The organism is Bradyrhizobium sp. BRP20, assembly GCF_020194215.1.
GTDB lineage: Bacteria > Pseudomonadota > Alphaproteobacteria > Rhizobiales > Xanthobacteraceae > Bradyrhizobium > Bradyrhizobium yuanmingense.
Genome location: NZ_JADYVY010000004.1, coordinates 55981 through 110131, shown reverse-complemented (window position 1 = coordinate 110131; position 54151 = coordinate 55981). Strand labels below are relative to the sequence as shown.

Below are 54151 nucleotides of genomic sequence, written 5' to 3'. Positions count from 1 at the left end.
CGAGCCGCAGGAAGCGCAGGCCTTCCTGAAAAGCGCGCGCAAGATCCTCGGCAAGGGCGCGCAGATGATCATCGGCGCCGATCTCGAGAAGGACGAGCGGATCCTCTTCGACGCCTATAACGATGCGGCCGGCGTCACCGCGCGCTTCAACCTCAATGTGCTGGTGCGCATCAACCGCGAGCTCGGCGGCAATTTCGACCTGTCCGCCTTCACCCATCGCGCGATCTACAACCGCGAGCGGCACCGCATCGAGATGCACCTGATCAGCAGGAAGAGCCAGACCGTGCGCCTGCTGGGCACCAGCTTCTCGTTCCGCCCGGGCGAAAGCATCCACACAGAGAACAGCTACAAATACAGCATCGCGCGTTTTGCCGCGCTGGCCCAGGGCGCGGGCTGGCGGGTCCGCGAGAGCTGGACGGATGCGGCGAAGATGTTCTCGGTGCACGCGCTGGAGGTCGCGGAGTAAGGCCGGGCTTCAATGCTCCCCGGCCTCCTCCACCTTCGACCCCAGCGACACCGACTCCCACACCGCCACCACGATTAAGATGGCGCTCGTCGCCATTGATAGCCACAGCGGCGACAGTTCCGACGCGAACCACCACAGCACCAGCAGCAGGATGATGCCGATGCCGTGCGAGAGCTGGAGGAAGCCGCGGACCGCGTGCTTGAACAGGATGGTGCCGATCAGAAACACCAGCGGGCCGCCGATCGTGCTCAGAACCGTGCGGGCGTCGGAATGGCCGGACGGATGCTTCAGCACCAGTTCGTCCGAGACTGCGGTCAGGATTATGCCGGCGATGATCGGCATATGCAGATAGGTGTAGGCGAGCCGCGCCAGGCGGCCGGACTCGCTTGACTTCGAGATCCGCTCCAAGCCGGCCTCCGCGCCCTTGTGGAAATAGATCCACCACATCGCGATGGCGCCGACCAGCGCTGAGACGAAGGCGAGAATGTTGCTCGCGGTCCACTCCAGTTCAGCGAAGGTCGCGCCGTTGACGATAATGGCCTCGCCGAGCGCGATGATGACGAATAGACCGCAACGCTCGGCCATATGGCCGCCTTCGACCGCCCAGGCCTCAACGGAAGAAAAGCCCAGCTTCGGCACCCAGAACCGCGCGGCCGGCGAGATGTATTCCCAGGTAACCGCCGCGATCCACAGCCATAGCCGCCTCTCGCCCTCGGCCAGGCCGCCCGCGATCCACAACGCCGCGGAGATCGACAGCCAGGTCAGGATGCGGATTGCGTTATGCCGCACCGCTGTTCGATGCAGCGGCGTTGCGAGCAGCCAGAACGCGGTACGCCCCACCTGCATGGCCGCATAGGCAATCGCGAACCACAGGCCACGGCCCTCGAAGGCGGTCGGGATCGTGGTCGACAGCACGAGGCCGCCCAACATCATCGCAAAGAGCAGGAGCCGGACCGGGGTCAGCTCGGGATTGAGCCAGTTGGTAACCCAGGCGGTGAAAACCCACAGCCACCACACCGCGAGAAACAGCACCGCGACGTGCACGGCGCCGAGCGGCGTGAAATGGTGCAGCAGCGTGTGCGATATCTGCGTGACGGCGAAGACGAAGACAAGGTCGAAGAACAGCTCGACGAAAGTGACGCGGCTGTGCTGGTTCGGCACAATGACGCGGAACATCGCGCCGTGCGGATTGTCCGCAGCCATCATCGTCCCCTCGTGGCGCTGGTCAGGTCAGGTGCAGCTTCGTCAGTTACCTGGCACGCCGGTTTGCAGCGCCAGCGCGTGCAGCACGCCGCCCATCTGGCCGCGCAGGGACTGGTAGACGATCTGGTGCTGCTGGACGCGCGATTTGCCACGGAAGGATTCCGAGATCACGGTCGCGGCATAGTGGTCGCCGTCGCCGGCGAGGTCACGGATGGTCACCTCGGCATCGGGGATCGCTGCCTTGATCATCGCCTCGATATCGTGGGCGTCCATGGGCATTCGGGTCTTGCTCCTTATCTCGGCTGCAAACAGCCTCATCATCGAATCGCTGCCGGGGGTCCCCTCGCCGGCAAGGTCAAACTTAGCGTGAACGGCCTTCTACGTCACGCTTTCCGGCACTATATCCCTGATCCCATCAGGACAAAGGCACGACAAAGTGCCGCGCGCGGCAGATTGATCGAAAAGGCGTGAAATCATGAAGCTTCCAGGGCCCGACCACCCGATCACCATCACCCCAAATCCCCGGCGCGTCCGCGTCACGGCGGGCGACATCGTGATCGCCGAGACCAGCAAGGCGCTGACCTTGAAGGAGGCCAGATATCCGGCAGTGCAATATGTACCGCGGGAGGACGCCAACATGGCCCTGTTGGAGCGTACCGACCGCGTCACCCATTGCCCCTACAAGGGAGACGCGAACTATTACAGCGTCAAGGCGGACGGCAAGACGCTGGACAACGCGATCTGGACCTACGAGACACCCTTCCCCGCGATGACGGAGATTTCAGGCCATCTCGCGTTCTATCCGGACAAGGTGAAGATCGAGGAAGTGGGATAAGCGCCGCAACCCCCAATCGTCATGCCCGGGCATCCACGTTCTGCACGCGGTAAGGCGTGGATGGCCGGGTCGAGCCGGCCATGACGGCGGAGAGGGCTGAATCAGCTACGCCCTGAAGATCGTGAGTCCCAATATCAGCAGCACCAGGAAGATCACGACGAAGACGTAGAACAGGAAGCGGGCGATGTCGGCCGAGGCGGCCGAGATGCCGGTGAAGCCGAGCACGCCGGCCACGATCGAGACAAGGAGGAAGATCAGCGCCCATTTCAGGATCGTCATCGCCAGCTCCGAACTGCCGCGTCTCACGGCCTACGCTGTTTTCGGCGAACGCTAACATCGCTGCGAGGAACTGGTTCCTAGAGGTGGTCGGGGGCGACCTACCGAACAAACTGCCCTTGCTGAATCGAGTTCCCGGCGGCAGAGTCCAGCGGAGGTCAGGATCGGGGCGGCCACGATGACGATGTCACATTCAGCGACGATCGGCGCGGAGGTGCATGCCGCGCCCACGAGCAAGGTTCGCAATCTGGCGATTGATCGCGCGCGCACCTTCCTCACTCTGGTGGTGCTGCTGCATCACGCGGTGATCCCCTATACCTATTTCGGTCATACCGATCCGAGTTATTTCTTCGGCTTCGACATGATCGTGCTCGCCACCGACAGTTTCTTCATGGCGATGTTCTTCTTCCTGTCGGGACTGTTCGCCTGGTCTGGCATCGCTCGGAAGGGAGTGCGGAGCTATTTGGCAGATCGCCTGCTTCGGCTTGGCCTACCCTTCGCGATCTGCGCCTTTACAGTCATTCCGCTCGCCTATTACGCGATCTCCCTGCGGCACCATCCCGAGATCGGTTTTGCGGAATTCTGGTGGAATATGGTCACGAAGGGCCCGTGGCCGAGCGGACCGATTTGGTTCCTTTGGGTCTTGTTTGCCTTCGACCTGGTGGCCTGTCTTTTGTACCGGCTGTCACCCAACCTGCTCGATCCGATCAATCGCCTCTCGCTACACGGTCGCCGCCGGCCCGCCGTGTTCTTTGCGGTCATGCTGGCCGTCACCGCCGCGTTCTACATTCCCGGGCTGGTTCACTACGGACACAGCAGCTGGTTCGAGTTCGGGCCGTTCTCGGTCCAGCACGGGCGCGTGATGCTGTACGCGACCTATTTCTTTTTCGGCGCCGGCATCGGCGTTGCGCAAATGGATCGTGGGCTGCTCTCTGTCGACGGCCGCATGGCAAAGGTCAGCTGGGACTGGATGGTCCTGGCGATCGTTCCGTATTGCCTGTTGTGGGGGCTGATCTTCATCAAGCGCGAAATACTGGGCAACCCGTCGCCGTTGCCGGATTGGTATGAAGCGCTTTATGCCATCTGCTTCACCGTCTTCAGCGTGGCGATCATGTTTCTGATCCTGGCCCTTTTCCAGAGATTCAAGCAATCAGGCTCAGCCAGGCTGCTCGATCCAATGCAGGGCGACGCGTTCGGCATGTTCCTTGTGCACTATCCGATCGCGCTGTGGCTGCAATACTGGCTGTTCGACTATGACCTGCCGGCGATCGTCAAGGCCACGATCGGCTTTGTACTGACTGTCGCGGCGAGCTGGGCGCTGACGCGCGCGTTGCGGCAGATCCCGGGCGCGTCACGCGTGTTGTGAGGCGCGGTCCCTCGGTCCGTAGCCCGGATGGAGCGCAGCGCAATCCGGGACCTCGCCACAAGTGATAGCGGTCCCGGATTACGCTTACGCTCCATCCGGGCTACAGATCTGATTTGTGGCAGCGCCTTATGCCGCCTTCCCGCCCATATATTCCGGCAGCCAGCGCTCGTACGATTTGCGCAAGCTGTCGATCGTAACCGGCGCCTCGCCGGCGATCGCGATGGCATCGCCGCCGGTGGTGCCGATCCGCACGCAGGGCACCTCGCAGCCGCGCATCTTGGCGAGCACGCGGCCGGCTTCGGTTTCCGGCACGGTGACGAGATAGCGCGCCTGGTCCTCGCCGAACCAGTAGGCCTGCGGCACCAGCGCAGTCGGCGCCGCCAGCAGCTTGGCGCCGATGCCGCCCGCCATCGCCATCTCGGCCAGGGCGATCAGGAGGCCGCCGTCCGACAAATCATGCACGGCGGTCGCGGTGCCCGCATGGATCATGCCGCGCACGCAATCGCCGTTGCGCTTCTCGGCCGCAAGATCGACCGGCGGCGGCGCGCCCTCCTCGCGGCCGCAGATGTCGCGCAGATAGACGGACTGGCCGAGCCAGCCATGGGTCTCGCCGATCAGGAGGATCGCCTCGCCCTCTGCCTTGAAGGCGAGCGACGCCGACTTGGTGAAATCGTCGAGCAGGCCGACACCGCCGATCGAGGGCGTCGGCAGGATCGCGCGGCCGTTGGTCTCGTTGTAGAGCGAGACGTTGCCGGACACGACCGGGAAGTCCAGCGTGCGGCAGGCTTCCGAGATGCCCTTGAGGCAGCCGACGAACTGGCCCATGATCTCGGGCCTTTCAGGGTTGCCGAAGTTGAGATTGTCGGTGATCGCGAGCGGCTTGCCGCCGACCGCGGTGATGTTACGCCAGGCTTCCGCGACCGCCTGCATCCCGCCTTGATAAGGATCGGCCTCGCAATAGCGCGGCGTGACGTCGACAGTGAGCGCGAGGCCCTTCGGCCCGTCCTGCACGCGCACGACGGCGGCGTCGCCGCCGGGACGCTGCATGGTGTTGCCGAGGATGACGTGATCGTACTGCTCCCAGACCCAGCGCTTCGAGCACATGTCCGGCGTGCCGATCAGCTTCTCCAGCGCAGCTCCAAGGCCCATCGGCGCCGGCACGTCGCGGGCATGCACGACCGGCAGCGCTGTGGACGGGACGTGCGGGCGGTCATAGACCGGCGCCTCGTCGCCAAGCTCCTTGATCGGCAAATCGGCCATGACGTCGCCGCCATGCTTGACCACGAAGCGCTTGCTCGGCGTCGTGTAGCCAACCACGGCGAAGTCGAGGCCCCACTTCTTGAAGATCGCCTCGGCTTCCTTCTCCTTCTCGGGCTTGAGCACCATGAGCATGCGCTCCTGGCTTTCCGAGAGCATCATCTCGTAGGCGCTCATGCCGGTCTCGCGAGTCGGCACCGCATCAAGGTCGAGGTCGACGCCGAGATCGCCCTTGGCGCCCATCTCCACCGCCGAGCAGGTCAGGCCCGCCGCGCCCATGTCCTGGATGGCGATGACGCAGCCCTTCTCCATGATCTCGAGGCATGCCTCTAACAGCAGCTTCTCGGCGAAGGGATCGCCGACCTGCACGGTCGGGCGCTTCTCCTCGGACTTGTCGTCGAACTCGGCCGAGGCCATCGAGGCGCCGTGGATGCCGTCGCGGCCGGTCTTGGAGCCCAAATAGACGATCGGCATGTTCACGCCGGAAGCCGCCGCATAGAAGATCTTGTCGGCGTCGGCGAGGCCCACCGCCATGGCGTTGACGAGGATGTTGCCGTCGTAGCGGGTGTGGAAGCGCACCTGGCCGCCCACCGTCGGCACGCCGAAGGAATTGCCGTAGCCGCCGACGCCCGCCACCACGCCGGAGACGAGATGCCGCGTCTTCGGATGCTCGGGCGCGCCGAAGCTCAGCGCATTGAGGCAGGCGATCGGGCGCGCGCCCATGGTGAAGACGTCGCGCAAAATGCCGCCGACGCCGGTGGTCGCGCCCTGATACGGCTCGATATAGCTCGGGTGGTTGTGGCTCTCCATCTTGAAGACCACAGCCTGGCCGTCGCCGATGTCGATCACGCCGGCATTCTCGCCGGGGCCCTGGATCACCCAGGGCGCCTTGGTTGGCAGGCCGCGCAGATGGATGCGCGAGGATTTGTAGGAGCAATGCTCGTTCCACATCGCCGAGAAGATGCCGAGCTCGGTGAAGGTCGGCTCCCGCCCAATCAGCTTCAGGATGCGCTCATACTCGTCGGGCTTGAGCCCGTGGGCGGCAACCAGTTCGGGGGTGATCTTGGGTTCGTTCTTCATGGATTCGAGGCTTTCGGCGGCGGTTTGGCCGTTCTTAGGAACATCGGACGGCTTCGAAAAGCCCTTTATGGCGCATTTTCCCGCTGTCCCACGTTTTGCGCCGGCAGGGCCGGCGGGAACGGGAATTGCACGGCGCGGTCGGATCGGATTTAAGGTCTAAAGACCCGCAATTGAAGGCCTATTTCCTTGCACGAATTGACCAAAGCGCCCCCGCCGCGCCGCCCCGACCTCCATGTCGCCACCGAGGGCGAATTTGTGGGCTGGCGGACCTGGATTCGCGACAGTTTTGAGTCCCATGTCGGCCCCTTCTGGCACCGGATCGAAGCGGACGGGAGCGTCCGCAGCGCCTTTCGCGTCGAGAAGAAGCACCTCAATGGCTCCGGCAACGTCCATGGCGGCTGCTACATGGCCTTTGCCGACTACTCCCTGTTTGCGATGGCCACCCATGTCCTGGACAGCCGGGCGGTGACGACCAACTTCGCCTGCGAATTCCTCGATGCGGCACGCGAGGGCGAACTGATCGAATGCACCGGCGAGGTCACCCGCGCCGGCGGCTCGCTGATCTTCCTGCGCGGCAAGATGATGTCCGGCGAGCGACTGCTGCTGACCTTTTCCGGAACGATCAAGCGGATGAAGCGGAAGGCACTCCCTCAGCCAAACGCATAGCTCGACGCCTTCCCTTTTCGCGCCCACTCGCCCAGACTTCCCACCAAGCGCTTTCGCGCCGGGGAGCAAGAACAAGGTGCCGCAGAGCACATCCGAGGCGAGTCGCGCGACGGCGGCCGCATTGTCGTCCACGCCCGCCACCGGCGCACGCAACTGGCGCGATTATGCGCTGCTGCTGGCGCTCGCCTGCTGCTGGAGTTCGACCTATCCGCTGACCAAGCTAGCGCTTCCCACGATCCCACCCATCACCTTCATCTCGGCGCGCTCGCTGATCGCCGCCGCCTTCCTGTTCGCGATCCTATGGATGCGTGGCACCAGGATCCCCACCGACGCAAAAGCCTGGAAGCTGTTCGCGACCCAACAATTGATCAACTCGACCTTCCCGTTCCTGATCATCACCTGGTCGCAGCAATATGTGCCGGCCTCGAACACGGTGGTGCTGGCCTCGACCACGCCGATCTTCGCCTTCCTGATCACCTCGCTGATCACGCGGCACGAGCCGGCGACGCTGCTCAAGCTCACTGGTGCGATTTTGGGACTCGCCGGCACCGTCGCCATCGTCGGCCTCGACGCACTGCGCGGGCTCGGTAGCGAGATCGTGGCAGAGATCGCGATCCTGCTCGCCACCATCTCCTTTGCCTGCGCGACGATCTTCGGCCTTCGCCTGTCCGAATACGATCCGATGGTGGTCGCGGCGGGATCGCTACTGTTCGGCGGCCTCGTGCTGCTGCCGCCCTCACTGCTGATCGACCAGCCCTGGACGCTGCAACCAACGCCGACCGCGATCGTCGCCACCATCATCATGGGCATCGTCTCGAGCGCGCTCGGCCTGATGTTGTTCTACGTCTGCCTCGGCCGGCTCGGCACGCTGACGACCAACGCCCAAGGCTATTTGCGCATTCCGATCGGCGTCGGCCTCTCGGTGCTGCTGCTCGGCGAGAGCGTGCCGTCGAACCTCGCACTGGGGTTATTGCTGGTGATGGCCGGTGTTGCGGCGATGACGGTGCCGGCGGAGCGGTTGAAGTGGCGGTAGCCGACGGCGATGGTCAATCCGCCGAAATAAAGCGGAGGGTACCTGCACGGCGCGTCGGTTTGCCGGTGTCGTTGGTGTGATTGACGCCGTCCATGACGGGCACCTCAGGAAAATCGAACGGACTTACCCCGTCGAGGCAAGCCACGTTGACAGCATACAGATTCTGGTCAGATCGACGCTGATGATGCGTGTAGATTCCGCAGCGGGAACAGAAGAAATGCTGCGCTGATGCGGTATGGAAGCGGTAGCTCGTCAGCGCATCCTCGCCCTTCAGGAACTTGATGCCGCCCATCTCCGCCATGACGACGACCGCACCGCGCATCCGGCAGTAAGAGCAGGTGCAGCGGCGGATCGAATTGAAACCGTCACTCAGCGACGCCTCGAAACGCACCGCCCCGCAATGGCACTGACCAGCCCGGACGTTTGTATCACTCACCATGTTGCATGCTTCCTGGCGTTGCTGCGAATGACGACGCCGCTCGGCGACGTCAGCGGGCACAACGTTCTCTCAAATGTGGGCCGAACAATCAAAAGGAATCGCCCAAGGCATCAAAACAACTCACGCGGGCCGGACTCCTCACGCCGACAACTGCTTCTCCGCGATCGACAGCCACTCGGCCTGCGCCTTGCGCAGATATTTCGGCGCGCGCCGCATCTGGATCAGGAGCTCGTTGAAGACCATGCGCGCCTCTGCGGTGCGGCCGACCGTTTGCAGCAGCATGCCGTAGCGCACCCGCGCCTCGGCGCCGGGGAAGTAGTCGGCGAGCGCGTGATATTCCTCCAGCGCCTCGTCGACACGTCCGACCTCGGCGAGCGCGCGGGCATAGAGCAGATGCGCGTCGGCGGAATCGAAATCGGGCCATTGCTTCTGCAGATCGTCCAGCGTCGCCAGCGCATCGGCCGGGCGGCTGGCGGCAAATTGCGCCTGCGCCCTGCGCAGCGCGTAGGAGGGATCGTGGCCCATCGGCAGCTTCAGGATGTGATCATAATGCGCTTCAGCTTCGCCGAACCGGCCGATATTCGCGCACTCTTCCGCCAGCGCCGCACGGTTGGCGATGGTGTCGGTGCCGGCGAGTTGGTCGGACAGCTCGCGATAGCGCTTCTCGGGATCGAGGCGATTGGCGACACGCTGGCGCGCCTGCCGGGCACCGGGGCTGGAAAACCATTCGGGAATGAGCTCGACCGCGATATAGGCGATCGCGCCCATCATCGGCACCAGCAGGATGATGAAGGCCCAGGGGCGCAACCGTCCAGTTCGCGAGGCGTGATAGATCAGCGTGATATCGAGCAGCAGAACGACCAAAGCAACGGGCATGTGACATCCGGAAAGCACAACGACAGCCGGTCTCCTGATAATGCAATCGAACCAATGAAACAACTTTGAGTTGCTTCAACCGGCAAAAATCAGCGAACCCGGACGCGCGCCTTAATGGTGACGAGGGGTCAGTCGCCGCAAAACCTATGCAGGTTCACGCGCCTCGCGTAGCAATCCACTCGCCAGCGTTCGAAACGCGTCGACGGCCTTGCTCAGCACATTCTTGGGATCGTCGGCTGCCGCGACCCACAAGGCGGCGCTGAGCGCAGCCCCGTTCAGCAACCGCCCCGCCGCTTCGACATCGACCGGCTTCACGATTCCCTCCTCGATCAGCGCACGGATCGTTCGCATGGTGATATCGAGACAGGCGTTCTCGCCGGGCCATTTGGAGGGATCGCCGAGCACGGCAGGTCCATCCAGGAGCATGATGCGCTGGATCTCAGGTTCGAGCGCCATTTCGATATAGGCGCTTCCCTCGGCGAGCAGGCCCAGCCACGGGCTGGGCGCTCGCTCCCGAACGATGCGGAGCCGCTCCGCCATTTCACCGTCGATCTGCTCGACGACGGCCCAGAGCAGCCCCTTCTTGTCTTCGAAGTTGTGATACAGCGCGCCCCGCGTCAGACCGACGGCCGCAGTGAGCTCGTCCATCGACGCGTCTGCATAGCCCTGCGTGGCAAATGCCGCGCGTGCGGCGCGGATGAGCCTGGCCCGGTTTTCCGCCATGGCCGCGGCGCGCTTCCCCTTTGCCATGCCCTGCCCCCTTGACATACGCCTCGTATGTGAGCGATATCTCACATACGAAACGTATCTGAAATTGCCGTGACGCGCCAGCCATGGAACACTCACGATCCGCTCACGCCCATCAACTGAAAGGCCCTGCCATGCCCCAGCGAGAGGCAATCTTCCCCGCCAACCGCCACGCGCTCTATCAAGTGCATCGCTACTCCGCAGCGATCCGCTCCGGTGACCTGCTGTTCGTGTCGGGGCAGGTCGGCAGCCGCGAGGACGGCTCGCCCGAACCGGTATTCGAGGACCAGGTCCGGCGCGCGTTCGCCAATTTGCGTGCCGTGCTCGCCGCTGGTGGATGCACGCTGGACGATGTCGTCGATGTCACCACGTTCCACACCGATCCGGCGAGCCAGATCGAGACGGTGATGGCCGTTCGCGCCGAGGAGATCGGCGAGCCGCCCTATCCGAACTGGACGGCTGTCGGCGTGAACTGGCTTGCCGGCTTCGACTTCGAGATCAAGGTCATCGCCCGCATTCCTGTGCTCCAGTAAGCTTCCGGGCGGCCATACGCCGGCCGCCAGCAGACAACTTGGCCGGGCTACTTGTTGGCGTCGTCCGCCAGCATCTTGCGGTACTTTTCGACGTCGCGCGTCACGAGCTTTTGCAGCACGTCGGGCGCGTGCTCGTCGGCATCGGGCGCGACGGTCGACAGGTCGGCGAAGCGCTTCTTCACCGCTTCGGTCTCGACGGCTGTGCGCGCCGCGGCATTCAGCTTGGCGAGCACGGCCTGCGGCGTGCCCTTGGGCGCGAACAGGCCGTTCCAGCCCTGCGCCTCGAACTCGGGCAGGCCCGCTTCCGCCGAGGTCGGCAGATCCGGCAGCGTTGAGAGCCGAACGGTCGAGCCGACCACGAGGCCCTTCACCAGCTTGTCGTTGATCGACTGCGACACCGAGGCGGCCGCGTCGCAGACGCCGTCGATCTGGCCGCCGACCGCGTCGGTCAGCGCGGGCGCGGCGCCGCGATAGCCGATCAGCGTCGCGTCGATCCCGGCTGCTGTGACGAAGCTTTTGCAGATCAGATAGTTCGAGGAGCCGACGCCGGCATGGCCGAGATTGATCTTGCCCGGATTGGCCTTGGCATAGGCGATGAACTCTTTCAGGTCCTTCGCCGGAAAGTCCTTGCGCAGCGCGATGATGCCGAACGTCTTCGCCACCATCGCGATCGGCACGAAGGAATCAGGCGTGAACGGCAGTTTTGGATAGATCGTGTAGGTCGCGGCATTGGTGCCGGCATTGCCGATCGCAATCGTATAACCATCCGGCTCGGCGCGGGAGGCCCGCGCCAGCGCGGTCGAGCCGCCGGCCCCCGCAACATTCTCGATCACGATGGTCTGGCCGAGCGCGATGCCCATCTGCTCGGCCACCGCGCGCGCGATCACGTCTGAGGTGCCGCCGGCCGCGAACGGCACGATCATGGTGATGGGACGCTTGGGATAATCCTGCGCGGATGCGCAAGTGGCGATCGAAAATGTCGCGAACGCTAGCGCCGCGATCGCGGCGAGCGCACGCTTCACCACGAACGAGATCACGCGGCTTTTTCCAGATGCTGGGCGAGACCGGCGAACAAGCCGCGGCCATCGGTGCAGCCCATGATGTCTTCGACGTGGTTTTCCGGATGCGGCATCATGCCGAGCACGTTGCCCCGGTCGTTGACGATGCCTGCGATGGAATGCGCGGCGCCGTTGATGTTGTTGAAATCGTCGACTTCGCCGGCAGCGGAGCAATAGCGATAGAGCACCCGCCCCTCGCCTTCGAGGCGCTTGATCGTCTCCTCATCCGCCTCGTAATTGCCCTCGCCATGGGCGACCGGCACGCGGATCACCTGGCCGGCATTGTAACCGCGCGTGAACGGCGTGTCGGAACGCTCGACGCGCAGATGCACGTCGCGGCAGATGAATTTCAGCCGCGCATTGCGCATCAACACGCCCGGCAAGAGGCCGGACTCGCAGAGGATCTGAAAACCGTTGCAGACACCGAGCACGAGGCCGCCCTTGGCCGCATAGTCGCGCACCGCATCCATCACCGGTGCACGCGCCGCAATCGCGCCGCAGCGCAGGTAATCGCCGTAGGAGAAGCCGCCGGGCACGACGACGAGATCGGTGCCCGCAGGCAGCGCGGTCTCGGCGTGCCAGACCATCGCGGGCTCGCTGCCGGAGATCAGCCTCAACGCGCGCGCCATGTCGCGCTCGCGGTTGATTCCGGGAAAGACGAGGATGGCGGCTTTCATGGCAGAGGTTCCGACGCGGCTGGGAATCGAAGCTGGCCAACGGGCCAATTCGCGAACAGACATAACCATTTGACGGGGATTTTACCAGTGCTAGCGTTGCGGAGCGCCCTTGTACACAGGCCATAGCCACGCGCCTTTGGCCGCTCGATTTGCCCGGGATTGAAGCCATGAACGTCCCGTCGCTGCCCGCACCCCTCTCCGAACCGGTATCCGCCGAGGGCGTCGTCGCCGCCGGCGCTTATGTCGACGGCCGCAGAGTCGCCAATATCGCCATCAGCGAGGCCTCGAGCTGGCGAGCCAAGCCCGGCCATGTCGTGTGGATCGGGCTGCACGAGCCCGACATGGCGCTGCTCGGCGCGGTGCAGAAGCAGTTCGACCTGCACGACCTCGCCATCGAGGACGCCAACCACGCCCATCAGCGGCCGAAGATCGAGCAATATGGCGAGGCCCTGTTCATCGTCGCGCGCACCGCGCAATTGATCGAGGGACGCATCGCCTTCGGCGAGACCCACATCTTCGTCGGCGAAGGCTATCTGGTCTCGGTGCGCCACGGCGCCTCGACCTCCTACACGCCGGTGCGCGAGCGCTGCGAGAGCTGTCCGCGGGCGCTCGCGCGCGGCGAGGACTACATCCTCTATGCCATCCTCGATTTCATCGTCGACAATTACTCGCCCGTGCTGGAGAGCATCCACGACGAGATCGAGAGCATCGAGGATGACGTGCTCTCCAAGCAGATCAGCAAGGCGCAGATCGAGCGGCTCTACATGCTGCGCCGCGACCTGTTGCGGCTCAGGACCGCGATCGGCCCGCTGGTGGAGGTCTGCCGCCGGCTGGAGCATGACGACCTGTCGATGGTGCGGCAGGCCATGCAGCCGCTGTTCCGCGACGTCACCGACCACGTCCGCAACATCCAGGAGCGCATCGATTCCATGCGCGAGGTGCTGGCCTTCGCCTTCGAGGCGAGCCTTTTGGTCGGCCAGGCCCAGGAGACGGCGGTGTCCAAGAAGCTCGCATCCTGGCTCGCCATCATCGCGGTCCCGACCGCGCTCGCCGGCATCTACGGCATGAACTTCAAGCACATGCCGGAGCTGGAATGGGAGTACGGCTATTTCATGCTGCTGGGCGTGATGCTGACGGCATGCGGCTCGCTGTACTGGCGTTTTCGGCGGGCGGGATGGCTGTGAGTCCAGACGCTCAGACTGGTTACATGCCTCGTCGGCCAGACCACGTGCTCTGCGCCACCTGAAGGTCGTGCAGCATGAGAAGCTGCTCTTCTCGACAGGCGCTCAGCTCAGACCTGATTTCGTCGATCTTGTATTCGACATCACCGAGCGTTTGCTCGATCTGCTTCAGCAGCTCGAAAATCAGCTCTTTGCCGATATCCGCCACTCCGCTCAGGCTTTCATCTCGATCGCATAATTCTCGATCACGGTGTTCGCCAATAGCTTGTCGGCGGCCTCCTTCAGCGCGGCTTCCGCCTTGGCCTTGTCGGCGCCGGCGAGCTCGATGTCGAACACCTTGCCCTGGCGGACACTGGCAACGCCGTCGACGCCAAGCGATTTCAGCGCGCCTTCGATGGCCTTGCCTTGCGGATCGAGGATTCCCGTCTTCAAGGTAACGGTCACACGTGCCTTCACGTCAAACCCCTCAGCTCTTCACCAGCACCGGGCCCGAGCCCTGCGGACGCTCGTTCTCCATGAGGATCCCGAGACGCTTTGCAACTTCGGTATAGGCCTCGAGCAGGCCGCCGAGGTCCCTGCGGAAACGATCCTTGTCGAGCTTCTCGTTCGACTTGATGTCCCACAGACGGCAGCTGTCCGGCGAAATCTCGTCGGCGACGATGATACGCATCATCTCGTTCTCGAACAGGCGGCCGCACTCCATCTTGAAGTCAACGAGGCGGATACCGATGCCGAGGAAGAGGCCGGTGAGGAAGTCGTTGACACGAATGGCGAGCGCCATGATGTCGTCGATCTCCTGCGGCGTCGCCCAGCCGAAGGCGGTGATGTGCTCTTCCGATACCATGGGGTCGTTGAGCTGGTCGTTCTTGTAGTAGAATTCGATGATCGAACGGGGGAGCTGCGTGCCCTCCTCGATACCGAGCCGCTGCGACAGCGAGCCGGCGGCGACGTTCCGCACCACCACTTCGAGCGGCACGATCTCGACCTCGCGAATCAACTGCTCGCGCATGTTGAGGCGGCGGATGAAATGGGTCGGCACCCCGATGTCGTTGAGGTGCTGAAACAGGTACTCCGAGATCCGGTTGTTGAGGACACCCTTGCCCTCGATCACCTGATGCTTTTTCGCATTGAACGCGGTGGCGTCGTCCTTGAAGTGCTGGATCAAGGTACCGGGCTCCGGGCCTTCGTAAAGAACCTTTGCCTTGCCTTCATAAATGCGACGCCGACGGCTCATGGGGATGTACCGTGTTTTGTTGAAATCCATGAATTTGGTGTGCTCCGGTTGACTAGGATTACGACCCACAGCGGAGCTGCCGTGAACGGCCAGGAACCCATCTATAACCCGTTGGAAACAGAACGGGAACCAAGCCTTAGGCAACCTATCCGATTGGCTGTCCGAGCACAATCGATCCGGCCGTCCGGCACCAACTTATACCGTCTTGCCTGCGGCTTAACGGCCCGTTGTTTTGCCGATTCGTGCTATCTATGTAGGCATGCAGCCGGGTCGCCGCAACGGAAGGCTCCCGCTCCATTCAGCGAGGATTTGGAACAGGCATGAGCGAGTTCGACAAACGCCAGGAAGGCTTCGAGAAGAAGTACGCCCTCGACGAGGAGCAGAAGTTCAAGGCGGAGGCCCGCCGCAACCGGCTGCTCGGCCTGTGGGCAGCCGAGAAGCTCGGAATCACGGGTGATGCCGCCACCGCGTATGCCAAGGAGGTGGTCGCGGCCGATTTCGAGGAGGCCGGCGATGCCGACGTCCTGCGCAAGCTGACGGCCGATTTCGCCGCCAAGAACGTTGTCGTCACCGAGCAGGCGATTCGCGCCAAGATGAGCGAGTTGCTCGCGGTTGCCGCCGCCGAGGTGAAGGCGGGGAAATAATCGAGTCAACCGACGCGCCGGCGCGCAATAGCCTTGCGCGCCGGCGTTCTTCTTCTGCCTTCCCGCGTGGTCGAGACATTCGGCCCGGCATAGTTGCGGCGGATGGTTTCGAGCAGGCGCTCTGCGGCAGCGCTCAAAAACCCATCACGACGCGTGACGAGGATGATATCCTGGTGCGCATCAAGGTCGCCCACGGCGATCGTCGCGATCGAGCCCGCACGCAGCTCCTCCGCCACATGGCTTTTTGCCAGCAGTGCAAGACCGAAGCCCGATTCCACCAGCCGCTTCTGCGCAGTGAGGCTGTCCACGGCCGTCCATTCCACCTCGCCAAGTCCCCGCGTCAGAAACAGCGCGAACACGTGAGCCGCGGCAATCTCGCGGCGGCCGCGAATCTCGGGGAATGCGATCCAGCGCTCGCCACCAAGCTCGGCGAGGCGTTTCACCCGCTGTCCGGCGCGAGGATGGTCGGGCGCACAGACCACTTGCAACGATTCGCGCAGGATCTGCTCGCAGGCGAGATCGCCGGAGCGGTCGGCGTTGTAGCGCAGGCCAATCGTGGCCTCGCCGCGCCGGATGAGATCGCTGACCTCCGCGCTGGTCGCCGTCCGCAAGCTTAGCACGACGGCGGGATGCTCCTTGGCAAATCGCTTCATGATGGTCGAGAGGCGGCTGTCAGCGAGCGTCCCGGTCACGGCCAGCGAAACCGGCCCTGCATTCTGCTTGGTCAGTGCGCGGATCGCCTGTTCGCCATCCTGCGCCGCGGCCACTGCGCGCTCGGCATAGGGGATCAGCACGCGCCCGGCATCGCTCAGCCGCGTGCGGCCTGCCACCCGCTCGAACAGGGGAACGCCGAGCTCCTGCTCCAATAGAGCGATACGGCGCGAAATCGCCGGCTGCGAGCGGTGCAGGAATTTCGCGGCATGCGAAATCCCGCCTCTGCGATGAACCGCCAGGAAGGTGTTGAGGGCGTCACTGTCCATCGCGACCTCATGCAAAAAGCTGATGATATCTGACAGAATAACAAATTTGGCGGATGACGAAAGTGCGCCTAAAGCTCGTTGGGACAGACAATGGAGACGAGCCATGACGAGCCAGTTGGACAAGGCGAGAGCGTTTCGCGCGTTGCACGAGCGGCCCGGTGCCTTCATCATTCCCAATCCATGGGATGTCGGCACCGCGAAGCTGCTCGCGGCGATGGGCTTCGAAGCCCTGGCCACTACGAGCCTCGGGGTCGCCAACATGCTCGGCAGCAGCGGCGTCAGCCTCGACGTCATCCTCGCCAACGCACGCACGATCGTGGAAGCGACCGACCTGCCCGTCAGCGTCGACCTCGAGAATTGCGGCGCACATGAGCCGAGACGCGCCGCCGAAGCTATTCGGCGTGCCGCAGACACTGGCGCGGTGGGCGGCTCGATCGAGGATTTCAGCGGCGATCGCGATCGCCCGATCTACGACTTCTCCCACGCCGTCGAGCGCGTCCAGGCCGCGGTGGAGGTGGCACGCGCGCTGCCCACTCCGTTCACGCTGACGGCGCGGGCCGAGAACTTCCTGCACGGCCGCAAGGACATCGACGATACGATCCGCCGCCTGCAGGCCTTCGAGGCCGCCGGCGCCGACGTCCTCTATGCGCCGGGCCTGTACGATCTCGCCACGATCAGGACGGTGGTGTCCTCGCTGGGCAAGCCCTTCAACCACGTGATGGGCTTTGCCGACCCGACGCTAACCGTCGAGCAATTGTCCGCCGCTGGCGTCAAGCGCATCAGCGTCGGCGGAGCCATGTCGCGCTACGCGCTCGCAGCGTTCCTGAACTGCGCGCGCGAGATGAAGGACAAGGGGTCCTTCACCTACATCCGCGAGATGGCGCCGGTCAGCGAGCTGCGCGCCGCCTTCGCCGCGGTCACTCCTCCTTGAAGCCGTACTCCGGCACGTTGCCGCTGGCGCCGTAATATTTATACGGCAGGAACTTGCCGCTCATGGTGATCTTGACGCGGTCGCCCTTGGGGTTGGCGACGCGTTCGATGCCCATGTCGAAGTCGATCGCCGACATGATGCCGTCGCCGAACTCCTCCTCTATCAGCGCCTTCCAGGCCGGACCGTTCACCATCACCATCTCGTAGAAGCGGTAGATCAGCGGGTCGGTCGGCGGCATCGGCGTGCCGGTGCCGCGCATCGGCACCTCGTTGAGCATGGCAACTTCCGCCTTCGACAGGCCGAACAGCTCGCCGGCATTGGCAGCCTGCGGCTTCGTCAGCTTCATCTGGCCCATGATCGCACCGACGATCAGCACCTCGGAATAGCCGCCGATCTTTTCGCAGATGTGCTTCCAGCTCCACCCCTTCTCGCGCTTGATGTCGAGCAGTTTTTCGGTGAGGTCTTCGCGTTTCATTAGGGTCTCCTTGCTAGGCGCTCAATCCGGGGTTTGTCCCCGGCATCCAGGTCTGTCGCGGCTCTTCGCCGCTTGATGCGATCGAGAGCCCGGGCTTGCCGATCTGCACCGTCGGCACATTGCGCGGATCGTGATCCGGCTTTTCAGTGGTAAAAGTCTTGCTGCGCGTCACCAGGAAATCGATGATGTGGTTGCGCAGCGCGTAGTACAGCGGATGGCGGTGCAGGTCGGTGCGGCCGCGATCGCGCGGCAGCGGATTCTCGACCACCTCCGCCAGCACCGCGCCGGGACCGTTGGTCATCAGGAAGATCTTGTCGGCGAGATAGATCGCCTCGTCGACGTCGTGGGTGATCATGAACGCGGTCTGCCCGGTCTCCAGGCAAATCCGCCGCACCTCGTCCTGCAGCGTGCCGCGCGTCAGCGCGTCCAGCGCCGAGAACGGCTCGTCCATCAGCATCATCTTCGGCGTGATCGACAGCGCCCGTGCGATGCCAACGCGTTGCTTCATGCCGCCCGACAGTTCCGAGGGACGCTTGTGCTCGGCGCCGGAGAGGCCGACCAGATCGATGAACTTCTGCGCATGCGCCTTGACCTTGGCGCGGTCCCAGCTGCGCCATTTCGAGCTGACGGCATAGGCGACGTTGCCGAGCACCGTGCGCCAGGGCAGCAGCGCATGGCTCTGGAAGATCACGGCGCGGTCGAGGCTGGTGCCCGAGATCGCCTGGCCGTCGACGATGACCGCGCCCTCGCTCGGCGCATCCAGCCCGGCGAGGATGTTGAGCACCGTGGTCTTGCCGCAGCCGGAATGGCCGATCACGCAAGCGAACTCGCCGCGCGCCATCGAGAGCCAGAGGTTCTCGAAGATGGTGGTCGTCGCTCCGCCCGCGCCGGAATAGCGCTTGGCGATGCCTTCGATCGAGATGAACTTGTCGGTCATCGCCTCTACTCCGGAAACGTGACCATGCGCGTGAAGCGCGCGAGGATCTGGTCGAGCAGCATGCCGACGATCCCGATCAAGAGGATCGCGATGATGACGTTGGTGATCGACAAATTATTCCACTCGTTCCAGACGAAGTAGCCGATGCCGGTGCCGCCGACGAGCATCTCGGCTGCGACGATCACGAGCCAAGCGATGCCGATCGAGATGCGCATGCCGGTCAGGATCGTCGGCGCCGCCGCGGGCAGGATCACGGTGAAGGCGCGCCTGACGGTGCCGACCTCGAGCGTCCGCGCGACGTTGATCCATTCCTTGCGCACGGTCGCGACGCCGAACACGGTGTTGAGCAGCATCGGCCAGATCGAGCAGATGAAGATGACGAAGATCGCCGAGACCGAGGAATCCTTGATGGTGTAGAGCGCGAGCGGCATCCAGGCCAAAGGCGAGATCGGCTTCAAGACCTGGATGAACGGATCGAGCGCCTTGCTCAGCAGCGGCGACATGCCGATCAGAAAGCCGAGCGGGATCGCCACCAGCACGGCCAGGAGATAGCCGGTGCCGACGCGCGCAATGGAATAGCCGAGCTGGATGCCGAGCCCCTTGTCGTTCGGCCCGTTGTCGTAGAACGGCCGCTTCAGGTGCTCCCACAGCTTGGCGCCGACATCGAGCGGCCCCGGCATCGCCGATTTGCCCTGCGTCGCCGTGAGGCCCATCAGCTTGGCGTATTCCGGGCTCATCGTCGCCGTCGTGCCGGTCGAGCGTGTGGCGAGATGCCAGATGCCGAGGAAGGCGGCGAGCAGCACGATGGAGACGAGGCCGGCGCGGAGGCGGAGGGAGGCGGTCATCTCCCTCTCCCCGTTCTTACGGGGGCGCGACGAGCTTCGCTCGCGCTGAGAGGGTCGGGGTGAGGGGCCTCCCTCGACACGTGAGATTGTCGAGGGACCTGTACCCCCTCACCCGGATCGCAAGAGCGATCTGACCTCTCCCCGCAAGCGGGGCGAGGTGAAGATAGTGCGCGGCCCATCACGACGCCTTCCTGATCTTGAAGCTCGCCAGATAGTCCTCGGGCTTGGCCGGATCGAAATTCTTGCCCATCACCGCGAACGACTTGTAGGCACTCGCCGGCGGCGTGAGGCCCATCTCGGCCATCAGCTTCTTGGTATCGGTTGCCAGATACACCTGCTCGGCCACCGCCTTGTAGTCGACGTCGCCCTTGATCTGGCCCCAGCGCTTCATCTGCGTCAGCATCCAAACCGCAAAGGACTGCCAGGGGAATGGATCGAAATCGACGCGCTTGGGATCGGTCTTCACCCCGCCGAGGCCGTCGGCATAGGTGCCGGTCAGGACCTGCTCCAGCACGGTGACAGGCGCGTTGATGTAGTTCGCAGGCGCGATGGCTTCGGCGATCTGCTTGCGGTTCTCGGCCTTCGAGGCGAAGGCGGTGGCATCGACGATCGCCCGCGTCAGCGCCGCGAAGCTGTTCGGCGCTGACGTGATGAACTCGCGGCTCGCAGCAAAGCTGCAGCAGGGATGGCCATCCCAGATCTCCTTGGAGAGCAGATGCATGAAGCCGACGCCGTCATAGATCGCGCGCTGGCAGATGTTGTCGGGCGCGAGGAAGCCGTCGATGTTGTCGGCACGCAAATTCGCGACCATCTCCGGCGGCGGCACCGAGCGCAACTGCACGTCGGTATCGGGATCGAGACCGTGCTCGGCGAGGTAATAGCGCAAGAGGTAATTGTGCATGGAATAGTCGAAGGGGATGGCGAATTTCAGCCCCTTCCAGTCCTTCGGATCGCGCTTGTCCTTGTGCTTGGAAGCCAGCACGATGCCCTGCCCGTTGATGTTCTCGATGGCAGGCACGGTAAAGGGAATCGCGTTGGCGCCAAGGCCGAGCGAGATCGCGATCGGCATCGGGGCCAGCATGTGCGCGGCGTCGTATTCCTTGTTGATGGTCTTGTCGCGGATCACGGCCCAGCCGGCGGTCTTCACCACTTCGACGTTGAGGCCGTGCTTGGCATAGAAGCCCATTGGCGCTGCCATGATGATCGGCGTCGCGCAGGTGATCGGGATGAAGCCGACCTTGAGGTCCTTCTTCTCGGGCGCGCCGGCTTGCGCGAACACCTCGGTCGCCGTCTTCATCGGGAAGAATTGCGACAGCGCCGCGAGCGCGGTCGATGCTCCGACCGACTTCAAGAACGCACGCCGCGCCACGTCCTGCGGAAACATCGCGCGCATCAATGCGGAGGCGACCACGCCCTCGTAGCGCTGCTCTTCGCTTGCGACCGGCTCGCAATGCAGCGCCGTCGCCTGCTCATGCTCAGCTGCGGAACGATGCTGGCCGCAAACACAGCCGGCTCGAAGCTTGCGATCGGGATCAAACGGATTGTCGAACGTGGACATCGGCCCTCCTGCGCGTCAATGCGAGAAGGAATTACGCAAGGAGCATGCCACCGACGAAGAAGCGGACATTGCCTTGATGATGCAGCATTTTCACCCGCGCTTGGCCGCTACGAAAACTCGTGATAAACGAGATTTCGTAGTTCAATTACGAGATTTCGCAATGGCAACGACGCCAATGCCCGTCCACGACGAGGTGGCCCCCGTCATCGACCCGCGCATCGCGGCGTTCGAATCCTCGGTCGAGGCGATGCTGCTGGTCGATCCCTACGGCGACCAGATCGTCGATGCCAATCCCGCCGCCTGCGCCCTGCTCGGTTACGACCGCGCTTTGCTGCGGCAGACCAGGGCCAGCACGCTCCACGCCGGCGAGCTTGCCGCCCTCACTGTCTTCACCCAGGCCGTGCTGCACAAGGGCGCCTACTGGACCACCGCGCTCAATCCCCGTCACGCCACCGGGCAAGATCTCAAGCTCGAATATGCCGGCTGCCTGCTGCCGCATGACGGCCGCACGCTGCTGCTGCTGACGCTGACCGACCTCGAAGCCCGCCGCCGGCGCAATGTCGATGCTGCCGCCGAAGACCACATGCGCGGCGGCATCTCGACCTGGCAGCGGGTCGAGCGCGTGTTCCAGGACATCGAGCGCGAGAACCAGCTGATCCTGCGCGCCGCCGGCGAAGGCATCTATGGCGTCAACGCCGAAGGCAAGACCACCTTCGTCAATCCCGCGGCCGAGCGCATGCTGGGCTGGACCGCCGAGGAGCTGGTCGGCAAGGAGATCCACCCGATCGTCCACCACACCCATCACGACGGCCGGCACTATCACAACCACGACTGCCCGATCTATGCGGCGTTCCGCGACGGCGCCGTGCACCAGGTCGACGGCGAGGTGTTTTGGCGCAAGGACGGCTCGCCGGCCTGGGTCGAGTACACCTCGACACCGATCCGCGACCGCGGCGTCGTGGTCGGCGCCGTCGTGGTGTTTCGCGATGTCAGCCAGCGCCGCGAGGCCGCCGAGAAGCTGCACGCGGCCCTTGCCGAGGTCGACCGCTTGCGCGAGCGGCTCGAGCTGGAGAACGCCTATCTCCAGGAGGAAATCCGCATCGAGACCAACCCGCGCGGCATCATCGGGGGAAGCGAGGCGATCCAGAAGACGCTGCGCCAGGTCAAGCTGGTGGCGCCGACCACCGCGGCGGTGATGATCACCGGCGAATCCGGCACCGGCAAGGAGCTGATCGCGCGCGCCATCCACGAGGATTCCACCCGCAGCGACCGGCCGCTGATCCGCGTCAACTGCGCCGCGATCCCGCGCGAATTGTTCGAGAGCGAGTTCTTCGGCCATGTTCGCGGCGCCTTCACCGGCGCAACGCGCGACCGCATCGGCCGCTTCGAGCTCGCCGACGGCGGCACGCTATTCCTCGACGAGGTCGGCGAGATCCCGCTCGAGCTGCAAGGCAAGCTGCTGCGCGTCTTGCAGGAAGGCCATTTCGAGCGCGTCGGCGAGGCGCGCACCCGCGCCGTCGACGTTCGCGTCATCGCCGCGACCAATCGCGATCTCAAGCAGGAGGTCCAGCGCGGCCGCTTTCGCGAGGATCTCTATTTCCGTCTCAACGTGTTTCCGATTGAGACCGTCCCCTTGCGCGAACGCCGCGAGGACATTCCCCTGCTGGCCCAGCATTTCCTGACGCGCGAGAGCAAGGCGCTGAAATCGAACCTCCGTCTGTCGGAGGGCGATGCGCGGCGGCTGACCCGCTACAACTGGCCCGGCAATGTCCGCGAACTCCAGAACGTGATCGAGCGCGCTGCGATTCTGTCGCAGAACGGCCGCCTGCGCATCGATCTGCCCGATCCTTCAGGTGAACAAGCGCCCAGCGGCGCCACCCGCCAGAGGCCCGACGCGCGCCCCGCAATCATGACGTCGTCGGAAATGCGCGACCACGAGCGCGCCAACATTCTCGCCGCGCTTGAGGCCTGCGCCGGAAAAGTCTTCGGCCCCGGCGGCGCCGCCGAGATGCTCGACATCAAGCCGACCACGCTGGCCTCACGGATCAAGGCGCTGGGAATCGCGCCTCGTCCGCAAGGGGCCCATCCTTCGAGACGCCCGCTTTAGGCGGGCTCCTCAGGATGAGGTCGGAGGGCGCGGCAACAGTATCAACAGACACCGGTGCCGCTTAGCCTCATCCTGAGGAGACCGCGAAGCGGTCGTCTCGAAGGACGAGGCGCGCGCTCAGGCTGCCTTGGTGGTGACGTCCGATGCGATCGGCAGGCCCTGCTCGATCGGCAGCGAGGGATCGCGCGACCATTCGTTCCAGGAGCCGAAATACATCCGCACGTCCTTCACGCCGGCGTTCTTCAGCGCCAGGAACGTGTTCGAGGCGCGCGCCCCCTTGAAGCAGTAGAGATAGACCGGCGTAGTCTGCGAGATGCCGACCGTGGCGCATTCCGCCAGAATCTCGTCCTTGGATTTGAAGCGCGGGCCTTCGACGGTCGGCTTCATCATGCGATACCATTCCAGCCACACCGCGCCCGGGATGCGGCCCTTGCGCGGGCAGAAATCCTTGCCGTACGGGGACGAGCTGTCGCCGATCCACTCGTCGACGTCGCGCACGTCGAGGATCGCGATGCCCGGCTTGCCGACGGCGGCGAGCATGGTCTTGGCGTCGATCAGGATCTCGCCCGCTTCAGGCACGATCGAGAACGAGGCCTTCTCAGGCGCGGGCACATCCTTGGTCACCGGGAAGCCCGCGGCCGACCAGGCGTCGAAGCCGCCATGCAGCACCTTCACCTTGGGATAGCCGAGCATGGTGAGCAGGTAATAGCCGCGGCAGGACTGGCCGAAGCCGGAGTTCATCGACTGTTCGTAGATCACCGCCGTCTCCTTGCCGGAAAGACCGGCGCTGCCGAACGCATCGGCGAACTTGGTCTTGAGCTCGGCCATGCCCTCGGGCGTGGAGGTCGCGAGGAACGTGAAGATCTCATGCACGTTGACGGCGCCCGGCAGATGGCCGGCGGCGTAGGCGTCGGGATTGCGGGTGTCGATGACGACACACGGCTCGGTCTTCAAGAGATCGGCGAGTTCGACGGCAGTGATCAGAACGTCAGTCATGGCAGCCTCTCCGTTGAGGTTGGGGGTCTTCGGGTGGACTCATTGAACTCAAGAACTTGGAACTCAGAAATCAGCGAGCATCTTGCGCAGCTGCTTGGTGGCCGGCGTGACAATCGCGACGAAGTAGGCCTCGCGCAGGCGCCGCTGCGCGCGGTGGCTCTTGAGATAGCCGCGCGCGCCACAATGCAGCATCGCCGCATGCGCCGCCGCGACGCTGGCCTCGCCCGCGCGAAGCCGCAGCGCGATCACCTTGCGCCAGTAGGTTTCCTCCTCGTTGTAGGGATCGCGCGCCAGCGCCATGGTCTCGGCCTCGAGCTCGGCGGCGAGCTCGCGGAAATGCACCGGCTGCTGCGGCAGATAGCGGTTGATATGGCCGAGGGAATTGTCGACCTCGTCCATGATGTTGATGCAATCCTTGATCACGCCTAACGCCATGCCGGCCTGCAGCAGGATGAAGCCGGCGCGGATCTTCTTGACGAAGGGCGCGGCGGGATCGGCCAGGATCAGCTCATCGGGCACGAAAGCGTCGCGGAACTGCACGCCATAGGTGCCGGTGCCGTCCATCGCGAGGAAAGGCTTGCACGGCGTCAGCGTGATCGCGGGGTCGGAGCAATCGGCCAGGAACATGACAGTGCCGGACTCGACACTTGCGATGCCCGGCTCGTCCTCGCGCTCGAAGATCGTGCCGAAGAAATGATCGGGGCCGAGATTGGAGACCCAGGGCAACGCACCGCGCACGATGTAGCCGCCCTCGACCTTGCGGCCCTTCAGCTTGAGCTTCTCGATGCCGAAGAAGCTCTTCATGGGATTGGAGAGCCCGGTGCCGCCGAGCACGCGACCGCTCGAGAAGGCGTCGCCGAAGCGCTTTGCGAGCTTCACATTGGTGGAGTTCGCCGCGTACCAGACCAGCGTGTTCTGGCACCAAGCCATGAAGGCCGTCGCACCGCAGACCTCGCCGATCGCCGCCATCGCCTGGATCGCGCAGCGCAGATCGGCGGGGCCTTCGTGCGGCACGTGGCTGCCCCATGCCCCGACCGCACCAAACTTGCGCAGCACCTCGGCCGGATAGACCGATCCGTCGTCGATGCCGGCTGCGAGCGGCGCAAGCTCTTGGCGCGCGATCCGCGCCACCTCGCCCGCGATGGACGGTGCGGGCTGATCCAGAACGTCGGCCCGCGATAAAGCCAGTGAACCCATGATCGTCTCCCGCACCCTGTCCTGATTGCCGTCTGTTAGATGCCGACCTCGAGATTGACCGGCCGGGTGAAGGTGTTGGCGACCGGCGACCATTTTTTCACATGGGCGACCAGCGCGTTGATCTCGTCCGGCGAGATGCCCTCGCATTCCATGTCGACCTTGACGCGGACATCGGTGAAGCCGACCGGCTTGTCGGAGGTGTCGCCGGTGCCCCAGACCGCGGTGATGTTGAGATCGCCTTCGAGCTCGAGCTCGAGCTTGTTGACGATCCAGCCGCGGTGCACGGCGTTGGCATGCAGGCCGACCGCGAGGCACGAGCCGAGCGCGGCCAGCGAGGCTTCCGACGGATTGGGCGCGGTGTCGTCACCTAAGAGCCCCGGCGGCTCGTCGACGATGTAGGGCGGCAGGTTGCGGATATAGTTGGCGTGGCGGAATTTGCCCTCCGCGACCGTCTTGCACTTCAAGGTCTTGATGACCTTCGGGTTTGCCTTGCCGTTGGTAATCAGTTGCTCGAGCCCGTTCTTGTCGATGGGCGCGAGGCACCCCGTCAGCACTGTCTTCTGAACGACGGCAGTCATCAATCTTCTCCCTGGCAGAAGTGGAAATCGGCAGGATACCGAACGGTCTGTTTCCTTGCATGGAGCGTGCCAGATCTCGCGAAAAACAAAAGGCGAGGCTTTGGAGCCGCTTAAGCGTCGCTGCCTGCAGATTGGTCAGCCCACTCCTGCTCAAAGGCGGAGCAGACGCGCGCGCGGATGCGAATCTTTTCGGCGCCGAACAGATGCGGCTTGCTGATGCGAGGCGGCTGCGATTAAGTTGTCGCTCATGGCAAAGCCGTCATCGAAGAAGAATCCGCCCCACGCCGCTGCCGGCGACGACGAATCCGCACGCGGGCGCCTGCTCAGCGCCGCAACGCATCTGTTCTGCAAGAACGGCATCAACGCCACCGGCATCGATGCGATCATCGAAGAGGCCGGCACCGCCAAGACCACGCTCTACAAATTGTTCGGCTCCAAGACCAACCTCGTCAACGCGGTGCTGGAGAGCGAAGGCAAGCAATGGCGCGAATGGTTCATCGGCGCCATGGAGCAAGGCGGCGGCGATGCGCAGGCGAAACTCACGCGCATCTTCCCCGCGCTGAAGAGCTGGTTCGCCGAAGAGCGCTTCTACGGCTGCCCCTTCATCAACGCCGTCGGCGAGCACGACAAGGATGCCAAGCAATTCCGCAACATCGCGCTGAAGCACAAGAAGATCGTGCTCGGCCACATCGAGAAGCTCGCCGGCGAGCTCGGCTCGGCCGAGCCTGCAGTGCTGGCGCACCAGCTCGGCCTCATCATCGACGGCGCCATCGTCGCCGCGATGATCTCACGCGACCCGGGCGTCGCCGATACGGCAGCCCTCACCGCCGGCCCCCTGCTCGGTCAGGCTAAGACGAAGAAGAAGCGGGCGGCGGATCAGCTGGAAGCGGTGTGAGCGGCCTCATCCGTAGCCCACATGAGCGCAGCGATATGCGGGACCTTTCCCTGGATATCGCTTCGCGCATTCCGGGCTACGACACTCCTTAACACGCAGGGGAGATCGGTTGCGGCTTAAAGATTTACGATCTGGACGGGCCGATCTCCCTCGTCATTCCAAAAGCCGGCAAACTCCAACACCTCTTCCACCGTCTCGTTCGCGTGCGAGGTGGTCACAACAAAGCGTCTGTCATCCGTCCCGTCGCCTAAGACGAGTTCGTCGATGATATCCTCTATCCGCGCGGCACCTTCTCCAACGACCGCAATGAGAGTAACGCGATCGCGAAGGCATTGCTCGACAAAGGCAGACAGCAGATCTTCATTCGATAGCGGCAGTCGAAGGACGACTCTTGACGGATAGCTCATCTAATTCTCGGCGGCATCGCGGAACAGTTCTCCCCTGATCTCGCGCCAGTATTCTTTCTTCTGCAACATCGGGATCGATTTCGACAGGCGCAGAGCTGTCAGGATTGAGGCGATCCTTGCCATCTTTTCGAGGGCCCGAAATCCAAAACCTTTCTCCGGTTTCAACGTCAAAGTAGTTTGCCTTGAAGCCGCTACCTTTCAGACTTTGGAACGTGCGTCCGCCATAGCTGATAGACTTGCCCGTCTTCGAGAATGTGACGCGGCCAATCCGCGCCAATCTACGCGACCTACGCTCCCCGCTCCATCATCCCCTGCAGCCGCACCAGCTCAGCCTCGAGATCGCGCTCCACATCCACTGCCCGAATGTCGAGCACCCGATAGTCGCGCGCTTCCAGCCACGTCCGCCGCGCCGCGCGATCTGCCGCGATCGCCTCGCCCTCGCCCGGGTTCACCAGCTCGATCGCGATCCGGTGCGGGAAGGAGACGAAATCCGGGATGTGCCGCCCGACCGGGGTCTGGCGCTTGAACCCACCTGCGAAGCGGCGATCACGCGTCAGCGCCTGCCAGAGCAGGCGTTCGGCGTCGGTCGGGTTGCGGCGGAGCAGGCGGGCAAGGCCCCGCACGGTCGAGCCGCTGTCGGGGACGCCGCGGCCCTGCCCGTGCTCGGCCAGCAGCGCGCGCAGGCGCGTGGCCTGCTCGCCGTCGAGTACACCGCCCTTGGCCGGACCCTTGCGCCCCTCGGCGATCGCCATGATCACGCCGTGCAGCGTGTGCATGTCCTGCTTGGTCGGCTCCATCCGGGTGAAGATGTTGCGCAGGTTCACCAGCATGGTGTCGCGCTTCTCGGCCGGGCGCAGGAACTCGACCTTGTCGAGCTCGCGCACGAGATTGTCGAAGAAGGCTTGCATCTGGTGCTGCGAGGCGCGCTCGGATCTTTCAGGCATGGCGTGCGGCAACGCGCCCGACGTCGCACGCTTGAACCACTCATAGCCGACCAGCAGCACGGCCTGGGCGAGGTTGAGCGAGGCAAAGCCCGGATTGACCGGGAAGGTGATGATGCGGTTGGAGAGCCCGACCTCCTCGTTGGTCAGACCCCAGCGCTCGCGGCCGAACAGGATGCCGGCCCTGCCGCCGGTCGCGACGTGACCTGCGATCTCGGCCGCTGCGGCCTCCGGCCCGACCACCGGCTTGGCCTGGTCGTGGGGACGTGCGGTGGTGGCGAACAGGAGGTCGAGGTCGGCGACCGCCTGCTCGACCGTGTCGAACAGCTGCGCCTTCTCCAGGATATGGTCCGCGCCGGCGGCCGCTCGCTGGGCGGCGATGTTTGGCCAGCCGTCCCGGGGGTTGACGATGCGCAAGCGGCCAAGCGCGAAATTGCCCATGGCGCGCGCGGTCATGCCGATGTTCTCGCCGAGCTGCGGCTCGACCAGGATCACGATGGGACCGTCGAGGGAAAGGCCCGCTTTGCTCTTGTCAGTCCCCGACATCTGCTTTCGCTTCCACTCTTCGTCTCAAGGCCTTGGCAAGGCCGCCATAGGAATTGATTCAAGCGGCCCCCACGACCGGGCCGCCTCGCGGTCTGTCGTTTGCCTGTCCTGACAAAATTCTCAAGGGAAATAACGACTTGGATTCGACTTTTGAATCTCGCCCGAAACGGGCCCGAAGGCCGGGCCGAGGCCCGGCCGGCCGCTCCTCGCCTGCGCAAGCTGGATGAGCTAAAAGTGCATAATCCCTTGGCTTTCGCCCGCCGCGCGGCGGTGCTAAGAGGCGGCGGATATTCCCGTGGCGCGCCAAAAGCGCCGTTCCCAAGAGGCTCCCCCGATCATGGCAAAAATCAAGGTATCCAATCCCGTCGTCGAGCTCGATGGCGACGAGATGACCCGGATCATCTGGCAGTACATCAAGGACAAGCTGATCAACCCGTTCCTGGATGTCGAGCTGCTCTATTTCGACCTGGGCATGGAATACCGCGACCACACCAATGATCAGGTGACGATCGACGCGGCCGAGGCGATCAAGAAGGTCGGCGTCGGCGTCAAGTGCGCCACCATCACCCCGGATGAAGCCCGGGTGAAGGAGTTCAATCTCAAGCAGATGTGGAAGTCGCCGAACGGCACCATCCGCAACATTCTCGGCGGGGTGATCTTCCGCGAGCCGATCATCTGCAAGAACGTGCCGCGCCTGGTTCCCGGCTGGACCAAGCCGATCATCATCGGCCGCCACGCCTATGGCGACCAGTACCGCGCCACCGACATCAAGTTCCCCGGCAAGGGCACCCTCTCGCTGAAGTTCGTCGGCGAGGACGGCACTGTGATCGAGAAGGAAGTGTTCAAGGCGCCCGGCGCCGGCGTCGCGATGGAGATGTACAATCTCGACGATTCCATCATCGATTTCGCCCGCGCCTCCTTCAACTACGGCCTGCTGCGCAATTACCCGGTGTACCTGTCGACCAAGAACACGATCCTCAAGGTCTATGACGGGCGCTTCAAGGATATCTTCCAGGACATCTTCGACCGCGAGTTCAAGAAGGAGTTCGACGCCAAGGGCCTGACCTACGAGCACCGCCTGATCGACGACATGGTGGCCTCGGCGCTGAAATGGTCCGGCGGCTATGTCTGGGCCTGTAAGAACTACGACGGCGACGTGCAGTCCGACACGGTCGCGCAGGGCTACGGCTCGCTCGGCCTGATGACCTCGGTGCTGCTCACCCCCGACGGCAAGACTGTCGAGGCGGAAGCTGCCCACGGCACCGTGACCCGCCATTACCGCGAGCACCAGAAGGGCAAGGAGACCTCGACCAACTCGATCGCCTCGATCTTCGCCTGGACGAGAGGCCTGTCGCACCGCGCCAAGCTCGACAACAACCCCGAGCTCGCCAAGTTCGCGGCCACGCTGGAGAAGGTCTGCGTCGACACCGTCGAGGCCGGCTACATGACCAAGGACCTCGCGCTCTTGGTCGGCGCCGACCAGCGCTGGCTCTCGACCACCGGCTTCCTCGACAAGGTCGCCGAGAACCTGACGAAAGAGCTGGCGGCGTAAGTCGACCGCAATTTCGCCCGACGGGGCCAGACATCATCACGGGCCGCGCGACCAGCGCGGCCCGTTTTTTTGAGAGCATTCGCGGAGACCGCCATGTTCATCAAGCTTGCCACCCCCTGCCTGCTCCTGCTCGCCGCAATGGCCGGGCTCGCTGTCGCCGCAGACCCACTCCCCAACGCGATCGCCGCCCCCGGCGAGACCGTCGTGCTCAGCGTCCACGCCGAAGGTGCGCAGGTCTATGAGTGCAAGGCCGGCCTCGACGGCAAGCTCGCCTGGGCTTTTCGCGAGCCGATCGCGACGCTGCTGTCCGAAGGCAAGACCATCGGCCGCCATTATGCCGGCCCGAACTGGGAGCTTGCCGACGGCAGCGCCGTGACTGGTAAAGCCGTCGGCAATGCGCCGGGCGCGACCGCAGCCGACATCCCCTGGCTGAAGCTGAACGTCACCACTCACCGCGGCAGCGGCGTGCTTGCGCCTGCACCACGGTCCAGCGCATCAACACCCAGGGCGGCAAGCTCGACGGCGCCTGCGACAAGGCCGGCGAATTCAGGAGCATGCCCTACTCGGCCGACTACGTCTTCCTGAAGAAGGGCTGACCGCTTTACGGGCCGAACCGCGCGGCGCGATCAAGGCGCCACGCCGATGCCATTGAAGCCGGTGAGACGACCCTGGCGACGCGCGCCTTACGCGCCCGCAATCGCTTTTTCGATCGCGCTCAGGGCCTCGGACGCCTTGGCGCCATCGGGGCCGCCGGCCTGGGCCATGTCGGGCCGGCCGCCGCCGCCCTTGCCGCCGAGCGCCTCGGAGGCGATGCGGACCAGATTGACGGCATTGAAGCGCGCGGTGAGGTCCTGCGTGACGCCGACCACAATTCCGGCCTTGCCGTCCCCAGTGACGCCGACGATGGCGACGACGCCCGAACCGATCTGCTTCTTGCCGTCGTCGGCGAGACTCTTGAGATCCTTCATCTCGATGCCTTCGACCGCACGCGCCATCAGCTTGACGCCGCCGGCCTCGCGCACGCCCGACGCTGCGCCGTTGTTGCCGGCTGCGGCGCCGCCGCCCATCGCCAGCTTCTTGCGGGCATCGGAGAGTTCGCGCTCGAGCTTCTTGCGCTCCTCCATCAGCGCCGAGATGCGCGCCGGCACGTCGTCGAGCGAGGTGCGCAGCTCGTTCGCCGCGATCTTCGCCAGCGCCATGGTGTCGTTGGCATGTTTTCGCGCGTAGTTACCCGTCAGCGCCTCGATCCGGCGCACGCCGGAGGCGACCGCGCTCTCGCTCGTGACCGTGATCAGGCCGATATCGCCGGTGCGCTTCACATGGGTGCCGCCGCAGAGCTCGACCGACCAGCCGAGCGCGTTGGCGCCGCGCTCGCGCGCGGTCCTGCCCATCGAGACGACGCGGACCTCGTCGCCATATTTCTCGCCGAACAGCGCGCGCGCGCCAGCCTCGCGGGCCTCGTCGACGCCCATGACGCGCGTGGTGACCTCGTCGTTCTCCAACACCACGTCGTTGGCGATGTCCTCGACCCGGGCGAGCTCCTCAGCCGTGATCGGCTTCGGATGCACGAAGTCGAAGCGCAGCCGATCCGGCGCGACCATCGAGCCGCGCTGGGCAATGTGATCGCCGAGCACCTGGCGCAGCGCCTCGTGGATAATGTGAGTCGCCGAGTGATGGGCGCGGATGGTCGAGCGCCTGGAATGATCGACCTCGAGCTGCAGCGCGGTGCCGAGCTTCACTTCGCCGCTCTCGACCGTGCCGATATGGACGAAGAGATCGCCGAGCTTCTTCTGCGTATCAGTGACGCGGACCTTGATGCCGCCCTCGCCCGAGAGCACGCCGGTGTCGCCGACCTGGCCGCCGGACTCCGCATAGAACGGCGTCTGGTTCAGCACGATCGCACCCGTCTCGCCGGCCTTGAGGCTCGTCACCTCGGCGCCATCCTTGACCAGCGCCGAGACCACGCCTTCGGCACTCTCGGTCTCGTACCCCAGGAATTCGGTCGCCCCGAGCTTCTCGCGCAGCGGGAACCAGATCGCCTCGGATGCCGCCTCACCCGAGCCCTTCCAGGACTCGCGCGCCTTGGCCTTCTGACGCTCCATCGCGTCAGTGAACGCCGCCTGGTCGACGCCGATGCCGCGCGACTTCAGCGCGTCCTGGGTCAGGTCGAGCGGGAAGCCGTAGGTGTCGTACAGCGTGAAGGCGACGTCGCCGTCGAACACGTCGCCCTTCTTCAGACCGGCGCTCTTCTCGTCGAGGATGGCAAGGCCGCGCGACAGCGTCGTGCGGAAGCGGGTCTCTTCCAGCCGCAGCGTTTCCTCGATCAGCTTTTCCGCGCGCATCAATTCCGGATAGGCCTGTCCCATCTCGCGCACCAGCGCCCAGACCAGCCGGTGCATCAACGGCTCCTTGGCGCCCAAGAGCTGGGCATGGCGCATCGCGCGGCGCATGATCCGGCGCAGCACATAGCCGCGGCCCTCGTTCGAGGGCAGCACGCCGTCCGAGACCAGGAAGGCGGACGAGCGCAAGTGATCGGCGATGACGCGGAACGAGCCGACGTTCTGCTCGTTCGGTCCGCTGCCGAGCGCGGACGAGGTCGCGTCGATCAGGTTCTTGAACAGGTCGGTCTCGAACACGCTCTCGACGCCCTGGAGGATGCAGGCCATGCGCTCCAGGCCCATTCCGGTGTCGATCGAGGGACGCGGCAGATTAACGCGCTCCTCCTTCGTCACCTGCTCGTATTGCATGAATACGAGATTCCAGAATTCGAGGAAGCGGTCGCCGTCCTCTTCCGGCGATCCCGGAGGCCCGCCCCAGATGTGCTCGCCGCGGTCGATGAAGATCTCCGAGCACGGGCCGCACGGCCCGGTGTCGCCCATCGCCCAGAAATTGTCCGAGGTCGGGATGCGGATGATGCGGTCGTCGGAGAAGCCGGCGATCTTCTTCCACAGGCCGGCCGCCTCGTCGTCGGTGTGGTAGACGGTGACGAGCAGCTTGTCCTTCTTCAGCCCGAACTCGCTCGTGATCAGCTTCCAGGCGAGCTCGATCGCGCGCTCCTTGAAGTAATCGCCGAACGAGAAATTGCCGAGCATCTCGAAGAAGGTGAGATGGCGCGCGGTGTAGCCGACATTGTCGAGGTCGTTGTGCTTGCCGCCGGCGCGCACGCATTTCTGCGAGGTGGTGGCGCGCTGATAGGGCCGCTTCTCGACGCCGGTGAAGACGTTCTTGAACTGCACCATGCCGGCATTGGTGAACATCAACGTCGGGTCGTTGCGCGGCACGAGTGGCGAGGACGGCACGATCTCGTGGCCGTTCTCGGCAAAGAAGTTCAGAAAGGTCGACCTGATCTCGTTGACGCCGCTCATGTTCATCCAATCGGGTATGCTTGGGCCCGCTTTTCGCGGTCCAAACCGGACCGTTAAGGCTGATATCTGCGGGCCAAAGCGCTTTTAGACAAGGCCAGCTTCGCTGTCCAGAAACTGTGCAGAGAGATCAGAGGGTTGCCGCAGGCGCTCAATCCCCTTGCAATCCCGTTGGATAGGGCGCGCGGACGCGTTGACAGGCTTGGCTCCCCTGTGGTCTCTACCCATCTGTATCGTACGGCCACGTCGGGAGAGACCGGCACTTGGTAGCCGGCGCCGAAGGAGCAACCGCCCCGGAAACTCTCAGGCAAAAGGACCGCGTGGCTTTGACAGCATCTGGAAAGAGGCGCCGACGGGTCTAGGCCCGGACAGCGTCCGCCGACGGGATAATACTCTCAGGCACAGCGACAGATGGGGCTTCGACTGGTGTCCATCGGGGAATCCTCCCCGGGGAACCGCCGAGGGCCCTCAAGATGCTAGCGCACGACCAAGACTCCCTGAAACGCACCCCCCTCTACGACCTTCATGTGTCCCTAGGGGGCAAGATGGTGCCGTTCGGGGGCTATGACATGCCCGTGCAGTACCCCGCGGGCGTCTTGAAAGAGCACCTCCATACCCGCACCAAAGCGGGCCTGTTCGACGTCTCCCACATGGGCCAGCTCGCGCTCCGGCCGAAATCCGGCAATGTGGAGGACGCCGCCCGCGCGCTGGAACGGCTGGTGCCGCAGGACATCGTGGCGATCGCCGCAGGGCGGCAGCGCTACGCCCAGTTCACCAATGACGACGGCGGCATTCTCGACGACCTGATGGTCGCCAATTTCGGCGATCACCTGTTCCTGGTCGTCAACGCCGCCTGCAAAGCCCAGGACGAGGCGCATCTGCGCGCGAACCTGTCCGACGCCTGCGTGATCGAGCAGCTTGCCGACCGCGCGCTGATCGCGTTGCAGGGCCCGAAGGCGGAAGCGGCGCTGGCGAAATTCTGTGCAGAGGTATCAGGCATGAAGTTCATGGACGCCGGCCCGCACGAGGTTGCCGGCATCAAGTGCTTCGTCTCGCGCTCCGGCTACACCGGCGAGGACGGCTTCGAGATCTCGGTTCCAGCAGGCGATGCCGAACGCCTCGCAAAGGTGCTGCTTGAAAATCCCGACGTGCTGCCGATTGGCCTCGGGGCCCGCGACAGCCTGCGGCTGGAAGCCGGGCTCTGCCTGTACGGCCACGACATCGACACCACGACCACGCCGGTCGAGGCCGCGCTGGAATGGTCGGTGCAGAAAAGCCGCCGCAGCGGCGGTGCGCGCACCGGCGGCTTTCCCGGCGCTGCGAAGATCCTCGCCCATTTCGATGGCGGCGCATCCCGCCGCCGCGTCGGCTTGCGCGCCGAAGGCCGCGCGCCGGTGCGCGAGGGCGCGCTGCTGTTTGCGAATGACGCGGGCGGCGAGCCGATCGGACAAGTCACCTCGGGCGGTTTCGGCCCGAGCCTGAATGCGCCGGTTGCGATGGGCTACGTGCCCACGAATCTGAGCGCGCTTGGCACAAAGCTCTTCGCCGAGGTGCGCGGCCAGCGACTGCCCTTACAGGTCGCCGCCATGCCCTTCGTGAAAAACACCTACAAACGCTGAGGACGAGACATGACCACGACGCTGTACACTTCCGACCATGAATGGCTCGCCATCGACGGCGATGTCGCCACGGTCGGCATCACCGATTACGCCCAGCAGCAGCTCGGCGACGTCGTGTTCGTCGAGCTGCCCAAGGTCGGCCGCGCGCTGAAGAAGGCCGAAGCCGCCGCCGTCGTCGAGTCCGTCAAGGCGGCCTCCGACGTCTACGCACCGATCTCGGGTGAAGTGCTCGAGGCCAATGCCGAGCTCGCATCCGAGCCGGCGCTGGTGAACTCGGACGCGCAAGGCAAGGCCTGGTTCTTCAAGATCAAGATTGCCGACAGAAGCGAGCTCGGCGGCCTCATGGATGAAGCTGCCTACAAGGCGCATACGGCGTGAGATGAAGCGAAGTCTAACCTCATGCTCAGTGTCATCACCCGCGAAGGCGGGTGATCCAGTACGCCGCGGCCCCTCGGTTCAATCCGCGCTGCTGGAGAGTACTGGATGCCCCGCCTTCGCGGGGCATGACACTGACAGCGAAATCTGAAGCGAGGACCCATGATGACCGCGCACCGCAAATCCAACGGCGACACCGCCAGTTTCGTCCGCCGCCACATCGGCCCATCGGCGCGCGATGTCACCGCCATGCTTGAAACAGTCAGTGCCAAGAGCGTCGATGCGCTGATCGCGGAAACGCTGCCGGCCTCGATCCGGCAGGCCGGCCCGCTCGACCTCGGCAAGCCCTTGAGCGAGACCGAGGCGATCGCGCACATGACCGAGCTTGCGCGTCAGAACCAGGTCTTCACCTCGCTAATCGGCCAAGGCTATTCCGGCACGGTCCTGCCCGCGGTGATCCAGCGCAACATCCTGGAGAACCCGGCCTGGTACACGGCCTACACGCCCTATCAGCCCGAGATCAGCCAGGGCCGGCTGGAGGCGCTGCTCAACTTCCAGACCATGATCTGCGACCTCACCGGGCTCGACGTCGCCAACGCCTCCCTGCTCGATGAAGCCACCGCCGCCGCCGAAGCCATGGCGCTGGCCGAGCGCCACTCGCAGGTCAAGGCAAAGGCCTTCTTCGTCGACAAGGACGTGCACCCGCAGACGTTAGCCGTAATGCGCACCCGCGCCGAGCCGCTCGGCTGGACTCTGGTCGTCGGCGATCCCCTCACCGATCTCGACAAGGCCGACGTGCTCGGCGCGCTGCTGCAATATCCGGGCTCTTCCGGTGCGTTGCGCGACCTCAGGCCCGCCATCGCGGCGCTGAAGGCCAAGGGCGCGCTCGCGATTCTTGCCGCCGATTTGCTGGCGCTGACGCTGCTCGCCTCGCCCGGCGAACTGGGCGCCGACATCGCGATCGGCTCGGCCCAGCGCTTCGGCGTGCCGATGGGCTATGGCGGACCGCACGCGGCCTATATGGCGGTGCGCGATGCGCTGAAGCGTTCGCTGCCCGGCCGCATCGTCGGCCTGTCCGTCGATTCCCGCGGTGCGCCGGCCTATCGCCTCGCGCTGCAGACCCGCGAGCAGCACATCCGCCGCGAGAAGGCGACATCCAACATCTGCACCGCGCAGGTGCTGCTCGCCGTGATCGCCTCGATGTACGCGGTCTATCACGGCCCCGAGGGCCTCACGCAGATCGCGCGCAACGTCCACCGCCGCACCGCCGTGCTCGCGACCGGCCTGCGCAAGCTCGGCTTCGCGCCGCAATCGGACAGCTTCTTCGACACGCTGAGCGTCGATGCCGGCGGCAAGCGCGCCGAGATCGTCGCGCGGGCAGCAAGCGAGAAGATCAATCTCGGCGTCAGCGATACGGCTCTTCGCATCGCGCTCGACGAGACCACGACGCCTGCGACGATTGAAGCGGTCTGGCGCGCCTTCGGCGGCAAGCTTGCCTATGCCGAGATCGACGCCGAGACGCGCGAGGCGCTGCCGGACGAATTGAAGCGCGCTACGGCCTTCCTGACCCATCCCGTCTTCCATGCGCATCGCTCGGAAACCGAGATGCTGCGCTACATGCGCAAGCTCAGTGATCGCGACCTCGCGCTCGACCGCGCCATGATCCCGCTTGGATCCTGCACCATGAAGCTGAACGCGACCACCGAGATGATGCCGCTGACCTGGCCGGAATTCGGCTCGCTGCATCCGTTCGCCCCGCGCGAGCAAGCTCAAGGCTATCACGCGCTGTTCGCACGCCTGGAGAAATGGCTCTGCGACATCACCGGCTATGACGCGATCTCGCTGCAGCCGAACTCGGGCGCGCAGGGCGAATATGCCGGGCTGCTCGCGATCCGCGGCTATCATGCCGCGCGCGGACAGGGCCATCGCAAGATCTGCCTGATCCCCTCCTCCGCCCACGGCACCAATCCGGCCTCGGCCGCGATGGTCGGCATGGACGTGGTGGTGGTGTCTTGCGAGAAGAACGGCGACGTCGACGTCAATGATCTCCGCGCCAAGGCGGAGAAGCACGCGAACGACCTCGCAGCTGTCATGATCACCTATCCCTCGACCCACGGCGTGTTCGAGGAGCACATCCGCGAGATCTGCGACATCGTGCACGGCCATGGCGGCCAGGTGTATCTCGACGGCGCCAACCTCAATGCGCAGGTCGGCCTTTCCAGGCCCGGCGATTACGGCGCCGACGTCAGCCATCTCAACCTGCACAAGACCTTCTGCATCCCGCATGGCGGCGGCGGCCCCGGCATGGGCCCGATCGGCGTCAAGGCGCATCTCGCCCCGTTCCTCCCCGGCCACCCCGCGACGAAGGCAGACGCGCCGGTCGGTCCGGTCTCGGCCGCGCCGTTCGGTTCGGCGTCGATCCTTACCATCTCCTACATCTACATCCTGATGATGGGCGGTGAAGGCCTGAAGCGCGCCACCGAGATCGCGATCCTCAACGCCAATTACATCGCAGCGCGCCTCGATCCGCATTTCCCGGTGCTCTACAAGAACGAGAAGGGACGCGTCGCGCATGAGTGCATCGTCGATCCGCGTCCGCTGAAGACGACGAGTGGCGTCACCGTCGACGACATCGCAAAGCGCCTGATCGATTACGGCTTCCACGCCCCGACCATGAGCTTCCCGGTACCGGGCACGCTGATGATCGAGCCGACCGAATCGGAATCCAAGGCCGAGCTGGATCGTTTTTGCGACGCCATGATCGCGATCCGCAAGGAAATCGCCGAGGTCGAGGCCGGTCGCTTTGAGATCGCAGCCTCGCCCTTGCGCCACGCCCCGCACACCGTGCACGACATCGCCGACGACGATTGGAAGCGCGCCTACACCCGCAGCGAAGGTTGCTTCCCCGACGGCGTCTCGCGCACCGACAAATATTGGTGCCCCGTCGGCCGCGTCGACAACGTGTACGGCGACCGCAACCTGGTGTGCTCCTGCCCGCCGGTGAGCGATTACGCGGAAGCCGCGGAGTAGGATTTGTAGGGTGAGTTAGCCTCGCGGCTGCGCGAAGCGCAGTCCTCGAGACGTAACCCACCACTTCTGCGTCCGCTGAACCGAACGGTGGTGGATTACGCCTTCGGCCAATCAGGCCACCGCATCAGGCTTTCCGATCGAGTCACAAGACTCTGGCAATGGGTGCTCGCGACTGTGAGCGCCCACGCCTGGGACTTATCGATCTTGCCCTGCAGATCAGCGAGCGCTCGCGCCATCCAGTGCGCCCTTTCCCGTCCCAGCGGCAACGATTCGGTCTCCGAATCAATTCCGACAAAGAGCAAGATATCAAAATCGTCTTCGAGGCGCGCCTTGAACCTGTGCCTTGCAATTGTCCGGGCACCCTCCACCGGGGACACGCTTCCGGAAAGTATGCCTTTCGCCGTCTCAACAATGATCTGGCGAGCAGCAATAACCTCGGATTGATTCCAACTCACGGCGACCCCGGTCGAACAAATCATTCGGTATCTCTAGTATCACAAGACGGGCATCGAAGACGTCAGCAACTCAAGGCCCTCAGGCTCCTAGGGTGGGTTAGCCTCGCGGCCGCGCAAAGCGCAGTACGCGAAGCGTAACCCACCACTTCTGCGTCCGCTGAACCGAACAGTGGTGGATTACGCCTTCGGCTAATCCACCCTACGGCACTGCGTGCGCCGCTAAGGCGCAACCAACAACCGGCGCTCGCCATCCCACCGCCAAAGCCGTTCATTGGTGAGCAGCGTGCCGCCCCACCAACGTCGAATCGGATTGTGGCGACGGAAATCTTCGCGGCCTTCCAGAACCGCTTTGCCAAATTCAGTCAGCGACAACCGGCTCCGACGATAGGCGGCGTTGCGACCTCGCGCATCGTGCGGGGCGAGCGTCGCGAGTTTCGGATCGAGACCTGCGACCGCCGGCATCGGGCCCGACGCAAGCCCTTCGAGCAACGGACCCAGCTCCCACTGGTCGAACACGCGCGTTTCGAGCAGCCCGCCCGGCTGAAACAGTTCTTTTGTACGGTTGTGCCCCCTTGCAATCAGCTCGATAAGCCGCGCCTCCGTCGCGCCCAATCCGGTGATTGGTGACGGCAGTTCAGCTAGCAACGCTTCCAGAGCCGGCTTCAGGAAAGGTAGCCTGGGTAAATCCCTTGTCAGCAACCCGAAGCAAAGTTCAGGCGTCGGCGCCCGATACGCCTCCCAGGCCATGTTGGCTATCTCGAAGTCGCACTCTGCGATCTCCGATTCCCGCACCGTACGATCGCGAAGTTGCGGGCCGTCCGCTTCGCGCAGATCGAAATTGACTCGTCGCAGTCTAAGACAATGGGTGATCGATGGATGGGACCGCAAATAGTCCAGGATCCAGATCAGTTGCAATTGACTGTTAGGCTCAGGGTCGAACCACAGCTCGATGAACTCGACGCCATAGGTCTCGCAAAACCAAACCAGGCCAGTCTCCTTGTGCGCGAGACCGGTCTGAGGCAACCGGCCAACAAGATCGGACCACCGCACCTCCGGATCGCCCCTGTAATAGCCTCCCGTAAGATAGTCCTCGAGGTGGTGCGACGTAGGCAACGGCCCCCAAACGAACCGAAAGATCAACGGGACGACCATGTCAGCACGACCGGCATAGGTGAGACCAACGCCGGACGAACTAGTCAGAATCACACGCTTCATCGTCGACGCGCCCTCACGCAACACGAAACGGGCACCGAAGACGTCGGCAACTCAACGTCCTCAGTGCCCGCTCCTCGCGAAAAATTTTCGCGTTAGGTCTTACTCGTCCGCCGGCTCCTCGCCGTCGGCGTCGCGCTCCGGCGTGCCGGCCAGGATCTGCTCGGCGATCAGGCCGGAGTTCTGGCGGATCGCGGTCTCGATCTTGGCGGTGATGTCGGGGTTGCCTTTCAGGAACGCCTTGGCGTTCTCGCGGCCCTGGCCGAGGCGCTGGCTGTCATAGGAGAACCAGGCGCCGGACTTCTCGACGATGCCGGCCTTGACGCCGAGATCGAGGATCTCGCCCATCTTGGAGACGCCCTCGCCGTACATGATGTCGAACTCGACCTGCTTGAACGGCGGGGCCAGCTTGTTCTTGACCACCTTGACGCGCGTGGTGTTGCCGACCACCTCGTCGCGCTCCTTGATCGCGCCGATGCGGCGGATGTCGAGGCGGACGGAGGCGTAGAATTTCAGCGCATTGCCGCCGGTGGTGGTTTCCGGCGAGCCGTACATCACACCGATCTTCATGCGGATCTGGTTGATGAAGATCACCATCGTGTTGGATTTGTTGATGGAGGCCGTGAGCTTGCGCAGCGCCTGGCTCATCAACCGTGCTTGAAGTCCCGGCAGCGCATCGCCCATCTCGCCCTCGAGCTCGGCCTTCGGCACCAGCGCCGCCACCGAATCGACCACGAGAACATCGACCGCGCCCGAGCGCACCAGGGTGTCGCAGATCTCCAGCGCCTGCTCGCCGGTGTCGGGCTGCGAGATCAGGAGCTCGTCGATGTTGACGCCGAGCTTGCGGGCATAGACCGGATCGAGCGCGTGCTCGGCATCGATGAAGGCGCAGATGCCACCCTTCTTCTGCGCTTCCGCCACCGTATGCAGCGCCAGCGTGGTCTTGCCGGAGGATTCCGGCCCGTAGATCTCGACGATGCGCCCCTTGGGCAGGCCGCCGATGCCGAGCGCGATATCGAGCCCGAGCGAGCCGGAGGACACCGCCTCGATGTCCATGGAGCGGTCGTTCTTGCCGAGCTTCATCACCGAGCCCTTGCCGAACTGGCGCTCGATCTGAGAGAGCGCGGCAGCCAGAGCTTTACTCTTGTCCATGGAGGATCCTTCGACGATACGCAGGGCAGTTGCGGACATTGGGTCGTGCTCCTTATGGCGAGGATTCGCGTGAGGGACAAACGGTTGCGAGGCAGCTCGGCGATAAAAGCAATGTACCCTATTTGTTCTCAGTTCGCAATATGTTCTTTTGCGGATTTGTCTTTCTGACTGGACCAGGAGACAACGGAGCTGGTCGAACCGGCCATGCTGGATCGTCACGCCGTCCGCACTGCGTGCACAACTGAACAGACGCGGATCCACTTCTGGATCCTAATGCATCATCACCGCGCGGACCCTGGCCACTATCGGCGATGCGAACGCTGACCTCGCGCTCCCGCCTCCTCGCACGGAAAGAGCGCGCCATGTTGAAGCGACGACGTTTCAAGCAGCAACTGACCCTTCAGGACCGGCTGTCGGCATGGGTGAAGCGGGTCCGCGAGCAGGCGTCCAAGCTACCTCCCGGGCCGGAGCGGGACGCGCTGCTCAAGAAGGCGCGCCAGGCCGACGTTGCCAATCATCTGAACGATTGGGTCAAATCGCCGGGGCTGCAGCCGCCGGAATAGCCGCCTACGCCGGGTTCCTCGAAGCGACCATGACCGGGATCAACGACGCGCGACTGGGCGCCGTCATGTTTCCGTAATCCTACGGCACCGAACCTTTTCGCGGTCTCGGGCCTTCTGTGGGATGGGACCGCAACTTTTGGGGATCTCTGGTCATGACGAACAACGACACGCAGCACGATACGCTGAGGCGAAAGCCGCTGCTGGACGCCGCCCACGAGGAGATGGTGAAGTTCGAGCGCAAGGAAAACGAGTTCCGCAAGAAGGACCGCGAAGAGCGCGCCGCCGAGCTCCGTCTGCCGCTGAACGAGATCAAGGTTCATTAGGCGCCGCCAGGACCGCCGTCCGGAGCGGGCCAGGTCCGCCCGCGATGCGGCACTCCGCTCTGTTCCTTGCCCGGAACCTCCGATCGGCATCGCCGGTCGGGGCGCCGCGACCGCGGATGCACCAGGTAGCTAAATACTACCAGCAACCCATTGGCGAAGCGATGAAATCGCCAGGACCCCTACTGTGCATGGGGTTGTTTTGCCACTTTTGAGAGGCAAGGCGCGCCGGCGCCTTCGATAGGACGGCCCAGCACGTCAGTTCCGTCTGCAGCAGCGCCTGCTAGAGCACCGCCAGCAGAACCAGGCCTATCACCAGCACGACGAAGCCAGCCGCCGTCGCGGCGGCGAATGACCGCTCTACGTTATCCATATGATGCCACCCCGTTTCCGGCGCGCCACGTTTCCCCCATGGCTGCGCCGAACGGATAAAATCTTGCCGACGGGTGTGTCCGCAGTGGTGCGGACGGATGTCGAAATTGGGACCGGTACGGGGCCAGTGTGCGGCCTTTCGATCGCGCACCTGCCGGCGGTCCGCCTGTCAGGCTTTCGTCAGCCAGCCGGCTAGCTCGCCCGGCTACCGGCCGGCGCGGGGCTCCCGCTCCTCCTGGGTCAGGCGCAGCGAGAAGGTGCGGATCGCGGGCGCCGCCAGCAGCACGACCGGCAGCATCGCAGCCCATGCGATCAGCCAGGACACCATCCAGTGCCGCACGAAGAGCATCGGGCTGCCGGCGGGAAAGCTGGCGATCCCCGCCGCGATCAGCGAGGTCAGCCCGGACTGGATGATGCCGAAGACGAAATGCGAGTAGCGGCGGGGAATGCCGAGCATGAGGCGCCCATGGTTGCTTGCCCGTGATCGGCAAGCAAGGCACATGCCGTCGAGCGGATCCGGCGCTTCGATTGGAACCGCGATGCGGGACCGCCGGATGCACCCCGGCCGGGCTCCAGGAACTTTGTTCATGGTCGGAGAACCACGGAGGCCGCGGGCGACATTTTTCTTGCCTGCGGAATATTGCGACGACCAACATGTTTGCAGGCACAAGGGTGAATCGTGGGAGGTGACCATGAATCACAGGGGCGTCGAGTTCACCATCGCCAAGACGGCGATTCCCGGTATCTGGCAGTGGCAGTTCCGCATTGGCGACCGAATCAAGACCGGCAAGACCGAGACCAGGATCGACCTGCTGGCGATCCGGCGCGTGCAGCTGCGCATCGACCGCGAACTGAAGGCGATCGGGCGAAAGACGGCCTGAACCGTTTCGCCCTCTGCGCCATAGCGCGCGTCAGTCGGCGCTGGGCAGCCGACGCATGGTGAACTCGATATCGCCGCCGGGCAATTCGCGCCAGGTCTCGACCTCGCTCATATAGCCGGCCTTGGGGTAGCGGGCGAAGAAGGCCTGCGCCCGCTCCCGTGCCGCCGCCCGCGGCAGCGTGAAGGTCTCGCGCAGATAGCCATCGCCGGCGGACTGGCCGGGCTTGCCGGCCGCCTTGCGCCGGAGCGCCATCCGCTCGGCGAGATCCCGCGGACGATCGGCCATGTCCTGCCTTCCTCTGCGCACTACGCTACCGACAATGTAGGGCGCGGGCCGGATCAAGAGGAGTCCTTCCGAGGAGCATTGTGCCTCCCCGGAACGGGTCAGTTGGCGGCCGTCCCGCTCTTGGCCTTCTTCGGCGCACTGGTCGCGGCCGACGCCTTCGGCGCCGCCGGCTGCTTCGGCTGTTCGGCGCGCATGCCGCCCCAGGGATCGATGGACGCCTTGGTATCCGGAATCTTCTTCAGTGTTTCCTTGTAGGCCTTCTCACGTTCGGCCTCGATGGCCTTCTCCTCCGGCGACTTGCTCGGGGCATCCTGCATCAAATTGATGTTGGGCATTTGCGCGTAGGCAGGTCCCGCCAGCACGGCCAGCACCGCGGCCAAACGGAAAAGCTTCATCATTCACTCCTTAAGTCTTCCATGAGGCGCGGATCGCCCCGCGCCCTGTCATCCTCGTCAGCCCGGTCACGACCGGTGGCCGCTAGTGCCGATCCGATCGGCATGATTTGGGCGTCTGCAGCCAATCGTCCCAGATCGGACCGCATTTGGTGCACCCGCTCAGCGCGAGACCGAGCAGGCCCATGCAAAAGACGAGGATACAGCGACGCAACATCATCCACCCCTACCCAAGCCAGGCATCATATCGGGCCAAGTCAGGCATTTTCAAGCCGAGGCGGCCGGCGCCAGACCGGGTGACTTTGCCTCGCCGATGCGCGCACAATGCGGCGAAACATCCGGCAACACAGGAGAGCGCGACAGCAATGCAAACGCAGCCAGAAGCCGAGTTCGGCCTCGCCGACGCCAGACGCATCCTCGGCGAGGTCTTTGCGCCCTGGGTCCAGGACCTCAACCTCGCGGTCGAGCGCATCGAGCATGTGCCGCGCGCGGACGTCCCGGATTGGCAGCCCGGCGCGCTGCTGCGCATGCCGTTTTCGGAGCGGCTGTGCCGCAATGGCGGCGTGGTCTGCGGCCAGGCCCTGATGGCGCTCGCCGATACCGCAATGGTGATCGCGATCCTCGCGGCCAATCGCGGCTACCGTCCCATGACCACGGTCGATCAGACCACGCATTTCATGCGCGCGATCGCCGCGTCCGACGTGCTGGCGGATGCGCGCGTGGTGCGGCTCGGGCGCACCATGAGCTTCGGCCGCGTCACGCTGCTCTCGGCCGCCGACGGCAAGCCGGCCGCGATGGTGTCGAGCGCGTTCGCGATGCTGCCGGGGTGAACGCGCCCTGAAAACAAGAGAGCCGCGCGAAGCGCAAGGCTCGACGCGGCTCTCGATGGAAATCGTGTCGGGACAGCAAGCGCGATCGCGCTTGCCGTCATTGCGCCGGCAATGTCACTTGCCGAGGATCTCGTCGGCCGCGGTGACGACGCTGACGGTCGGATTCTTTCCGCAATAGGCGCCGAACTTCTTGGCATTCTCGATGAAGATGTCGGTGTCGATGATCGCGTTGTCCTCGTCGCCCTTGTACCAGCCGTCCATCCAGGTCAGCACGACGCCGATGTTGTCCTCGCCGCTCTCGAGGAACTGCTTGCAGGTCATGGTCGAGAGGTCCCACTTGACGGCGTGGGCGGGCATCGAGGCCAGCGAGAGCGCTGCGGCGAACAAAATCGAAAGCGAAGTCTTCATCAATATCTCCATTGGCGCGTCGCGCCATAAAGGAAAGGCACTTGTGTAGGCTCTTTGGGTAGGCTCTTTGGGCAGGTTCGTGGGAGCGGCTCGCCGCTCCAACGTCGTAAACAAAGTCTGAAACGCCGTGCAAGTAGCGCCAGTATTGAGTTTAGTTCAACGTAATTTCTCTGCACTACTTCCTACTAATCGGCAGGACTAACGCGGATGATTGAGAAGCGCACATCGCAACGTCACCGTGTTTTCAAGGGTGGAAAGATCACCTTTGAAAACAGCGGCATTCCTTGCACAGTGCGAAACATGTCGGCGGGCGGCGCGGCGATCGACCTCGACACTCCCGTCATGTTGCCGCAATCGGTCACGCTCTCGATCGCGTGTGACGATTTCGTACGGCATTGTCGCACAGTTTGGCGCAGCGACAAGCGCGTCGGCCTCGCTTTCGTGCAATAGCCGGCGCGATGTGAACGAAGGTTCGCATCGCATGCACAACGCGATCATGATTGCTTCGATAGACGGCGTGGCTGCCAGCGGGCGCGCAATCACGCGCGTGACGATCGCGATCGATGATGCCCCCGCAACGATTCGCCCGCCCGGGTGATCGATTGCGCGCGACAGGAGCGACGACGCTTCGCCAAACCTGAAACACAAGTCCGCGCCATCCGCCTCCCGTCATTTCGGTTTCGTGGCAGGCTCGCCCGGGCGGGCGCCGCCCCAGGGGTCGTACTTGTCCTTGGGCTCGGGAATGCGCTCGAGCGCGGCCTTGTAGACCTTCTCGTCGACCTTGGGACTGTTGTCGATCGGCTTGGGCGGCTTCATTGGGCTGGCGCCTGCACTGAGCCGGCGGTCACCGCCAGCACCGCGGCCGCGATGACCAAAATCCGCATTGCAGCAATCCCCCTCGCGTGGGGTACAAACGAGCCCGCAACCGCGGAATAGCAATGCCGCGGGTTCCGAGACTTCAGCAAATCTTGATCGGCCTGGACTTCGTCCGATCGCATTCGTGCCTATCTGTCGGCCCGCAGGGGACCTTTCACGGATGTTGCGGATCATTGCTCATGCGGCGCTGCTCATTGGCGCGCTTGCGCTCGGTGCCTGCGGCTTTGCCGACAGCCGCGCACCGGTGCCGGAATTCATGCGCATGAAGGAGCCCGAGCAGCCGCCGGAAGCGCCGCCCGACGTCAAGCGCGTGGTGCGCGAGCAGATCGACGTCGTCTTTCTCGCAACGTCCTATCCGCGCGAGGTTCACGTCGCCCCGCCGCATCGTGAGCTGCGAGGACCGGGCTGGACCGCGTGCGTCCGCGCGCAGCTCACCTCGGCGACCGGTACGTCGCTCGGCGCCCAGACCTACATCGTGACGATCAACGACGGCAGGGTCGTGGACCGCCGGCGCGCCGACGCCGACGACATCTGCGGCACGGAGACTTACGAGCCGATCTAGGAACCCGCCCCTGACACAGGTTCCGGGAAAAACCTGTAGATGACCCGGAACGATCACCGCCTCCCCTTCTTGTTACCGCCGAGGGCAGTTTCGAGGAGGACATGATGAGGACGTTGACTATTGCGCTGCTGGCAGGCGTGGGGGCCTTGGCCGCCGCCTCGGGGGCCAAGGCTTCCGATATCTATACGACCAGCGAATACACCAATCCGGATCTCGTGCAGCAGGTGCGACTCGTCTGCGACGAGGATGGTCGCTGCTATCGCACGCGCGGCGGGTCGCGCGTGATCGTGCGCGATTCCTACAATTACATGCCGCGCGACCGCTACTATGAGCGCCGGAGCTATCATCGCCACTACGATGACGGCCCGCGCGCCGGCGTCGGCATTCGCGCGCCCGGCGTCAGCGTCGGCGTCGGTAGCTGGTGAGCGATGAAGGCTTGATGGTCGGAGACCGGGCGAGACTATTCGCCCGGTCCCGTGACCTCAGGTTTCGAGTGGATCGGCCGGCGTGATGTAGCGCGTCGATGACGGCAGCTGAGCGATGAAGCGGGCGAGCACCATGCCGGCGCACATCGCCACGACAAAGATGACGGCGGAGAGCGAGCCAAATCCGAGCGCGGTCAGCGCCGGCCCCGGGCAAAAGCCTACCAGCCCCCAGCCGATGCCGAAGATCGCCGGACCTGCGACGATCCTGGGGTCGATGTCTCGCCGCGTCGGCAAATAGAATCGATCAGCGAAGAATGGACGCGGAAGCTTGAGAACGCGGCTGAAGCCGACGAAGGTCACGGCCACCGCGCCCGCCATCACGAAAGCGAGGCTCGCATCCCATGTCCCTGCCTGAATGCCGGCGACGTCCAGGAAGTTCAGCACCTTTGCGGGGTTCGACATGCCGGAGACGATGAGGCCGAGGCCGAAGATCAGCCCAATCGCGAATTGAACCAGGATTGCCATCGCCGTCAGTTCCAGTGCCGCATCAAGAACACGGTCGCCATGCCGGCGGCCATGAAGGTGATGGTCGCAACCAGCGAGCGCACCGACAGCCGCGACAGGCCGCAAACGCCGTGGCCCGAGGTGCACGCTGCCCCACACCGAACCGAAACCCGTGAGCAATCCGCCGATGATCAGGAGGGCCGGCCCCGCCGCGATCGTCTGCTCCGGCAGACCTCCGGTGACGAGCCGGACCAGCACGGGCGCAGCAGCAAGACCGGCGACGAAGGCAAGGCGCCCAGCGAGTTCGCTGTCCTCATAGGGCGGAAACAGCCGCGCCGCGATGCCGCTGACGCCGGCGATCCGACCCGTTGCCCACATCAGCAGAACGGCCGCGAGGCCAATCATCGCACCGCCAACGAGCGACGCGATCGGCGTAAAAGACGTCGTGACCATGACCTCTCCTGAGCGAGAGCGCCCTTGCGTAGGGCGCAAATACCATGGCCGCGCTATCCCAGCATCTCGGAAAGATGCGCGCATTGAGCTTGGTCAAACCAAAGCGGGACGGCCAAACGATATACTACAACATCGCGAGCCCGAAAGTCCGCGCAGTGCTGGAGATTCTTTGCCGGCTCTTCTGCGCCGGCAAGTCGGACTCTCGCCTTCGCAAAACGCGGGGAGCATGGGATGACCGACGACACCTTCATCGAGGGGCCTCTCTACGAGAAGCGGAAGAAGGTCTACCCGCAGTCGGTCAATGGCCCTTTCCGCCGCATCAAATGGGCGATCCTGTGCGTCACGCTCGGAACCTATTACCTGCTGCCGTTCGTGCGCTGGAATCGCGGACCCGGCCTGCCCGACCAGGCCGTGCTGATCGACTTCCAGCATCGGCGCTTCTATTTCTTCTTCATCGAGCTGTGGCCGCAGGAGGTCTATTATTTCACCGGTCTCCTCATCATCGCGGCGATGATTCTGTTCCTGATGAACGCGGTCGCGGGACGGCTGTGGTGCGGCTACATGTGCCCGCAGACGGTGTGGACCGACCTGTTCTACGCGGTCGAGCGTTGGGTCGAGGGCGACCGGCGCGAGCGCATGCAGGGCGACAAGCGCTACTGGACGTTCGACCACCTTCGCAAGGTCGCGCTCAAGCACTTCCTCTGGATCATGATCGCCTGGTGGACCGGCGGCGCCTGGGTGCTCTACTTTTCCGACGCGCCGACGCTGGTGAAGGAGCTCGCGACCTTCCAGGCCCCGTTCATCGCCTATCTCTGGATCGGCATCCTCACCGCTACGACCTATGTCTTTGCCGGTCACGCTCGCGAGCAGATGTGCATCTACATGTGCCCGTGGCCGCGGATCCAGGCAGCGCTGACCGACGAATGGGCGCTCAACGTCACCTATCGGCGTGACCGCGGCGAGCCGCGCATGTCGGTGAAGAAGGCGGATGCCGCGCGCGCCCATGGCGATCCCGCCGGCGATTGCGTCGACTGCCATCAGTGCATCAATGTCTGCCCCACCGGCATCGACATCCGCCACGGCATCCAGCTCGGCTGCATCCAGTGCGGCCTGTGCATCGACGCCTGCGATAACGTCATGCGCGACATCGGCCGGCCCCAGGGCCTGATCGGCTACGACACCGACATCAACATGCAGCGCCGACGCGAGGGCAAGCCGCCGATCTACCGCATCATCCGTCCGCGCACGCTGATCTATGCCGCGGCCATCGCCATTGTGGGCAGCATCATGCTGTACACTCTCGCCACTCGCGCGACGATGGACGTCAACGTACTGCACGAGCGCAATCCCCTCTTCGTCCAGCTTTCGGACGGCGGCGTGCGCAACGACTACACCGTGCGTATCCTCAACAAGAGTGCACAGCGATCGTTTGCGCTCGAAGTCTCCGGTCTGCCGGGCGCGACCATTCGCGTCGCCGGCATCGAGGCGGAACCTGGCGGCAAGCCCATCATCGAGGTCGGGCAGGATCAGACCCGCGAGGTCAGGCTGTCGGTACAGGTTGGGCCCAGCGACCTGCCGAAGACCTCCCGCGACATCGAGATCACCATCACCGATACCACCAGCGGCGGCCGCGCGAGCACCCGCGATCATTTCGTGCCGGGAGACTAGCCACGATTCCTCAGGGTCAAGCCGCGGCCGGATGCTGAATGGAATGTTAACACCACCGCTCGAATTGCGGCGGCGTGCCAACGGTATTTTCCAATCTTTGCGCTAAGCATAACCGGTGGCACGGGCTCAGCTCGCGTGAACGGGGACGACGGGACGTGGTCGACATCGCGCATCAGGCTGCGATCAATCCGGCATCGGCAAGGGATGCCGTGACGGCGCGCGCGCCTGTCCCGCTTGCCGCCGTCGACACCGGCCAATGGCGCGCGCTGGCGCAGCGGGCGATCGAGCCGAACGGATATTACCTGCCTGCCTGGGAGCTCGCCGTCAGCGCAACTGCGCGCGGTCGCACGGATGCCTTGGCGCTAGCCGCATTTGACGGCACTTCGGCCCGGCTGATCGGCCTGATGCCGGTGGTCTCACTCTGGCGCGCTTTGAAGATTCCCCTGCCCGCCCTGGTGAGCGCGCATCCCTATGGCACGCTGTGCAGCCCGCTGCTCGACCGCGACGCTCCGCTCGAAGCCGCCAAGCGTCTGCTGCAGCAGGCGCGCGAGGCCGGCGCGCATGCGCTCGTGCTGACCGACGTCGCGCTCGACGGCGCAGCCATGGCATCACTCAACCAGGTGCTGAAGCGCGACGGCCTGAAGCCGAGAATCCTCAGCTCCTACATCCGCGCCAGCCTCGATGCGACGCAGGATGGCGACACGCTGTTGCGCGAGGCGCTCGGCGCCAAGAAGCTCAAGGAGCTGCGGCGCCAGCGTCACCGTCTCGAGGAGCACGGCCCCGTCGTGTTCGAGGTTGCGCGCAGCACCGACCAGATCGGACGTGCGCTCGAAACCTTTCTGCAGCTCGAAGCCAGCGGCTGGAAGGGCAAGCGCGGCACCGCGCTGGTCCAGCATCCGGGCGACGCAACGTTCATCCGCCGCGCAGTTCCCGCGCTGGCAGAGACCGCGCAGTGCGAGATCGTCACCCTTCGCGCCGGCGCGACGCCGATTGCCGCCGGCATCGTGTTGCGCCATCAGGATCGTGCCTTCTTCTTCAAGCTCGGGATCGACGAGCGCTTTGCAAAATATTCGCCGGGCGTGCAGCTCACGCTCGACCTCACCCGTCATCTCTGCGCCGACGCGGCCATCGCCAGCGCGGACTCGACGGCGAATGCGGATCACCCCATGATCAACCCGATCTGGCGCGGACGCCTCGCGATCGCCGATGTGCTGATCCCGCTGCGGCGGCACGATCCGGTCGTGGCGCTCATTCACGGCGCGCTGGTCGGCCTCAACGCCGCGCACGAGGCCGCGCGCGGCGTGGTTCGCCGGCTCCGAAAATAAAAAGTTACTCCGCCGCCTGCGCGTTGATCTCCTCGGAGACCTGGCGGATGGCGCGGGCAAGCAGGTTCGGATCCTGCGCGCCGGAGACGGCGTACTTCTGCGCAAAGACGTAGGTCGGCACGCCGGAGATGCCCTTGTCGGCGGCTTCCTGCGCATCTGCCGAGACGCGCGCGACGTCTTCGTCGGTGGCGAGGCGCTTGCGCACGTCGTCGGCATCGAGGCCGATGTCGGCCGCCGCCTGCACCAGCACGTTCACATCGGTGAGATCGCCGCCGTCGCGGAAGTACAGCTCCATCAGGCGCTGCTTCATCTCAGGCGCCTTGCCGATCGCTTCCGCCCAGAGGATCAGGCGGTGGCAGTCGGTCGTGTTGGGCTGGCGCGCCACGAGCTCCGGCTTGTAGACGAGCCCCTCCTCGCTCGCGGCCGCGACGACGCGTCCCGCAATGCCCTTATAGGCTTCGACCGAGCCGAACTTCTGGGTGAGATAGGCCTCGCGGCTGATGCCCTCGCGCGGCACCCAGGGATTGAGGAAGAAGGGACGGAAATTGAGCTTGACCGGAACGTCAGGCACCAGCGCCAGCGCGCTCTCGATGCGATGCTTGCCGATATAGCACCAGGGGCAGACCACATCTGAGACGACGTCGATCTGGAGCGGTTTCAGCGTGCTCATGTCAGGCGCCTCCTTCGGGCACTTCGAGGGTCCGCCCGAACATAAGCCGAACCGGGGGCGGCGCAAGGCACCCGTCCTGCATGGCTCACGACTTCACCTCTGCGGTTATTGTGACCGGTTCTCCCCGCCCCGATACTTACGGCCACGATACTTACGGCCACAATCAAGCCCAAAGGGGAGACCGCGATGAGCGCCATTTTCAAGCCGGACGGCGAACTGTTCCGGGCCACCGAGCATGCCGGCGGGCCGTGGTCGCCGGACATGCTGCAGGGAAGCGCCACCACCGCGCTGATGACCCGTGAGGTCGAGCGCCTCGCCGCCAGATCCGGCTTTGCTGTGCGGCGCCTGACCTTCGATCTGTGGCGGCCGGCGGGCCTGCGCCTGTTCAGGGCGGTCAGCGAGCTGCTGCGCGACGGTCGCAAGGCCAAGACCCTGCAGGTGCGGCTGATGGACGGCGAGACCGAGATCGGCCGCTGCACGGCGCTGCTGACGGCGCCGAGCGGCGAGTCGCCCATCGATCCGTTCGCGAGGCCCACGCCCGTCGACAAGGGCCCCGAGGCCGGCAGCCCGCCGCCCGCCTTCGCGCAGAAATGGAGCCGTTATTTCCAGAACGTGTCGGTGCGGCTCATTGAGGGCGCGCTGGAGAAGCCGGGCCCGGCCGCGGCCTGGATGCGGCTCGATGCGCCGCTGGTCGAGGGCGAGCCGAACACGCCGCTGCTCCAGGCGGTGCAGGCGGCGGACTTCTCCAGCGGCGTCGCGCAGATCGTCGACATGCGCCAATGGACCTTCATCAACCCGGAGATCAGCCTGTATTTCTTCCGTCCGCCCGAGGGCGAATGGATCCTGATCCGCGCCGCGACGCGCGTCGGCGCCCATGGCGCGGGCCTCACCACGGCGACACTGAGTGACCGCAACGGGCCCTTCGCGGAGGTGATGCAGGCCATGAGCTTCGAGCGGCGCGAAGCCGTGCAGGCTCAAGCGTCCTGATCTGCAAGCGCGACCAAGGCGGCCTCGGAGGCGGCATCAACAGGCATGAACATCTCGACGCGAAGCTCCTGCAGCGTGACGTCCTGGGGGGTGCCGAGCGTCAGCACGGCACCGATCAGACCAATGCCGATATCGCCCTTTCGCAGGCGCACCTCGCAGAGCGGCCCCGGGGCGGCATTGTCCTCGGTCGCCGGCGCAGGCAGCTGCGGCAGCCGCATCAATTCGCGCCAGGTCGATTGCAGGGCCTCGTCGAGCGGCGCGGCCATTGCCTCATGCCGCGCCCGCGTCAGCAGCGCGGCCGCAACAATCGGCCAGTTCTCGACGAACGGCTTGAGCTCGTCGGGAGCGAGGAACATGCGCATGTGGTTGAGCGGCCGCTGCATGCGTAGAGGGCCAAGCAGCATGGTCATCAGGCGCGAGGCGGCGCGATTGGCCTGCATCACGTTCCAGCGCCGGTCGGTGACGATTGCCGGGAACGGCTCGTGACGGAGAAGCAGAAGATCGATGGCACGCCGCGCCTCGGCAAGCTCCGGCGCCGACAGATCGCGCTCGCCATATTGCCGCGCGAAGCCGCCGGCCTCGAGCAGCGCATTGCGATCACGCAACGACAGATCGAGCGCCGACGCGAGCTGCAGCAGGATGTCCCGGCTTGCCGCCGCCTTCCCGGTCTCGACATAGCTCAGATGCTTGATCGAAATGCCGGCCTCGAACGCCAGCTCCGCCTGGCTCAATGCACGACGGGTGCGCCAGCCGCGCAGGAGATCACCGACGGGATTGGCCGGCCGCAATCGCCGGAACGCGCGTGTGTCCATCCGCCGATTATGCGAGCGCTGCTCCGTCCTGTAAACGGCGCTAGCGCAGCCCGGCCGCGATCTGCTTCAGCCGTTCGGCGGTGCGCTCGTCCGCCGG

Annotated in this window: 60 protein-coding genes, 4 pseudogenes and 1 riboswitch (2 of these 65 running past the window's edge); of the genes and pseudogenes, 27 read left to right on the top strand and 37 right to left on the bottom strand. The window is 64.6% G+C overall.

Going from position 1 to position 54151, the window contains the following annotated elements:
* Nucleotides 1–466 carry the 3' portion of an L-histidine N(alpha)-methyltransferase gene (gene egtD / locus I6F33_RS11805; protein WP_192893154.1) on the top strand. The gene continues 506 nt to the left of window position 1, outside the view, so 466 of the gene's 972 nt are visible here — the last part of the coding sequence; its start codon lies off the left edge, out of view; the stop codon is at nt 464–466.
* A gap of 9 nt (nt 467–475) precedes the next feature.
* Here egtD and I6F33_RS11800 read toward each other — a convergent pair whose 3' ends face one another.
* Both I6F33_RS11800 and I6F33_RS11795 read right to left on the bottom strand, forming a co-directional pair.
* Nucleotides 476–1669, bottom strand: coding sequence for a low temperature requirement protein A (locus tag I6F33_RS11800; RefSeq protein ID WP_192893417.1), 1194 nt, complete (start codon nt 1667–1669; stop codon nt 476–478).
* Between the two features lie 42 nt (nt 1670–1711).
* Nucleotides 1712–1948, bottom strand: a complete 237-nt coding sequence (locus I6F33_RS11795) for a BolA family protein (RefSeq protein WP_036012929.1) — start codon at nt 1946–1948, stop codon at nt 1712–1714.
* A gap of 196 nt (nt 1949–2144) precedes the next feature.
* Between I6F33_RS11795 and I6F33_RS11790 the strand changes: the two genes are divergently transcribed.
* Nucleotides 2145–2504: a DUF427 domain-containing protein gene (locus I6F33_RS11790; RefSeq protein ID WP_036043505.1), complete on the top strand. Its 360-nt coding sequence runs from the start codon at nt 2145–2147 to the stop codon at nt 2502–2504.
* A 105-nt stretch (nt 2505–2609) separates the two neighbouring features.
* Here the strand turns inward: I6F33_RS11790 and I6F33_RS11785 are convergent, their stop codons facing one another.
* A complete protein-coding gene (locus tag I6F33_RS11785) occupies nt 2610–2783 on the bottom strand; it encodes a DUF1328 domain-containing protein (RefSeq protein ID WP_007612121.1) in 174 nt (57 codons plus the stop codon).
* A gap of 175 nt (nt 2784–2958) precedes the next feature.
* On the opposite strand from I6F33_RS11785, the gene I6F33_RS11780 reads away from it, so the two are divergent.
* Nucleotides 2959–4146 (top strand): acyltransferase, encoded by a 1188-nt coding sequence (locus I6F33_RS11780; RefSeq protein WP_085972307.1) that lies wholly within the window; start codon nt 2959–2961, stop codon nt 4144–4146.
* 126 nt (nt 4147–4272) lie between these two features.
* On the opposite strand, the gene purL is transcribed toward I6F33_RS11780, so the two are convergent.
* Nucleotides 4273–6483: a phosphoribosylformylglycinamidine synthase subunit PurL gene (gene purL, locus I6F33_RS11775; protein ID WP_225124751.1), complete on the bottom strand. Its 2211-nt coding sequence runs from the start codon at nt 6481–6483 to the stop codon at nt 4273–4275.
* Between the two features lie 186 nt (nt 6484–6669).
* On the opposite strand from purL, the gene I6F33_RS11770 reads away from it, so the two are divergent.
* A complete protein-coding gene (locus tag I6F33_RS11770; protein WP_225142582.1) occupies nt 6670–7149 on the top strand; it encodes a PaaI family thioesterase in 480 nt (159 codons plus the stop codon).
* Between the two features lie 76 nt (nt 7150–7225).
* On the top strand, nt 7226–8182 hold the full coding sequence (locus tag I6F33_RS11765) for a DMT family transporter (protein ID WP_225142580.1): 957 nt from the start codon (nt 7226–7228) through the stop codon (nt 8180–8182).
* 13 nt (nt 8183–8195) lie between these two features.
* Here I6F33_RS11765 and I6F33_RS11760 read toward each other — a convergent pair whose 3' ends face one another.
* The 3 genes from I6F33_RS11760 to I6F33_RS11750 form a co-directional block, all read right to left on the bottom strand.
* A complete protein-coding gene (locus I6F33_RS11760) occupies nt 8196–8621 on the bottom strand; it encodes a GFA family protein (RefSeq protein ID WP_225142882.1) in 426 nt (141 codons plus the stop codon).
* Nucleotides 8622–8759: 138 nt separating this feature from the next.
* Nucleotides 8760–9497, bottom strand: coding sequence for a tetratricopeptide repeat protein (locus I6F33_RS11755; protein WP_225142578.1), 738 nt, complete (start codon nt 9495–9497; stop codon nt 8760–8762).
* Nucleotides 9498–9641: 144 nt separating this feature from the next.
* A complete protein-coding gene (locus tag I6F33_RS11750; RefSeq protein WP_225142576.1) occupies nt 9642–10247 on the bottom strand; it encodes a TetR/AcrR family transcriptional regulator in 606 nt (201 codons plus the stop codon).
* Between the two features lie 131 nt (nt 10248–10378).
* Here I6F33_RS11750 and I6F33_RS11745 point away from each other — a divergent pair, with 131 nt between their 5' ends.
* Nucleotides 10379–10777: a RidA family protein gene (locus tag I6F33_RS11745; RefSeq protein ID WP_109143224.1), complete on the top strand. Its 399-nt coding sequence runs from the start codon at nt 10379–10381 to the stop codon at nt 10775–10777.
* A 47-nt stretch (nt 10778–10824) separates the two neighbouring features.
* On the opposite strand, the gene I6F33_RS11740 is transcribed toward I6F33_RS11745, so the two are convergent.
* The gene (locus I6F33_RS11740; RefSeq protein ID WP_225142574.1) at nt 10825–11814 is read right to left on the bottom strand and encodes a tripartite tricarboxylate transporter substrate binding protein BugD; all 990 of its coding nucleotides are present in this window, start codon (nt 11812–11814) and stop codon (nt 10825–10827) included.
* The gene (gene purQ, locus I6F33_RS11735) at nt 11811–12512 is read right to left on the bottom strand and encodes a phosphoribosylformylglycinamidine synthase subunit PurQ (RefSeq protein ID WP_036027846.1); all 702 of its coding nucleotides are present in this window, start codon (nt 12510–12512) and stop codon (nt 11811–11813) included. Before purQ ends, I6F33_RS11740 begins: the two co-directional genes overlap by 4 nt.
* A gap of 167 nt (nt 12513–12679) precedes the next feature.
* On the opposite strand from purQ, the gene I6F33_RS11730 reads away from it, so the two are divergent.
* Entirely contained in the window at nt 12680–13696 is a 1017-nt protein-coding gene (locus I6F33_RS11730) for a magnesium and cobalt transport protein CorA (RefSeq protein ID WP_225142572.1), read from the top strand.
* Between the two features lie 19 nt (nt 13697–13715).
* On the opposite strand, the gene I6F33_RS11725 is transcribed toward I6F33_RS11730, so the two are convergent.
* From I6F33_RS11725 to purC, 3 genes are read right to left on the bottom strand one after another with little or no spacing between them, the layout of a single operon-like run.
* Entirely contained in the window at nt 13716–13901 is a 186-nt protein-coding gene (locus I6F33_RS11725; protein WP_036043481.1) for a hypothetical protein, read from the bottom strand.
* Nucleotides 13902–13906: 5 nt separating this feature from the next.
* The gene (gene purS / locus I6F33_RS11720; protein WP_036012950.1) at nt 13907–14149 is read right to left on the bottom strand and encodes a phosphoribosylformylglycinamidine synthase subunit PurS; all 243 of its coding nucleotides are present in this window, start codon (nt 14147–14149) and stop codon (nt 13907–13909) included.
* Between the two features lie 10 nt (nt 14150–14159).
* Nucleotides 14160–14927 (bottom strand): phosphoribosylaminoimidazolesuccinocarboxamide synthase, encoded by a 768-nt coding sequence (gene purC / locus I6F33_RS11715; protein WP_173015815.1) that lies wholly within the window; start codon nt 14925–14927, stop codon nt 14160–14162.
* A 320-nt stretch (nt 14928–15247) separates the two neighbouring features.
* Between purC and I6F33_RS11710 the strand changes: the two genes are divergently transcribed.
* Nucleotides 15248–15571, top strand: coding sequence for a DUF1476 domain-containing protein (locus tag I6F33_RS11710; RefSeq protein ID WP_057029475.1), 324 nt, complete (start codon nt 15248–15250; stop codon nt 15569–15571).
* A 5-nt stretch (nt 15572–15576) separates the two neighbouring features.
* Here the strand turns inward: I6F33_RS11710 and I6F33_RS11705 are convergent, their stop codons facing one another.
* Entirely contained in the window at nt 15577–16674 is a 1098-nt protein-coding gene (locus I6F33_RS11705; protein ID WP_225142570.1) for a LysR family transcriptional regulator, read from the bottom strand.
* Here I6F33_RS11705 and I6F33_RS11700 point away from each other — a divergent pair.
* Nucleotides 16655–17482 (top strand): oxaloacetate decarboxylase, encoded by an 828-nt coding sequence (locus I6F33_RS11700; protein ID WP_225142568.1) that lies wholly within the window; start codon nt 16655–16657, stop codon nt 17480–17482. The two genes, I6F33_RS11705 and I6F33_RS11700, sit on opposite strands and share 20 nt — an antisense overlap.
* On the opposite strand, the gene cynS is transcribed toward I6F33_RS11700, so the two are convergent.
* The 4 genes from cynS to I6F33_RS11680 form a co-directional block, all read right to left on the bottom strand.
* Nucleotides 17469–17957: a cyanase gene (gene cynS, locus I6F33_RS11695; protein ID WP_025037304.1), complete on the bottom strand. Its 489-nt coding sequence runs from the start codon at nt 17955–17957 to the stop codon at nt 17469–17471. The genes I6F33_RS11700 and cynS overlap by 14 nt on opposite strands.
* 13 nt (nt 17958–17970) lie before the next feature.
* A complete protein-coding gene (locus I6F33_RS11690; RefSeq protein WP_225139760.1) occupies nt 17971–18894 on the bottom strand; it encodes an ABC transporter ATP-binding protein in 924 nt (307 codons plus the stop codon).
* Nucleotides 18895–18899: 5 nt separating this feature from the next.
* On the bottom strand, nt 18900–19739 hold the full coding sequence (gene ntrB, locus I6F33_RS11685) for a nitrate ABC transporter permease (protein ID WP_225142566.1): 840 nt from the start codon (nt 19737–19739) through the stop codon (nt 18900–18902).
* Between the two features lie 178 nt (nt 19740–19917).
* Nucleotides 19918–21297 carry a CmpA/NrtA family ABC transporter substrate-binding protein gene (locus tag I6F33_RS11680; protein WP_225142564.1) on the bottom strand — a complete coding sequence of 460 codons (1380 nt, stop codon included), beginning with the start codon at nt 21295–21297 and terminating at the stop codon, nt 19918–19920.
* Between the two features lie 160 nt (nt 21298–21457).
* On the opposite strand from I6F33_RS11680, the gene I6F33_RS11675 reads away from it, so the two are divergent.
* Nucleotides 21458–23404, top strand: coding sequence for a sigma 54-interacting transcriptional regulator (locus I6F33_RS11675; protein ID WP_225142562.1), 1947 nt, complete (start codon nt 21458–21460; stop codon nt 23402–23404).
* A 117-nt stretch (nt 23405–23521) separates the two neighbouring features.
* Here I6F33_RS11675 and I6F33_RS11670 read toward each other — a convergent pair whose 3' ends face one another.
* The 3 genes from I6F33_RS11670 to I6F33_RS11660 all read right to left on the bottom strand — a co-directional run bounded on the left by I6F33_RS11670 (nt 23522) and on the right by I6F33_RS11660 (nt 26175).
* On the bottom strand, nt 23522–24400 hold the full coding sequence (locus tag I6F33_RS11670) for a sulfurtransferase (RefSeq protein ID WP_036012962.1): 879 nt from the start codon (nt 24398–24400) through the stop codon (nt 23522–23524).
* A 63-nt stretch (nt 24401–24463) separates the two neighbouring features.
* The gene (locus I6F33_RS11665; protein WP_225142560.1) at nt 24464–25597 is read right to left on the bottom strand and encodes an acyl-CoA dehydrogenase family protein; all 1134 of its coding nucleotides are present in this window, start codon (nt 25595–25597) and stop codon (nt 24464–24466) included.
* 35 nt (nt 25598–25632) lie between these two features.
* Nucleotides 25633–26175, bottom strand: a complete 543-nt coding sequence (locus tag I6F33_RS11660) for an OsmC family protein (protein ID WP_225142558.1) — start codon at nt 26173–26175, stop codon at nt 25633–25635.
* Between the two features lie 247 nt (nt 26176–26422).
* Here I6F33_RS11660 and I6F33_RS11655 point away from each other — a divergent pair, with 247 nt between their 5' ends.
* Complete coding sequence (locus I6F33_RS11655) at nt 26423–27070, top strand: TetR/AcrR family transcriptional regulator (protein ID WP_225142556.1); 648 nt, start codon at nt 26423–26425, stop codon at nt 27068–27070.
* 116 nt (nt 27071–27186) lie between these two features.
* On the opposite strand, the gene I6F33_RS11650 is transcribed toward I6F33_RS11655, so the two are convergent.
* The 3 genes from I6F33_RS11650 to I6F33_RS11640 all read right to left on the bottom strand — a co-directional run bounded on the left by I6F33_RS11650 (nt 27187) and on the right by I6F33_RS11640 (nt 28964).
* Complete coding sequence (locus tag I6F33_RS11650; protein ID WP_225142554.1) at nt 27187–27477, bottom strand: hypothetical protein; 291 nt, start codon at nt 27475–27477, stop codon at nt 27187–27189.
* On the bottom strand, nt 27478–27648 hold the full coding sequence (locus tag I6F33_RS11645) for a hypothetical protein (RefSeq protein ID WP_225142552.1): 171 nt from the start codon (nt 27646–27648) through the stop codon (nt 27478–27480).
* A 116-nt stretch (nt 27649–27764) separates the two neighbouring features.
* The gene (locus tag I6F33_RS11640) at nt 27765–28964 is read right to left on the bottom strand and encodes a TrmJ/YjtD family RNA methyltransferase (RefSeq protein ID WP_225142550.1); all 1200 of its coding nucleotides are present in this window, start codon (nt 28962–28964) and stop codon (nt 27765–27767) included.
* Between the two features lie 337 nt (nt 28965–29301).
* Here I6F33_RS11640 and I6F33_RS11635 point away from each other — a divergent pair, with 337 nt between their 5' ends.
* Both I6F33_RS11635 and I6F33_RS11630 read left to right on the top strand, forming a co-directional pair.
* Entirely contained in the window at nt 29302–30516 is a 1215-nt protein-coding gene (locus tag I6F33_RS11635) for an NADP-dependent isocitrate dehydrogenase (RefSeq protein ID WP_036043844.1), read from the top strand.
* Nucleotides 30517–30609: 93 nt separating this feature from the next.
* Nucleotides 30610–31112: pseudogene (locus I6F33_RS11630) on the top strand (DUF3455 domain-containing protein).
* An 87-nt stretch (nt 31113–31199) separates the two neighbouring features.
* On the opposite strand, the gene alaS reads toward I6F33_RS11630, so the two are convergent.
* Nucleotides 31200–33881, bottom strand: a complete 2682-nt coding sequence (gene alaS, locus I6F33_RS11625) for an alanine--tRNA ligase (protein WP_225142547.1) — start codon at nt 33879–33881, stop codon at nt 31200–31202.
* Between the two features lie 234 nt (nt 33882–34115).
* Nucleotides 34116–34206: riboswitch (glycine riboswitch) on the top strand.
* Nucleotides 34207–34351: 145 nt separating this feature from the next.
* On the opposite strand from alaS, the gene gcvT reads away from it, so the two are divergent.
* From gcvT to gcvP, 3 genes are all read left to right on the top strand, one after another.
* Nucleotides 34352–35497, top strand: a complete 1146-nt coding sequence (gene gcvT, locus I6F33_RS11620) for a glycine cleavage system aminomethyltransferase GcvT (protein WP_225142545.1) — start codon at nt 34352–34354, stop codon at nt 35495–35497.
* A gap of 9 nt (nt 35498–35506) precedes the next feature.
* On the top strand, nt 35507–35875 hold the full coding sequence (gene gcvH / locus I6F33_RS11615; RefSeq protein WP_036012993.1) for a glycine cleavage system protein GcvH: 369 nt from the start codon (nt 35507–35509) through the stop codon (nt 35873–35875).
* A gap of 162 nt (nt 35876–36037) precedes the next feature.
* Nucleotides 36038–38902 (top strand): aminomethyl-transferring glycine dehydrogenase, encoded by a 2865-nt coding sequence (gene gcvP / locus I6F33_RS11610; protein WP_225142880.1) that lies wholly within the window; start codon nt 36038–36040, stop codon nt 38900–38902.
* Nucleotides 38903–38997: 95 nt separating this feature from the next.
* Here the strand turns inward: gcvP and I6F33_RS11605 are convergent, their stop codons facing one another.
* From I6F33_RS11605 to recA, 3 genes are all read right to left on the bottom strand, one after another.
* A complete protein-coding gene (locus tag I6F33_RS11605; RefSeq protein ID WP_225142543.1) occupies nt 38998–39381 on the bottom strand; it encodes a hypothetical protein in 384 nt (127 codons plus the stop codon).
* A gap of 195 nt (nt 39382–39576) precedes the next feature.
* Complete coding sequence (locus I6F33_RS11600) at nt 39577–40572, bottom strand: hypothetical protein (protein ID WP_225142541.1); 996 nt, start codon at nt 40570–40572, stop codon at nt 39577–39579.
* A 99-nt stretch (nt 40573–40671) separates the two neighbouring features.
* Nucleotides 40672–41760: a recombinase RecA gene (gene recA, locus I6F33_RS11595; RefSeq protein WP_027577058.1), complete on the bottom strand. Its 1089-nt coding sequence runs from the start codon at nt 41758–41760 to the stop codon at nt 40672–40674.
* A 323-nt stretch (nt 41761–42083) separates the two neighbouring features.
* Here recA and I6F33_RS11590 point away from each other — a divergent pair, with 323 nt between their 5' ends.
* Together I6F33_RS11590 and I6F33_RS11585 are read left to right on the top strand one after the other, a co-directional pair.
* Nucleotides 42084–42284, top strand: a complete 201-nt coding sequence (locus tag I6F33_RS11590) for a hypothetical protein (protein WP_225142533.1) — start codon at nt 42084–42086, stop codon at nt 42282–42284.
* Between the two features lie 152 nt (nt 42285–42436).
* Nucleotides 42437–42607 (top strand): hypothetical protein, encoded by a 171-nt coding sequence (locus I6F33_RS11585; protein ID WP_225114240.1) that lies wholly within the window; start codon nt 42437–42439, stop codon nt 42605–42607.
* 574 nt (nt 42608–43181) lie between these two features.
* Here I6F33_RS11585 and I6F33_RS11580 read toward each other — a convergent pair.
* Nucleotides 43182–43433, bottom strand: coding sequence for a DUF2798 domain-containing protein (locus I6F33_RS11580; RefSeq protein WP_225142532.1), 252 nt, complete (start codon nt 43431–43433; stop codon nt 43182–43184).
* 235 nt (nt 43434–43668) lie between these two features.
* On the opposite strand from I6F33_RS11580, the gene I6F33_RS11575 reads away from it, so the two are divergent.
* Nucleotides 43669–43857 (top strand): hypothetical protein, encoded by a 189-nt coding sequence (locus tag I6F33_RS11575; RefSeq protein WP_109143203.1) that lies wholly within the window; start codon nt 43669–43671, stop codon nt 43855–43857.
* 30 nt (nt 43858–43887) lie between these two features.
* Here I6F33_RS11575 and I6F33_RS11570 read toward each other — a convergent pair whose 3' ends face one another.
* Nucleotides 43888–44142 carry a hypothetical protein gene (locus I6F33_RS11570; protein WP_225142531.1) on the bottom strand — a complete coding sequence of 85 codons (255 nt, stop codon included), beginning with the start codon at nt 44140–44142 and terminating at the stop codon, nt 43888–43890.
* A 98-nt stretch (nt 44143–44240) separates the two neighbouring features.
* Nucleotides 44241–44537: a hypothetical protein gene (locus I6F33_RS11565; RefSeq protein WP_225142878.1), complete on the bottom strand. Its 297-nt coding sequence runs from the start codon at nt 44535–44537 to the stop codon at nt 44241–44243.
* 362 nt (nt 44538–44899) lie between these two features.
* On the opposite strand from I6F33_RS11565, the gene I6F33_RS11560 reads away from it, so the two are divergent.
* Nucleotides 44900–45364, top strand: coding sequence for a PaaI family thioesterase (locus I6F33_RS11560; RefSeq protein ID WP_225128888.1), 465 nt, complete (start codon nt 44900–44902; stop codon nt 45362–45364).
* Between the two features lie 114 nt (nt 45365–45478).
* Here the strand turns inward: I6F33_RS11560 and I6F33_RS11555 are convergent, their stop codons facing one another.
* On the bottom strand, nt 45479–45772 hold the full coding sequence (locus I6F33_RS11555) for an HdeA family protein (protein ID WP_036013032.1): 294 nt from the start codon (nt 45770–45772) through the stop codon (nt 45479–45481).
* Between the two features lie 207 nt (nt 45773–45979).
* Here I6F33_RS11555 and I6F33_RS11550 point away from each other — a divergent pair, with 207 nt between their 5' ends.
* Nucleotides 45980–46222: a PilZ domain-containing protein gene (locus I6F33_RS11550; RefSeq protein WP_225114243.1), complete on the top strand. Its 243-nt coding sequence runs from the start codon at nt 45980–45982 to the stop codon at nt 46220–46222.
* Between the two features lie 219 nt (nt 46223–46441).
* Here I6F33_RS11550 and I6F33_RS11545 read toward each other — a convergent pair.
* Nucleotides 46442–46656: pseudogene (locus I6F33_RS11545) on the bottom strand (hypothetical protein).
* 152 nt (nt 46657–46808) lie between these two features.
* Here I6F33_RS11545 and I6F33_RS11540 point away from each other — a divergent pair.
* The gene (locus I6F33_RS11540; RefSeq protein ID WP_036027875.1) at nt 46809–47210 is read left to right on the top strand and encodes a hypothetical protein; all 402 of its coding nucleotides are present in this window, start codon (nt 46809–46811) and stop codon (nt 47208–47210) included.
* Between the two features lie 101 nt (nt 47211–47311).
* Nucleotides 47312–47635, top strand: coding sequence for a hypothetical protein (locus I6F33_RS11535; protein WP_036013014.1), 324 nt, complete (start codon nt 47312–47314; stop codon nt 47633–47635).
* Nucleotides 47636–47692: 57 nt separating this feature from the next.
* On the opposite strand, the gene I6F33_RS11530 is transcribed toward I6F33_RS11535, so the two are convergent.
* The gene (locus I6F33_RS11530; protein WP_036013015.1) at nt 47693–48160 is read right to left on the bottom strand and encodes a DUF6691 family protein; all 468 of its coding nucleotides are present in this window, start codon (nt 48158–48160) and stop codon (nt 47693–47695) included.
* 5 nt (nt 48161–48165) lie between these two features.
* Nucleotides 48166–48592: pseudogene (locus I6F33_RS11525) on the bottom strand (YeeE/YedE family protein).
* A 47-nt stretch (nt 48593–48639) separates the two neighbouring features.
* Here I6F33_RS11525 and I6F33_RS11520 point away from each other — a divergent pair.
* The 3 genes and pseudogenes from I6F33_RS11520 to I6F33_RS11510 all read left to right on the top strand — a co-directional run.
* A pseudogene (locus I6F33_RS11520) lies at nt 48640–48780 on the top strand (ArsR/SmtB family transcription factor); the annotation flags it as partial.
* A gap of 43 nt (nt 48781–48823) precedes the next feature.
* The gene (gene ccoG / locus I6F33_RS11515; protein WP_225142530.1) at nt 48824–50260 is read left to right on the top strand and encodes a cytochrome c oxidase accessory protein CcoG; all 1437 of its coding nucleotides are present in this window, start codon (nt 48824–48826) and stop codon (nt 50258–50260) included.
* A 155-nt stretch (nt 50261–50415) separates the two neighbouring features.
* Nucleotides 50416–51585: a GNAT family N-acetyltransferase gene (locus I6F33_RS11510; protein ID WP_225142529.1), complete on the top strand. Its 1170-nt coding sequence runs from the start codon at nt 50416–50418 to the stop codon at nt 51583–51585.
* Nucleotides 51586–51589: 4 nt separating this feature from the next.
* On the opposite strand, the gene I6F33_RS11505 is transcribed toward I6F33_RS11510, so the two are convergent.
* Nucleotides 51590–52255, bottom strand: a complete 666-nt coding sequence (locus I6F33_RS11505) for a DsbA family oxidoreductase (RefSeq protein WP_036043828.1) — start codon at nt 52253–52255, stop codon at nt 51590–51592.
* 186 nt (nt 52256–52441) lie between these two features.
* Here I6F33_RS11505 and I6F33_RS11500 point away from each other — a divergent pair, with 186 nt between their 5' ends.
* The gene (locus tag I6F33_RS11500) at nt 52442–53242 is read left to right on the top strand and encodes a thioesterase family protein (protein WP_225114246.1); all 801 of its coding nucleotides are present in this window, start codon (nt 52442–52444) and stop codon (nt 53240–53242) included.
* Here I6F33_RS11500 and I6F33_RS11495 read toward each other — a convergent pair.
* Both I6F33_RS11495 and I6F33_RS11490 read right to left on the bottom strand, forming a co-directional pair.
* The gene (locus I6F33_RS11495) at nt 53230–54054 is read right to left on the bottom strand and encodes a helix-turn-helix domain-containing protein (protein ID WP_225142528.1); all 825 of its coding nucleotides are present in this window, start codon (nt 54052–54054) and stop codon (nt 53230–53232) included. The genes I6F33_RS11500 and I6F33_RS11495 overlap by 13 nt on opposite strands.
* A 40-nt stretch (nt 54055–54094) precedes the next feature.
* Nucleotides 54095–54151, bottom strand: partial view of a helix-turn-helix domain-containing protein gene (locus I6F33_RS11490; protein WP_225142527.1) — the end only. The gene runs 765 nt beyond the window's last position; 57 of the gene's 822 nt are visible here — the last part of the coding sequence; the start codon falls outside the window, past its right edge — the gene reads right to left on this strand; its stop codon occupies nt 54095–54097.

Coding starts and splice junctions, on each gene's coding strand:
- I6F33_RS11800 (WP_192893417.1), bottom strand. CDS start 1,669: ATGGCTGCGGACAATCCGCACGGCGCGATGTTCCGCGTCATTGTGCCG.
- I6F33_RS11795 (WP_036012929.1), bottom strand. CDS start 1,948: ATGCCCATGGACGCCCACGATATCGAGGCGATGATCAAGGCAGCGATC.
- I6F33_RS11790 (WP_036043505.1), top strand. CDS start 2,145: ATGAAGCTTCCAGGGCCCGACCACCCGATCACCATCACCCCAAATCCC.
- I6F33_RS11785 (WP_007612121.1), bottom strand. CDS start 2,783: ATGACGATCCTGAAATGGGCGCTGATCTTCCTCCTTGTCTCGATCGTG.
- I6F33_RS11780 (WP_085972307.1), top strand. CDS start 2,959: ATGACGATGTCACATTCAGCGACGATCGGCGCGGAGGTGCATGCCGCG.
- purL (WP_225124751.1), bottom strand. CDS start 6,483: ATGAAGAACGAACCCAAGATCACCCCCGAACTGGTTGCCGCCCACGGG.
- I6F33_RS11760 (WP_225142882.1), bottom strand. CDS start 8,621: ATGGTGAGTGATACAAACGTCCGGGCTGGTCAGTGCCATTGCGGGGCG.
- I6F33_RS11755 (WP_225142578.1), bottom strand. CDS start 9,497: ATGCCCGTTGCTTTGGTCGTTCTGCTGCTCGATATCACGCTGATCTAT.
- I6F33_RS11750 (WP_225142576.1), bottom strand. CDS start 10,247: ATGGCAAAGGGGAAGCGCGCCGCGGCCATGGCGGAAAACCGGGCCAGG.
- I6F33_RS11745 (WP_109143224.1), top strand. CDS start 10,379: ATGCCCCAGCGAGAGGCAATCTTCCCCGCCAACCGCCACGCGCTCTAT.
- purQ (WP_036027846.1), bottom strand. CDS start 12,512: ATGAAAGCCGCCATCCTCGTCTTTCCCGGAATCAACCGCGAGCGCGAC.
- I6F33_RS11730 (WP_225142572.1), top strand. CDS start 12,680: ATGAACGTCCCGTCGCTGCCCGCACCCCTCTCCGAACCGGTATCCGCC.
- purC (WP_173015815.1), bottom strand. CDS start 14,927: ATGAGCCGTCGGCGTCGCATTTATGAAGGCAAGGCAAAGGTTCTTTAC.
- I6F33_RS11710 (WP_057029475.1), top strand. CDS start 15,248: ATGAGCGAGTTCGACAAACGCCAGGAAGGCTTCGAGAAGAAGTACGCC.
- I6F33_RS11700 (WP_225142568.1), top strand. CDS start 16,655: ATGACGAGCCAGTTGGACAAGGCGAGAGCGTTTCGCGCGTTGCACGAG.
- cynS (WP_025037304.1), bottom strand. CDS start 17,957: ATGAAACGCGAAGACCTCACCGAAAAACTGCTCGACATCAAGCGCGAG.
- I6F33_RS11690 (WP_225139760.1), bottom strand. CDS start 18,894: ATGACCGACAAGTTCATCTCGATCGAAGGCATCGCCAAGCGCTATTCC.
- ntrB (WP_225142566.1), bottom strand. CDS start 19,739: ATGACCGCCTCCCTCCGCCTCCGCGCCGGCCTCGTCTCCATCGTGCTG.
- I6F33_RS11680 (WP_225142564.1), bottom strand. CDS start 21,297: ATGTCCACGTTCGACAATCCGTTTGATCCCGATCGCAAGCTTCGAGCC.
- I6F33_RS11675 (WP_225142562.1), top strand. CDS start 21,458: ATGGCAACGACGCCAATGCCCGTCCACGACGAGGTGGCCCCCGTCATC.
- I6F33_RS11670 (WP_036012962.1), bottom strand. CDS start 24,400: ATGACTGACGTTCTGATCACTGCCGTCGAACTCGCCGATCTCTTGAAG.
- I6F33_RS11665 (WP_225142560.1), bottom strand. CDS start 25,597: ATGGGTTCACTGGCTTTATCGCGGGCCGACGTTCTGGATCAGCCCGCA.
- I6F33_RS11660 (WP_225142558.1), bottom strand. CDS start 26,175: ATGACTGCCGTCGTTCAGAAGACAGTGCTGACGGGGTGCCTCGCGCCC.
- I6F33_RS11655 (WP_225142556.1), top strand. CDS start 26,423: ATGGCAAAGCCGTCATCGAAGAAGAATCCGCCCCACGCCGCTGCCGGC.
- I6F33_RS11650 (WP_225142554.1), bottom strand. CDS start 27,477: ATGAGCTATCCGTCAAGAGTCGTCCTTCGACTGCCGCTATCGAATGAA.
- I6F33_RS11640 (WP_225142550.1), bottom strand. CDS start 28,964: ATGTCGGGGACTGACAAGAGCAAAGCGGGCCTTTCCCTCGACGGTCCC.
- I6F33_RS11635 (WP_036043844.1), top strand. CDS start 29,302: ATGGCAAAAATCAAGGTATCCAATCCCGTCGTCGAGCTCGATGGCGAC.
- alaS (WP_225142547.1), bottom strand. CDS start 33,881: ATGAGCGGCGTCAACGAGATCAGGTCGACCTTTCTGAACTTCTTTGCC.
- gcvT (WP_225142545.1), top strand. CDS start 34,352: ATGCTAGCGCACGACCAAGACTCCCTGAAACGCACCCCCCTCTACGAC.
- gcvH (WP_036012993.1), top strand. CDS start 35,507: ATGACCACGACGCTGTACACTTCCGACCATGAATGGCTCGCCATCGAC.
- gcvP (WP_225142880.1), top strand. CDS start 36,038: ATGACCGCGCACCGCAAATCCAACGGCGACACCGCCAGTTTCGTCCGC.
- I6F33_RS11605 (WP_225142543.1), bottom strand. CDS start 39,381: ATGATTTGTTCGACCGGGGTCGCCGTGAGTTGGAATCAATCCGAGGTT.
- I6F33_RS11600 (WP_225142541.1), bottom strand. CDS start 40,572: ATGAAGCGTGTGATTCTGACTAGTTCGTCCGGCGTTGGTCTCACCTAT.
- recA (WP_027577058.1), bottom strand. CDS start 41,760: ATGTCCGCAACTGCCCTGCGTATCGTCGAAGGATCCTCCATGGACAAG.
- I6F33_RS11590 (WP_225142533.1), top strand. CDS start 42,084: ATGTTGAAGCGACGACGTTTCAAGCAGCAACTGACCCTTCAGGACCGG.
- I6F33_RS11585 (WP_225114240.1), top strand. CDS start 42,437: ATGACGAACAACGACACGCAGCACGATACGCTGAGGCGAAAGCCGCTG.
- I6F33_RS11580 (WP_225142532.1), bottom strand. CDS start 43,433: ATGCTCGGCATTCCCCGCCGCTACTCGCATTTCGTCTTCGGCATCATC.
- I6F33_RS11575 (WP_109143203.1), top strand. CDS start 43,669: ATGAATCACAGGGGCGTCGAGTTCACCATCGCCAAGACGGCGATTCCC.
- I6F33_RS11570 (WP_225142531.1), bottom strand. CDS start 44,142: ATGGCCGATCGTCCGCGGGATCTCGCCGAGCGGATGGCGCTCCGGCGC.
- I6F33_RS11565 (WP_225142878.1), bottom strand. CDS start 44,537: ATGAAGCTTTTCCGTTTGGCCGCGGTGCTGGCCGTGCTGGCGGGACCT.
- I6F33_RS11560 (WP_225128888.1), top strand. CDS start 44,900: ATGCAAACGCAGCCAGAAGCCGAGTTCGGCCTCGCCGACGCCAGACGC.
- I6F33_RS11555 (WP_036013032.1), bottom strand. CDS start 45,772: ATGAAGACTTCGCTTTCGATTTTGTTCGCCGCAGCGCTCTCGCTGGCC.
- I6F33_RS11550 (WP_225114243.1), top strand. CDS start 45,980: ATGATTGAGAAGCGCACATCGCAACGTCACCGTGTTTTCAAGGGTGGA.
- I6F33_RS11540 (WP_036027875.1), top strand. CDS start 46,809: ATGTTGCGGATCATTGCTCATGCGGCGCTGCTCATTGGCGCGCTTGCG.
- I6F33_RS11535 (WP_036013014.1), top strand. CDS start 47,312: ATGATGAGGACGTTGACTATTGCGCTGCTGGCAGGCGTGGGGGCCTTG.
- I6F33_RS11530 (WP_036013015.1), bottom strand. CDS start 48,160: ATGGCAATCCTGGTTCAATTCGCGATTGGGCTGATCTTCGGCCTCGGC.
- ccoG (WP_225142530.1), top strand. CDS start 48,824: ATGACCGACGACACCTTCATCGAGGGGCCTCTCTACGAGAAGCGGAAG.
- I6F33_RS11505 (WP_036043828.1), bottom strand. CDS start 52,255: ATGAGCACGCTGAAACCGCTCCAGATCGACGTCGTCTCAGATGTGGTC.
- I6F33_RS11500 (WP_225114246.1), top strand. CDS start 52,442: ATGAGCGCCATTTTCAAGCCGGACGGCGAACTGTTCCGGGCCACCGAG.
- I6F33_RS11495 (WP_225142528.1), bottom strand. CDS start 54,054: ATGGACACACGCGCGTTCCGGCGATTGCGGCCGGCCAATCCCGTCGGT.